This window comes from Mycobacteriales bacterium, from assembly GCA_030697205.1.
In the GTDB taxonomy this organism is placed as follows: Bacteria; Actinomycetota; Actinomycetes; order Mycobacteriales; family SCTD01; genus JAUYQP01.
Genome location: JAUYQP010000028.1, coordinates 57672 through 113571, shown reverse-complemented (window position 1 = coordinate 113571; position 55900 = coordinate 57672). Strand labels below are relative to the sequence as shown.

The following is a 55900-nucleotide window of genomic DNA, read 5'->3' as shown; positions in this document are numbered from 1 at the left end:
GGCGCTCGGTCGCTTCCTCGACCCGCAGGTCGCGTTGGACCGCGACGTCTACGTCGGGCTCGGGCGAGGGGAGGCCCGCGTCGGGCGGTCGCTCGAGGCACTGCTGTCGGCGTACCGCGTCGGGGCTCGGCTCGCCTGGGCGCGGCTAGCCAATGTCGGCCTGCGCTCGGGGCTGTCGCCGGAGGAGCTCGTGGCGCTGGCCGCGGCGGTCTTCGCCTACATCGACGAGCTGTCCGCGGCGTCGGCCGAGGGCTACGCCGCGGAGCAGTCGCAGCTGACCGGTGACCGCGACCGGCGCCGCGCGGTCCTCGCCCGGCTGCTGCTGGCCGAGTCCTCGCCGCGTGACCTCGCCGAGGCCGCGGAGGCCGCGGGGTGGCTGCCGCCGACGACGCTGACCGCCGTCGTCGTGCCGCTGGGCGCCGGTCACGAGCTCGCGACCCGCTGGGACGACCGGGCGCTGGTCGTCACCGAGGACGACGGCCCGCGGGGCAGCGCGCTGCTGCTGCTCCCCGACGTCGACGGACCGGGCGGGTCGGCGCGGCTGGCGCGACTGCTCGCCGGCCGCACCGCCGTCGTCGGACTGCCCGTGGCGTGGACCGCCGCGCGCACCTCGGTGGCGCTGGCCCGTCGGGCAGCCCGGCTGCGCGACGGGGGCGTCGTACACGTCGCTGATCTGCTCGCCGAGCTCGTCGTCAGCGCCGACCCGGTCGCGCTCGAAGCGCTGGCCGTGCGGAGGCTGCGGCCGCTCGCCGGGCTGACCGCGACCCAGCGCGAGCGGATGGAGTCGACGTTGCGGGCCTGGCTCGCGCACCAGGGCGACCGGCAGCGGATCGCCGCCGCGCTCGGGGTGCACCCGCAGACCGTGCGCTACCGCGTCGGGCTGCTGCGCGACCTGCTCGGAGCGGACCTCGACGACCCGTTGCGCCGCCTCGAGCTGGAGCTGGTCCTGCTCAGGCGAGCGCTTGGGTGAGCGACAGTGCCGACAGGGCGAGCAGCGCGACGGCGGCGACCTGCTGGATGCGTCGCAGCGGCAGGACCCGCAGCAGCGAGCGGCCGAAGACCACAGCCAGCGCCGACACGGTCCACAGCGCGAGCAGCGCGCCGACGCCGACCTGCAGCGGCTGGTCGTAGCGGGCCGCGAGGGTGGCGGTGAGGACCTGCGTGAGGTCGCCGAACTCGGCCACGAGCACCACCCCGAAGGCGGCCGCCGTGACCTGCCAGTCGCTGCGGGCCGTCACGCCCTCCGCGGCGGCCTCGCCCTCCTCGACGGCCTCGCCCGGGTCGGAGCGCAGCAGCAGGACGGCCCCGGCGAGGAACAGCAGCCCGGTGACGACCTCGACCGGGGTGCGGGGCAGCGATGCCACGAGACCGCCGAGCAGCACCGCGACGGTGACGTGCACCGCGAAGGCCGCAGCCAGCCCGAGCCAGACCGGCAGGGCGCGGTAGCGGGCACCGATGACGAGGGCGACGACGGCGCTCTTGTCGGGAAGCTCCGCCACTGCGACGAGGCCGTAGGCCACGAGCAGTGCTTCCACCGGGTCGAGACTAGACTTGGCACTCCTGCGAGACGAGTGCCAGAGAGGGGCAGAGCGTGCTGGACGACCGCAAGCTCGAGGTGCTCCGGGCTATCGTCGAGGACTTCGTCTCCACCAACGAGCCGGTCGGATCCAAGGCCCTCGCCGAGAGGCACAGCCTGGGCGTCAGCCCGGCGACCGTCCGCAACGACATGGCGGCGCTCGAGGACGAGGGCTTCATCACCCACCCTCACACCAGCGCCGGCCGGATCCCCACCGACAAGGGCTACCGGCTGTTCGTCGACCGGCTCTCGCAGGTCAAGCCGCTGTCAGGCGCGGAGAAGCGCGCGATCCAGAGCTTCCTCGAGGGCGCGGTCGACCTCGACGACGTCGTGCACCGCTCGGTGCGGCTGCTCTCGCAGCTCACCCAGCAGGTCGCCGTCGTGCAGTACCCCTCGCTGTCGCGCTCCGAGGTGCGCCACCTCGAGATCGTGCACCTCGCCCCCAACCGGCTGCTGCTCGTGCTCATCACCGACACCGGTCGGGTCGAGCAGCGCGTCCTCGAGCTGCCGGCGGTGGTGTCCGACGACGACGTCGTCCAGCTCCGCGCGGTCTTCGGCCCGCGGCTGCACGGCGCCAAGCTCATCGACGCGCCGCGGGCGCTGGAGGACCTGCCCGACGCCGCGCCCGCCTCGCTGCGGCCGGTCCTCACCAGCGTCCTGTCCGTCGTGCTCTCGACCCTGGTCGAGCGGCCCGAGGAGCGGGTGATGATCGGCGGCACCGCCAACCTGACCCGCCACGCGCTCGACTTCCCGCAGACCCTGCGGCCGGTGCTCGAGGCGCTCGAGGAGCAGGTCGTCCTGCTCAAGCTCATCGGCGAGGTCAACGACCCGACGACCGTGCACGTCAAGATCGGTGAGGAGAACAGCGTGGAGGGACTGCGGTCCACCTCGGTGGTGACCGTGGGCTACGGGCCCGACGCACGGGCCTACGCCGGCCTCGGCGTCGTCGGCCCGACGCGGATGGACTACGCGAGCTCGATCAGCTCGGTGCGGGCCGTCGCCCGCTACGTCGGCGACCTGCTGGCAGGTGCCTGACGTGGCCGCCGCGACCGACTACTACGGCCTTCTCGGCGTCGCCCGTGACGCCAGCGACGACCAGATCAAGAAGGCCTACCGCAAGCTCGCCCGCGAGCTGCACCCCGACGTCAACCCCGACCCGGCGGCGCAGGAGCGCTTCAAGCAGGTGACCAGCGCCTACGAGGTGCTGTCCGACCCGCAGAAGCGCCAGGTCGTCGACCTCGGCGGCGACCCGCTGCAGTCCGGCCCGGGCAGTGCGGGCAACCCGTTCTCGCAGGGCTTCGGCGGCCTCGGCGACATCATGGACGCGTTCTTCGGCGGCGGCGCCGCACGCGGCCCCCGCTCGCGCGTCCGGCAGGGCGCCGATGCGCTCATCCGCATCGAGTGCGACCTGTCGGAGACCGCCTTCGGTGCGACCCGCGAGCTCACGCTCGACACCGCCGTCGTCTGCACCACCTGCACCGGTGAGGGCTCCGCGCCGGGCACCCACCCACAGACCTGCGAGACCTGCCAGGGCCGCGGCGAGGTGCAGCAGGTCCAGCGCTCCTTCCTCGGCCAGGTCATGACGACCCGCACCTGCCCGCGCTGCGCCGGCACCGGCTCGACGATCCCGCACCCCTGCGGGTCCTGCGGTGGTGACGGCCGGGTCCGGGCCCGCCGGACGCTGTCGGTCAAGGTGCCCGCGGGCGTCGAGGACGGCATGCGCATCCGGCTGTCCGGCGAGGGCGAGGTCGGCCCTGGCGGCGGACCGGCCGGTGACCTCTACGTCGAGGTCGCGGAGAAGCGGCACCCCGTCTACACCCGCGACGGCGACGACCTGCACTGCCGGGTCTCGCTGCCGATGACCGCGGCGGCCCTCGGCACGAGCATCCCGCTCGAGACCCTCGACGGCGACGAGCAGCTCGACATCCACCCGGGCACCCAGCCCGACGACGTCCTCACGCTGCGCGCCCGCGGCGTCCCGCACCTGCGCGGCACCGGGCGCGGTGACCTCTACGTCCACCTCGACGTCGTCGTGCCGACCAAGCTCGACGCCAAGCAGGAGGAGCTGCTGCGCGACCTCGCGCGGCTGCGCGGCGAGGAGCGGCCGGGCGTCTCCGGCAAGGGCAAGGGCCTGTTCGGCAAGCTGCGCGACGCGCTGTAGTGAGCGCACCGGTCTTCCTCGCCGACGACCTCTCACCCGACACCGTCGTCCTCACCGGACCGGAGGGCAGGCACGCCGCGACCGTGCGCCGGTTGCGGGTCGGCGAGGCCGTCGACCTCTGCGACGGCCGCGGGGGCAGGGCTTCCAGCGTGGTGGCCCGCGTCGGCCGCGACGAGGTCGCACTCGACGTCGTCCGTCGTACGACGGAAGCTGTGCCCGCACCGCGCCTCGTGCTCGTGCAGGCGCTCGCCAAGGGCGACCGCGGCGAGCTCGCCGTCGAGCTCGCGACCGAGGTGGGTGTCGACGAGGTCGTGCCCTGGGCGGCCGCGCGCTGCATCACGCGGTGGGAGGGCGAGCGCGGCGAGAAGGCCAGGCAGCGCTGGGCGTCGACGGCGCGCGAGGCCGGGAAGCAGTCGCGCCGCGCGTGGCTGCCGGTCGTGTCGCCGCTCGCCTCGACCGCTGCCGTCGCGGCCCGGCTGGCGGCGTCGACCGGGCTCGTCCTGCACGAGGACGCCGAGGTGCCGCTGACGTCGCTGGACCTGCGCGGTGCGTCGGAGGTCGTCCTCGTCGTCGGGCCGGAGGGAGGGATCGCGCCGGAGGAGCTGGCGATGCTGGGCGGGACGGCGGTCCGACTGGGGGCGTCGGTGCTGCGGACCTCGACCGCCGGTGCGGCCGCGATCGCCGTCGTCAGCGCGCTGACGGGCCGCTGGTGAAGGCCCTGTCCGGCGTCGTCGGCCCGCTGGCGGAGTGCTCGTGAAAGCGCTGTCCGGCGTCGTCGTCGGGGTGCTGCTGACGATGTGCGCGGCGCTGCTCGAGCTGCGCCGGCTGGCGGACGGCGGCGACCCGCACCCGGTGTCGGTGGCCGTCGGTGTCGCCGGGCTGGTGCTGTCGCTCGGGTGCGCGTCACGGCTCGTCGCGCCGGAGCAGCGCCGGGCGGTGCTGCTCGCCGGCGGCCTGCCGTTCCTGCTGGTCGGCCTGCTCACCGCCGCCGTCCTCGCCCTGCGCTGACCCGCGCTCCCGGGTGCGTCTCGGTCGATCGGGGTCACCAGAGCGACCACTCTGACCCGAGACAGTGCGAAGGGGGCGCTGCCGGCTGCGTCTCGGTGGATCCTCCGCGTCAGAGCGCGGAGCCTGACCCGAGACAGCGGTCGCGCGTGGTCCGGCGGCGGTCTCGGTCGATCGGGGTCACTAGGGCGACCACTCTGACCCGAGACGGCGCGGTGCTCGGGCTGCCGGGCGGTCTCGGTCGATCGGGGTCACCAGGGCGACCACTCTGACCCGAGACGCGGGCCGGTGGGGTGGGTGGGGCGGTCGGTGAGGTGGGTGGGGCGGTGGGGTGGGCGACGGGGGGTCACCAGGCGGGGTCGGTGAGGCAGCCGGGGGCACCGGTCGCGCAGGCCTGGTTGGCGTAGAGCTCCACGACCCGGCCGTCGACGACGCGCACGACCGGCCCGGGGGAGTCGGGACCGCCGAGCTGGGCGAGCACCTGCGGCCCGGTCGCGGTCTGCGCGACGGCGGTGGTGAGCACCGCGGCCACCGGATCGCTCGGGCTCTGCAGGCCGTTGCCGAAGCCCGGCCCCTCGAGCAGCAGGCCGACCCGGCGCCCGGCGCAACCTCGCCACAGGTAGAGGTCCGTGCCCGACCACGCGACCGCGGTGTCGGCGCAAGGCCCGACCCCACCGCCGAGCGAGACCGCCGTGTCGACGGAGGTCGCGCCGGGGGCCAGCACCGCGACGCCGCCGTCGGCCTTCTCGACGACCAGCGCCCCGTCGTCGCGCAGCCCGAGGTCCTGCAGGCCGCTGAGGTCGACGCGCTCGCTGACGAGCGGCACCCGGCGCTCGCGGGCGTCCGGGCCGCGCACGATGATCTCGCCACCGGCCGCGTCGCAGGGGCGCTCGACCCACGCGAGGGTGCGGCCGTCCGGTGACAGCGCCGGGTGCTCACGGCGCATACCTGTGTCCGTCACGGTGACGCCGGCCGCGCCGTTGCCGAGGCTGACCCGGACGAGCACGTCGGCGCACCGGCCGGGCACGCGGCGCAGGAAGACCGCGGAGTCGCCACCCCTGCTGGGGCTGCTGTCCACGGCCGTCCCCGGGTAGGACAGCTGTCGCAGCCGCGCGCCGGTGCGGGCGTCGTGCAGCACGACCGCGCCCTGGTCGACGGCCACGAAGGTGCTCGCGGACGGTGGCAGCCCGGGCCCGGGGGAGCCGGCCCGCCGGACCGTCTCGAGGGCCAGGCCGCTGGGGGTCGTCGCCACGACGGCGCCGGTCGACCAACGCAGGTCCGACCAGTTCAGCGACGCCTCCCAGCCGTCGGCCGCTGTGGTCGCGGTGCTGCGCGCGAGCTCGGTGCCGGCGTCGTCGAGCAGCCGCACGAGCACCGGTCCGGCACCGGAGCCCCGCGTCTCGAGCGGGCTGCCGACCCGCTGGCCGTCGCGGGGTGAGCCGAGCGCCAACGCGTCGCCGCGCACCGACGTGACGCTCCAGGGCGGGCCGGCACCGACCCCGACCTGCACGAGTCGCACCGTGCCGATCAGCGCGGTGCCGCGCCGCAGCGGCACCTCGGTCTCCGCCACCGGCCCCGCGGTCACGCCCCGCAGCCCGAGCAGCTCGTCGGCGAGGCGCTGGGCGACCTGCTGCGGGTCCGATGCCCACGTCCGCGCGCCCGGGTCGCGAACCCAGGCGGCCGCTTCGCGGTCGTCGGCGAACGGCCAGAACGGTGTCGCGTCGCCGCTGGTCGTCACGCCGCTCGTCCTCGGCACCTCGGGCAGCGGCCCCTCCTCGGCGCACAGCACGTCGCCCTGCACGGCGCACGCGCTCGGCTCGGCGGTCGGCTCCGGCCGGGGCCGCTCCACCGCGCGGTCGACGCTGCTGCGGTCGGTCGCGCTCGTCGCGACGGTGCCCGCGACGACGACGGCAAGCCCGGCAGTCGCGGCGAGGACCGGCTGCAGCCGGCGCCGCCACGACCGCCGCTGGCGGACCCGCTCGCGGAGCAGGGGCAGGGCGTCGTACGCCGGAAGGACCTGCTCGGCCTCCTCCTGCAGGAGCTCGCGCAGCCGCTCCTCCGGGGTCATGCGACCAGCGTGCCTGCTTGCGGGCTACCAGTCGATCCCGGTGACGCAGCCCTTCGCCTCGAGGGTCTCCGCGCACGCGGGCTGCTGGAGGAACGGCTCGAAGCGCGTCCCGACGAGGCGACCCACCGTGCCCTTGGGGTCCTGGGTCTGCACGAGGACCTGGTCGTCGGCGGTCGTGAGCCGCTCGACGAAGCGCAGCGTCGTGGCCTGTGCCGACAGCCGATCGCCGGTCAGAGTCAGTTCGACGCGCCGCAGCGGCTTCGGGTCCGCGGAGAACGGGTCGCACAGCTCGAGCCCGACGACCCGGTCGCCGATGAAGCCGCCGTTGAAGAGCAGGCAGTCAGGCGCGGCGTCGAGCGGGACGGGGCGGGTTGCGCCGGGCTGGTAGAGCCCGAGGAAGCCGCCGTCCTCGCCGGCGATGCCGACGAGCAGGGCGCCGTCGTCGCGCAGGTCGAGGTCGGCCACGCCACCGTTCTCGTCCTGCTCGATCGTGCGGACGCCTGACGGGCCCTGCAGCGAGATCGTCGTCGGGCCGGTCTCGCAGCCGGGCCGGACGGCCCAGGCCTGCCAGCGCCCGTCGGGGCTCACCGCGAGCGCGCCAGGGACCAGCGGCTGGTCGGCGACCAGGGTCGTCGTGACGTCGGTGGCGAGGTCGCGCTGCAGCAGCTTGCGGTCGTTGCACTCGCGGCCGAGCCGCAGCCACGCGACGATCGTTCCGGTCCGGCGCGGGCTGGTGTCGGTGTAGCCGGCCGGCGGATAGCTCACCTGCACGACCCGCCTGCCGTCGGTGACGGAGTAGAGGCCGACGACGCCGTCCTTCTCGGCCGCGAACGCCTCGGTCGGCCCGGGCACGAAGGCGCGCGGCGTCGGGTCGCGGCGGACGGGGACCGCGACGACGCGGTTGACCGAGCCGTCCCTCGGTGAGCCCGTCACGGCGGTGACGACCCCCGTGGTCCAGTCGTCGGCGGTGAAGCGCAGCGTCGCCGACCACGGCTGCTCGCTGCCGGCGGGAGCGCCCTGCGCGCCGAGCAGCGTCCCGGTGGCGGTGCGCAGCGAGACCTGGACGTTCTCGTCGACGCCCTTCACGGTGCCGGTGACCGTCAGCGGGCTGCTCACCTCGGATCCGCCGGCGGGCGCAGTGACGACGAGAGGTGCGGGCGCCCCGCGCTCAGCTCGTACTCCGAGGACGACCCAGGGCCGTGGGTCGGTCGTTCCCAGCTGCGCGACATCGGCGACGGCGACGGTGACGCCACCCACCTGCAGCGGAACGCCGGTCGAGTCCGTGTAAGACGTGGCCCGGACCCCGTCCAGGTCGAGAAGGTCGTCGACGAGGTGCTGGGCGACCTGCACCGGGTCGTCGGCCCAGGCCCGGTCGGCGGGTGCGGCTGCCCAGTCCGCGGCCTGGGCGTCGGAGGTGAAGGGGAAGAACGGCGTGCCCGGCTGCGACGTCGTCGACCCGTCGGGGTCGGCCGCGATCGGCGAGGCGGTGGGGCTCGGCGTGGCCGTCGGTGCGCTGGTCGGTGGCTGCGTCGCGATCGGCTCGAGCGACGTCGCGCCGCCCCCACCCGTCAGGGCGACCCCGGCTCCGATCACCGCGGCCAGCCCCAGCGCCGAGGTCGACAGAGCCACCCGGCGACGGGTACGTCGGCGGGCGATGCCGCCGCGGATGCGGTCGAGGCTCTCGGAGGCCGGCCCGAGCGGACCGAGCTCGTCGGCCTCGCCGCGCAGCAGGGCCGCGAGCTCGCGCTCCTCGGGGGTGGTCACAGCTCCTCCAGCAGGGTGGTCCGCAGCGCGGCCATGCCGCGTGACGTGTGGCTCTTCACGGCGCCGGCGCTGATGCCCATCGCGTGGGCGGTCTGGGCCTCGGACAGGTCGGCGTAGTAGCGCAGGACGATCGCCTCACGCTGCCGCTGCGGGAGCAGGGACAGCGCGTGCACGACGGTGGACCGCTCCAGCGACTCCATCGCTCCCGACTCCGCGGACATCGCGTCCGGGAGCGGCGACGGAGCGTGCTTGACCTCGACCGTGCGGTGGCGCAGCCGCGAGCGGGACAGGTTGACGACGGTCTGGCGCAGGTAGGCCTCGCCCTTGTCGAGGTCGCGCACCCCGCGCCACCGGCCGTGCACCTTGACGTAGGCGTCCTGCACGACCTCCTCGGCGCTGTCGCGGTCGTGCAGCAGGAACGCCGCCAGCCGCACCAGCCCGCGGTAGTGCGCGGTGTAGAGCGCGGTGAGGACCTCGTCGGGGGACAGCGGCCGGTCGGACACGCCACCTCCCGTCCGCACGCCCGCGGGCGCACTCGCCGTCATCGCTGCCGTCTCCACCCCCGTACGACGCGCGGGTGATGCCACCGGTTTACACCCGCGCGCGCCCGGTGGCCCGCCTACGATCACCGGGTGCCCCCGTCCGTGTCGCGCGTGTCGTCGCTCCGCCTGCTGGCCGCTGGCCCGCTCGTCGGCATCGTGCTCGCCCTGCCGCTGGCCCTGGTGACCGCGCCGGCACTGCTCGCGAGCCCCGCCGCGGCCCCGGTCGCGGTGGCGGCGAGCCAGTCACCGACCCCGGCGCCGGAGCCGTCGTCGACGGCCCCCATCCCCTTGCCCACCCGCAGCACGGCGGCCCCCACGGCCACGGCCACGGCGACCGAGGAGCCGACCGAGACGGCCGAGCCCACCGCCACGGCGACCCGCACGAGGACGCGCACCTCCAGCCCACGCCCCCGTCGTACGACGGAAGCTCCCGTCGTGCGTGAAACGCCCGACGAGAACCTGCCGGTCGTGACCGGCGGGGACTTCGGCGTCGGGACCGCCTCGCCCGGGCTGCTCGACGGCACTCCCGAGGCGACCGCGGAGCCGACGACAGCGCCCGTCGCGGCCACCATCGACAAGCCCGCCGACACGGTCACCCGGCTCATCCAGCTCGTCGTCTCCGCCGGGGTGCTGCTCGGCATCGGAGGCGGCGTCGGCCTCTACCTCACCAGGACCTGAGCGTGAGCGACTGCCTGTTCTGCCGGATCGTCGCGGGCGAGATCCCCGCCGAGGTCGTCCACGAGGGGCCGCGCACGATGGCCTTCCGCGACGTGTCGCCGCAGGCGCCGACCCACGTCCTCGTCGTACCCCGTGACCACCATGACGACGCCGCGTCGCTCGCGGCCGCCGACCCGGCGTACCTCGGTGAGGTCCTGGCCGCGGCGACCGAGGTTGCCGCGCTCGAGGGGCTGGCCGAGGGCTACCGCCTCGTCACCAACACCGGGCCGGCCGCGGGGCAGTCCGTGCAGCACCTGCACGTCCACGTCCTCGGCGGGCGCAGCCTCAGCTGGCCGCCCGGCTAAGCGGTTGCGCCGCGGGTAGTCTCGTCCTGCCATGTCCGAGACGCCCGCGCAGGTCACCACCAAGATCGTCGTGCCCGGCGCGCACTCCATGGTCAGCCTGCTCGGCAGTCGCGACGAGCTGCTCGCGGTCATCGAGGAGGCCCTCGACAGCGACGTCCACGTCCGCGGCAACGAGATCACCCTGACCGGTGCCCCGGCCGACAACGCGATCGCGACCCGGCTGTTCGAGGAGCTCATCTCGCTGCTCGACAAGGGCCAGTCGCTGTCGGGCGACGCGGTCGAGCGCTCGCTCGCGATGCTGCGCACCGGCGGGTCCGACCGTCCCGCCGACGTGCTCACCCTCAACATCGTCTCCAACCGGGGCCGCACGATCCGGCCGAAGACGGTCAACCAGAAGCGCTACGTCGAGGCGATCGACCGCCACACCGTGGTCTTCGGGATCGGCCCCGCCGGCACCGGCAAGACCTACCTCGCGATGGCCAAGGCCGTGCAGGCGCTGCAGGCCAAGCAGGTCAACCGGATCATCCTCACCCGGCCGGCGGTCGAGGCGGGGGAGAAGCTCGGCTTCCTGCCCGGCACGCTCACCGAGAAGATCGACCCCTACCTGCGACCGCTCTACGACGCCCTGCACGACATGGTCGACGTCGAGTCCATCCCGCGGCTGATGGCGAGCGGGACCATCGAGGTCGCGGCGCTCGGCTACCTGCGCGGGCGGTCCCTCAACGACGCCTTCATCATCCTCGACGAGGCGCAGAACACCACGGCCGAGCAGATGAAGATGTTCCTCACCCGGCTCGGCTTCGGCAGCAAGATGGTCGTCACCGGCGACATCACGCAGATCGACCTCCCGGGAGGTGCGGTCTCAGGGCTCAAGGTCGTTCGCGAGATCCTCGAGGGCATCGACGACGTGAGCTTCACCTACCTGTCGTCGGACGACGTCGTCCGCCACAAGCTGGTGGCGCGCATCGTGGACGCCTATGAGCAGTACGACGCGGAGCTCGCCACGAGCCGCGGCCCGAACGGCCCGCAGCGAGCACCCGGCCGCCGCGACGACACCCGGAGGTCCGGACGATGAGCATCGAGGTCGCCAACGAGTCAGGGGTCGTCGTCGACGAGGTGATGCTCGTGCGCGTCGCCCGCCACGTGCTCGACACCCTCGGCGTCTCGCCGCTGGCTGAGCTGTCCCTGCTGATCGTCGACGTCGACGCGATGGAGAAGCTCCACGTCCGGTGGATGGGCGAGCCCGGTCCCACCGACGTGCTGGCCTTCCCGATGGACGAGCTCGACCTGCGCGGCTCGCGCGGAGTAGGCCACGGCGCGCACGGTCACGACGACGGTGACGACGTCGGGCCCGCTGTGCTCGGCGACGTCGTGCTCTGCCCGGTCGTGGCGGAGCGGCAGGCCGCGGCGGCCGGCCACTCCACCGAGGACGAGCTGCAGCTGCTGTGCACCCACGGGGTGCTGCACCTGCTCGGCTACGACCACGGCGACGCCGAGGAGCACGCCGAGATGTTCGGTCTGCAGGGGACGCTTCTCGCGTCGTGGCAGGAGGCCCGCTCCCGGTGAGCCTGCTCACGGACGGCGGCCCCATCGTCGCCGCGGTCCTGTTCGTCGTCCTGGCGGGGCTGTTCGGCTGTCTCGAGGCGGCCCTGTCGCGGATGTCGCGCGCGCGCGTCACCGAGCTCGTGCGCGACGGCAGAGCGGGTGCGCAGCGGCTGTCCGAGGTGCTCGAGGAGCCCGGGCGCGTCGTCAACCTCCTGCTCCTGCTGCGGCTGGCCTGCGAGCTCTCCGCTGCCGGCCTCGTCACGTCGTACTGCGTCGACCGGATCCCCGGCTCGCTCGCCGTCGTCGTGGCGGTCGCGGTGATGGTGGTCGTCGACTACGTCTTCGTCGGCGTGGCGCTGCGCACCGTCGGCCGCCAGCAGGCCGAGCGGGTCTCGCTCGGCGGGGCCGGGATCGCGTGGCTGCTCGTGCGCGTCTTCGGGCCGCTGCCGACGCTGCTCATCCTGGTCGGCAACGCCGTGACCCCGGGCAAGGGCTTTCGCGATGGGCCGTTCTCCACGGAGGCCGAGCTGCGAGACCTCGTCGAGATCGCGCAGAAGCGCGGCGTCGTCGAGGAGTCCGAGCGCAACATGATCGAGTCGGTCTTCGAGCTCGGCGACACCATCGTGCGCGAGGTGATGGTCCCGCGCACCGACGTCGTGACGATCGAGCGCGGCAAGACCGTCAAGCAGGCCCTCAACCTGCTGCTGCGCAGCGGTTTCTCCCGCGTCCCCGTCATCGGCGACAACGCCGACGAGGTCCTCGGCGTGGTCTACCTCAAGGACCTGGTGCGCAAGGAGCGGGCCGAGGGCGGAGGCGCCCTCAAGGTCGAGGAGGTCATGCGGCCGCCCGCCTTCGTGCCCGAGAGCAAGCCGGTCGACGAGCTGCTGCGCGAGATGCAGGCCAAGCTCGGCCACGTCGCGATCGTCGTCGACGAGTACGGCGGCACCGCTGGCCTCGTGACGATCGAGGACATCGTCGAGGAGATCGTGGGGGAGATCACCGACGAGTACGACCGCGAGGCGCCGGCGGTCGAGGAGCTGCCTGACGGCACCCGCCGGGTCACCGCGCGGCTGTCCGTCGAGGACCTCGAGGAGCTCTACGGCGTGACGCTCCCGCACGAGGACGTCGAGACCGTCGGTGGCCTGCTCGCGACCGCCCTCGGCCGGGTGCCGATCCCGGGCGCCACCGTGACCATCGACGGGCTGCAGCTCGTCGCCGAGAGCGCCAAGGGGCGCCGCAACCGGATCGGGACGGTGCTCGTGAGCCGCGTCCCGGCGAACGAAGGGTGAGCTCCCCGGTGGACAGCGAGGACGCCAAGATCGTGACCCTGGCGCGCAGCGCGCGGACCAGGGCGCACGCGCCGCACACGACGCTGGCCGAGGGGGCTGCGGTCCGCGACACCGACGGGCGGACCTACGCCGCGTCGACCGTCGAGAACCGCGACCCGGCGCTGACGACGTCTGCGCTGCGGGGGGCGGTCGCGGCGGCGGCGTCCTCGGGCGCCCGCGCCTTCGAGGCCGCGGTGGTCGTCACCGACGGGCTGGTGTCGTCGGCGGACCTGGCGGTGCTGCGCGAGTTCGGCGTCGGCACCCCCGTGCTGGTCGCCGGCCCGGACGGCACGCTGCGCGAGACCCTGTCGACGTGACCCGCGAGATGATCACCATCGTTGCGTGATGGTGATCGTCTGGCGCGGCGGACCGGCGTGTCGTCGCAAGATGATCAGGGACCCCCGCGCCGTACGTCGAAGCGTCCCGGCACGTCGGGAGGTCCGCACGGGGACGACTCGGCCGACGGCGGCAGCGTCGTACGCCTGGGGGGTGGGTGATCGTCTCGCGACGACACGCCGCGACGGGACGCGACTGGATCACCATCGCGCAGGCGGATTCACGGGGTCGTCGCAACAGCAATGGTTTCTAGCGGTGTCCGGACAGTAGCTCGGTCCAGTACTCGGCGGGCGTGCGCCAGTCGAGTGTCTTGCGTGGGCGGCCGTTGAGGCCGGCCTCGATCTCGAGGAGGTCCTGCACGCTGTACACGGACAGGTCGGTGCCTTTGGGCAGGTACTGGCGCAGCAGCCCGTTGGTGTTCTCGTTCGTTCCGCGCTGCCAGGGGCTGTGCGGGTCGCAGAAGTAGACCGCGAGGTCGGTCGCGAGGGCGAGCTTGGTGTGCTCGGCCATCTCGATGCCCTGGTCCCAGGTCAGCGACTGGCGAAGCCACTCTGGGAGTTCAGCCATCTTCGCGGTGATCGCGTCACGGACGGTCAGCGCGCAGTGGTCGTTGGGGAGGTGCAGCAGCAGTGTGACGCGGCTGGTGCGCTCCACGAGCGTCCCGACGGCTGAACGCCCGTTGGCGCCGATGATGAGGTCGCCCTCCCAGTGCCCGGGCACGGCCCGGTCCTCGATCTCCGCCGGCCGCTCCGAGATCATGATCATGTCTTTGATGGGGGTCTGCTTGTCCGTCACGCGAGCGCGTGGCTTGCGCACGGCGCGTCCGGTCCTCAGATGCTTGGTGAGCTCAGCGCGCAGCGCTCCGCGTCCCTGCACGAACAGCGACTGGTAGATCGTCTCGTGGCTGATGCGCATCTGCTCATCGTCGGGGAAGTCCCGCGGGAGCCGGTTCGCGATCTGCTCCGGGCTCCAGTGCTCCTTACCCCCCAGCGCGCCCTCGACGTAGTCCCGCAACGGCTTGTGCCCCACGAGCTTGGGCACCTTCGGCCGCTTGCGGTTGGTCTCAGCCGCCCGCTGCGCCTGCACAGCCCGGTACCGCCCTGGCTTGCCCGGTGGAGCGTGCCGGCGCAGCTCACGGCTCACCGTCGACGGCGCCCGACCCATGCCGCGGGCGATCGCGTTCACCCCGAGACCCTGCGCGACGCCGATCGCGATCTCCTCGCGCTCATCCACCGACAAGTACCGATCCAAGGGTTCAGCAAGATCCATAGGCGCTATCCCACCAGCGTGGCGGAACCAGCGGATCGCCGCGGCCTGCGACACCCCGGCGACCTCAGCAGCCTCCACCGTGCTCAGACCCGCCCGGATCTGCCTCCAGAACTCACGCCTGACCGCACTCGACAACCTCAACCCAGGACGACCCACAACCCAACCCCTCACGTCAGGCTGTTGCGACGACCCCCTGAGCCCGAGGCAACCTTGGTGATCATCTCGTCATCCCCGACACTGGTGGGGTGAGCACCCCGCACCGGTCCGGCTTCGCCTGCTTCGTCGGCCGCCCCAACGCCGGCAAGTCGACCCTGACCAACGCGATCCTCGGCCAGAAGGTCGCCATCACGAGCAGCCGGCCGCAGACGACCCGCCACGCCATCCGCGGCATCGTCCACCGCGAGGACGCCCAGCTCGTGCTGGTCGACACCCCCGGTCTGCACAAGCCGCGGACCCTGCTCGGCGAGCGGCTCAACGACCTCGTCCGCGAGACCTACGCCAGCGTCGACGTCGTCTGCTTCTGCGTGACCGCCGACGACAAGGTCGGTCCGGGCGACCGCTTCATCGCCCAGGAGCTGGCCCAGCTGAAGACCCCGGTCATCGGCGTCGTGACGAAGACCGACGCCGCGCAGAACAAGGACATGATCGGGCAGCAGCTGCTCGCGCTGTCGCAGCTCGGCGACTGGGCCGACATCATCCCGGTCAGCGCCGTCGACGGCTTCCAGGTGAAGCTGCTCGAGGACCTGCTCGTCGCGCGCCTGCCCGAGGGCCCGGCGCTCTACCCGGACGGCGAGCTCACCGACGAGCCCGAGCAGGTCCTCATCGCGGAGTTCATCCGCGAGGCCGCGCTCGAGGGCGTCCGCGACGAGCTGCCGCACTCCATCGCCGTGACCATCGAGGAGATGGCTCCCCGCGCGGATCGGCCGGCCGAGCGCCCGCTGGTCGACGTCTACGCCACCATCCACGTCGAGCGCGACAGCCAGAAGGCGATCGTGCTCGGCAAGGGTGCAGCCCGGCTGCGCGGCGTCGGGACGATGGCGCGCACGCAGATCGAGGCCCTGCTCGGGACGCCGGTCTACCTCGACCTGCGCGTCACGGTCGCGAAGGACTGGCAGCGCGACCCCAAGCAGCTGCGCAAGCTCGGCTTCTAGCAGGTACGACGAGAAGCCCCCGTCACACGAGCGAGGGGTGGTGGGCCGCGACGTCCTTCGGGACGGCGCACATCCAGCCCAGCGTCGCGTCCGGCAGGTTGAGCGGTGCGGGCACCTCTCGGGCGGGCGCCGTCACCGAGGTGTTGGACAGCGCGCCGATCTTCAGCACGTCGATGCCGCGGGTGTTGTCGGCGACGTAGACGTAGCCGCCCGGTCGCCAGTAGGCCGCCCAGGTGGAGGCGTCGTCGGGCCGGAAGAAGCCGACCTGCTTGATGTCCTTGGGGTTGCGGACGTCGAGGAAGCGGGTGCCCTGCCCGTAGAAGGCGATCGCGACGAGACCGTCGCCGCGGTCGGTGAAGTAGTGCGCCGAGTCGCAGCCGGTCGCGCCCTCCTGCTCCTCGGGTGTCCAGGTGTCGAGCTCGCGCAGCCGGTGGGTCTTGATGGTCGAGGCCTTGAAGCCGGCGCCGGTGTAGGAGTTGCGCAGGTCGTAGGTCGCAAAGCGGCCGGACTGCTCGCACGACGAGGCGAGGTTCTCCTCGGTGACGGCCAGCACGTCGCCGCGGCGGCCGTCCACCTTGAGGGAGGGGTTGCGCCAGGAGTTGTGCATGAGGCCGCTGGTCTTGCCCAGCGCGGTACCGCCGCCGGCGTAGGGGACGGGCGCGCAGCCGGTCGCCTCCTTGACCTTGCCGTCGACGGGGTCGCGGTGCTTGCCGCTCGTCCAGTAGCCCCGGACGCCACCGCGGCCGGACACCCAGGCGATGCCCTGCGGGTCGACCTGCACGTCGTGGGCGTAGTCGGTGACGCCGTCGTTGCGGCCCAGGTCGATCGGGGTCGGGCAGGCCACCGGCATCGCCGGGTCGCGCATGTCGGTGCCGTAGATCGGCCGGCCCTTCCAGTCGGCCGGTCCGTTGACGGCATTGGACGGGCCACCGGTCCAGGTCCAGTCGCAGCCCGACACGCAGGTCGTGGTGTGGCCGGCGGGGACCGGGGTCAGCGACAGCTGCGTCATGGCGTGGGGCAGCGACACGTCGATGACGTGGATCGCGCCGTAGGGGAAGACCCCGGGGGTGGCCTGGGTCGTGAAGCCGCGCGGGTCGCGGGAGATGAACAGCAGCCCCCGGTCGACGTCGACGTCGACGTCCTCGTTCTCCCAGATGTACATCGGCAGCGCACCGAGCAGCGTCGGCGCGGAGGGGTCCTTGACGGAGTAGGCGTAGATGCCGGTCATCGCCGAGACGAACATCGTGTCGCCGATGAAGTTGACCGAGATCGCGGTCGTCATCTCCGGCACGTTGGCGACGAAGGTGACGCCCTTGCTGATCGCGCCTGGCGGCGGCGTGGCCGCGACTGCCGACGGCAGCGACGAGGGCAGCACCGACAGCGGCAGCAGCACGGAAGCGAGGGCGAGCAGGGGGCGCAGGCGCATGGGCACCACCTTCGCCGTGGCGGGCCCGGCTCCTGCTACTCCTGGATGACGGGCAGGCCGAGGTGCCAGCCCTGCCCGACCGGGACCCCGATCGCCAAGAGGGCCTGCAGCTGCCCCTCCGTCTCCACGCCCTCCGCGAGCACGTCGCTGCCGACCTCGCTCGCGAAGGACACCAGCGCCTCGACGAGCGCCTGCTGGCGGGCGTCAGTGTCGACGTCGCGGGTGATGCTGGTGTCGAGCTTGATGACTTCGGGCTGCAGCAGCAGGACGTGGCGCAGCGAGGCGAAGCCAGCTCCGGTGTCGTCGACCGCGATGCGGGCACCGAAGCGCCGCAGCCGGTCGAGGGTCGCGCGGGCCTGGGGGTAGTCGGCGACGGCCTCGTGCTCGGTGATCTCGACGACCACCCGCGCCAGGTCGCTGTCGTGCAGCAGTGCGAGGACCTCGGGGTCGGTCAGCGCGGCGGGGGAGACGTTGACGGCGAGGAACCCCGAAGCGGGCAGCTGCGGCAGCAGCGCCAGCGCGGCCCGCAGCGTCAGCCGCTCGAGCTCCGCGCCGAGACCGTGGCGGCCGGCCGCGCGGAACCACCGGTCGGTGGGCACCCGGCCGCCGAAGCGCGAGAGCGCCTCGTGACCGACGACGGCACCGGTCGCGAGCTCCACGACGGGCTGCAGGGCGATCTTCACCCGTGCCGCGGCGATGAGGTCGCGGACCTCCCGCGCCTCGGGCAGCCCCGCGTCGTCGTCGGGGGTGACGGAGCGGCCCGGCAGCAGGGCGGTCGCGGTCCGCAGCGCGCGCACCTCGGCCTCGAGCTGGTGCCACCGCCGCGCCTGGCGGAAGTAGCCGCTGGTGCCCTGCACGACCAGCCCCACCGCGGGCACGACCAGGGCGGCCACCCCGACGCCGAGCCCTGACCACCAGAGCCCGTCGTACCTCTCCATCGACCCCGCGCGCAGCGCGGCGGCCAGCGGCGCGAGCGCCAGCCCGCCGAGCACCAGCCCCCACGGCCCACGCAGACCGAGAGGCACCTCCTGCCACCAGCGCACAGTGGCGGCCAGCGCCACGACGGCGATGGCGGCCTCGGCTCCGCGCAGCGCGGTCGTCGCACCGACGCCGTCCGCGACGAGCGCGGGCAGCGGGTCGGTCCACAGCGCGGCGGTGGCGACCAGGCCCACCAGCAGCAGCGCCAGCAGGGCGAACCACCGCAGCGACCGGACTGCGAGCCCGGCGGTCAGGACGCACAGCGGCAGGGTGAGACCCCACGCGAGGCCGAGGGCGGCGCCCCGGTCCGGGGCGTCGCCGCCTGCGTCCGCGCCTGCACCGAGGACTGTCGTCGCATGCAGCAGCACGCCCACGAGCAGCAGGCCGTAGCCATCGGCGACCCAGCGCAAACGGACATCTCCGGTGACCGAGGCCGCGACGAGCAGGAGGTACGACGTGAGCAGCGTGGCCACGCCGGCGAGCGCGTGCGTGCCGGCCAGGGGGACGCTCGCGGTGACGTCGTCGCGCAGCAGGCCCGCGCCTGGGACGACGACGCAGGCCAGCAGCCCGACGAGCAGGATCGCGGTCCAGCCGCCGCCGACCCACGTCTCGGGGGGCGCGGGAGGCAGGGCCCAGCCACCTCGGCGGACGTAGGGACGGGCAGGGGGGCGTCGGTCGGCCGTCGCTGGTCCGCCCGTCACCGTCCACCTCCTGCCCGCGTCCGTTCGGACTCCAACCCTGCCACGACGGGGCGTCACGCAGACCGCACCGCGCCGAGCGGGCTAGCCTCGGGGACGTGACGCTCTACCGGGACGAGGGCGTCGTCCTGCGCGTCCAGAAGCTCGGCGAGGCGGACCGCATCATCACCGTGCTGACCCGGCGCACCGGCCGGGTCAGGGCGGTGGCCAAGGGCGTGCGGCGTACCCGGTCGAAGTTCGGCGCCTCGGTCGAGCCCGGCAGCCACGTCGACCTGCAGCTCTACGCCGGCCGCTCCCTCGACGTGGTCAACCAGGCCGAGACCATCACGCCCTACGGCGCGCTGCTCGTCGGCGACTACCCCCGCTGGACGACCGCGATCGCTGTGCTCGAGACCGCCGAGCGGTTGACCGCGGAGGAGCGCGAGCCGTCGATGCGGCTGTTCCTGCTGGTGATCGGGGCGCTGCGCGCGCTGGCCGGCCCCGGCACCGGGGGCGGTGAGGGTCCCCAGCGCGACCCGTCGCTCGTGCTCGACGCCTTCCTGCTGCGGGCGATGACGGTGGCCGGCTACGCACCCGCGCTGTGGGACTGCGCGCGCTGCGGCGAGCCGGGCCCGCACCGGGCCTTCTCCGTCCCGGCCGGCGGCGTGGTCTGCGCGGCCTGCCGCCCGGCAGGTTCGGCCTCGCCTCCACCGGCCGCGCTCGCGCTGATGACCGACCTGCTCGAGGGCGACTGGGCGGGCGCGGAGGGCTCCGACCCGCGCTCGCGCCGGGAGGCCAGCGGCCTGGTCGCCGCGCACCTGCAGTGGCACCTCGAGCGCGGGCTGCGATCGCTGCCGCTGGTGGAGCGGACATGACGCGACCACCGACCCGGCCGCCGACGCCGCACCCCAGCGGTGCCCGCCCGCCGGCGATCCCGAAGGACCTCGTACCCCGCCACGTCGCGATCGTCATGGACGGCAACGGCCGCTGGGCCAAGGACCGCGGGCTGCCGCGCACGAAGGGCCACGAGGCGGGCGAGGCGTCGCTGTTCGACGTCGTCGAGGGGGCGATCGAGCTCGGCATCGGTCACGTCAGCGCCTACGCCTTCTCGACGGAGAACTGGAAGCGCAGCCCCGACGAGGTGCGCTTCCTCATGGGCTTCAACCGCGACGTCATCCGCCGCCGCCGCGACGAGATGCACGAGCTCGGGGTGCGGGTCCGCTGGGCCGGCCGCCGCCCACGGCTGTGGCGCTCGGTCATCAACGAGCTCGAAGCGGCGGAGGAGCTGACCCGCCGCAACCGGGTCTGCACCCTGACGATGTGCGTCAACTACGGCGGTCGTGCCGAGATCGCCGACGCCGCGAAGGCTCTCGCCCTCGACGTCGCGGCCGGCCGGCTCGACCCGGCGAAGGTCGACGAGCGGGTCCTCGCGCGCTACCTCGACGAGCCCGACATGCCCGACGTCGACCTCTTCCTGCGCACCAGCGGCGAGCAGCGGACGTCGAACTTCCTGCTCTGGCAGAGCGCCTACGCCGAGCTGGTCTTCGTGCCGGAGCTGTGGCCCGACGTCGACCGGCGGGTGCTGTGGCGGGCCTGCGAGACCTACGCCTCGCGCGACCGTCGCTACGGCGGCGCGGTCCCCAACGAGGTGGCCGAGTGACCAGCCGTTCGCTCGGCTGCGGCGGGTCGTAGTGCACGACCACGGGACGCCCGCGCCCCCGGCTGACCGGCGGGGCAGGCTGCTGCTCACCGCGCTGCTCCTGCCGTGCCTGCTCGTCACGCTCGTCTCGCTCGTCGTGCTGTGGCCCGCCGAGCGGACCCGCGCCGCCGACGCCGACCAGTTCGTGCCCGACGCCGTCGTCGCCGCCCGCGTCGTCGAGGTGCGGGAGGTCGACTGCGGCTCGGTGGAGGCGGAGGGGCGCTGCCAGCAGGTGGCCTTCGAGCTCAACGGTGGTGAGCGTCAGGAGGTCGAGGTCGACCCCGGTGCGGGCCAGCCGCGGCTGGTGGTCGGCGACGCGGTGAAGCTCGCGAAGTACGTCGACGTGGCCGGTCTCGAGACCTACGCGCTGGTCGACTTCCAGCGCGACCGGCCGCTGCTCCTGCTCGGCCTGCTCACCGCGGTGGTCGTCGTCGCGGTCGCGCGGTGGCGCGGTCTCGCGGCGATCCTGGGCGTCGGTGTCACCGCCGTCGGGGTCGTGGTCTTCGTGCTGCCGGCCATCCTCGAGGGGAGCAGCCCGATCGCCGTCGCGCTGACCGCGTCGAGCGCGCTGCTGTTCGTCGTCCTCTACCTCGCCCACGGCCTCAGCGCCCGCACCAGCGCCGCGCTCGTCGGCACCCTGCTGAGCCTCGGCATCTGCGCGGCCCTGTCGAGCCTGTCGGTCGACCTCACCCGCATCACGGGGCTGTCGTCGGAGGAGACCGTCGCGCTGCAGGGCTTCGCCGCCGGGGTCGACGTGCGCGAGCTGCTGCTGTGCGGCTTCGTGATCGGCGCGCTCGGCGTGCTCAACGACGTCACCATCACCCAGTCGAGCGCGGTCTTCGAGCTGCGCGCGAGCGACCCGCTGGCGAGCCGGCTCGCCGTCTACCGCAGGGCGATGCGCATCGGTCGCGACCACATCGCCAGCAGCGTCTACACGCTGGTGTTCGCCTACGCCGGCGCGGCCCTGCCGCTGCTGCTCGTCTTCACGCTGCTCGACCGGCCGGTCGGCCAGGTCCTCACCGGTGATCTCATCGCCGTGGAGCTGGTCCGCACGGCCGTGGGCACGATCGGTCTGGTGCTGTCGGTGCCCATCACCACGGCCGTCGCGTCGCTCGTGGCGGGGCAGGCCGGTGCTCAGGCCAGGACGGCGAAGGCCACCACGTTGTCGCGGTAGTGCCCGGTGCGCCGGTCGAAGGCGCCGCCGCACGTGACCAGGCGCAGCGACGGCCGCTCGGTCGGCGCGTAGACCTCGTCGGTCGGGAACGCGGTCTTCGCGTGCTGCTGGACGCGGTCGACGAGGAACGTCGCGTCACGGCCATCAGGACGTCGTACGACGATCCTCGTCCCGGGTCGCAGGTCGCCGAGCCGGGCGAAGACACCGGGCACCCCGTCGAGGTCGACGTGGCCGACGAGCACGGCGGCTCCCGGGTCACCCGGGACCGGCCCGGCCGACCACAGCCCGACGTCGGAGGCGGTGCGCGGGACGTCGAGGACGCCGTCGCGGGTCGCGAGGCCGATGACCGGGGCGTCGACCTCGAGGGCGGGGACCCGGACGCGGGGGGTGGTGACGGTCGGGGGCGCACCGGCACGCAGCGCGCCCAGTGCGGCCGTCAGCGGCACGCCAGGGCCGGGGTCGGCCACGGCGGCCGGGACAGCGGTGCGCAGCAGGACGAGCCCGCCGGCGACCGCGAGGTCCAGCGCCAGCAGGCCCGCGACCACGGGCACGGCGAGCCGCCGGGCACCGGGGGAGACCCGGTGCCCAGCAGCTCGCGCCGGGTCAGTGCTCAGCGGCGGGCCGCCTGGCGGACCGCGACGCTGGTCGCGCCGAGGGCGCCGAGCAGGGCGAGCGTCGCGACCGCGACGGCACCGCTGGGCAGGCCGCTCGTGTCGCTGCGCCCGCCGGCCGAGACGCCGCCGGTCGGGGCGCCCCAGGTGATGCGCACGACCGAGGTCGCCTCGGCGTTGGCGCAGCCGTCGCCCTCGGGGTCGGCGCAGAAGGTCACGGTCTGCACGCCGGCGGTCGCCGAGGTGACGCGCACGTGGTACTCGCTGTTGGCGGCCTCGAAGCCGTCCTGGATGCAGGACGTGTCGGTCTTGGTGGCGGTCTTCGGGCCGGTCATGTCGGCGTCGGGGCAGCCGGTGACCTTGCCGACGCCGCCGACCTCGAAGGCGGCCTTGACGTCGACCTTGCTGCTGCCGGAGAACAGGCACGCGTCGACGTGGACGTTGCCCATTCCGGTCGCCTCGTCACCGAGCGGCTGGGTGTCGCGCTGGTCGGGCGAGCCGCAGTCGGAGGAGGCCATGGCGTTGGGGTTGAAGGTGGCCTTGCCGGTGTCGGGGTTGACGTAGGCGACGGGGCGCTCGCCGGCGGCGGTCGCCGATCCGGTGAGCAGGCCGACGGACGCGCCGAGCGCGGCCGTGGCGAGGACGCCGGTGAGGAGCAGGGTGCGGGTGCGGAGCACGGGACCTCCTGGTGCGTGGCCTGCGCGGCGCGCGGGCTCGTCAGGGAGGTCTACGGACGGCGAGCCCGTCCGGTTCATGCCGGTCTGTCGTCAGGCGACCCGCTGCACGACCGCCAGCACCAGCAGCGCGAGCACCCCGAGCCGCAGGCCGCGCCCGAGGCCCTGCACGGCGGGCCAGGACAGGTAGGACAGCCAGCCGACGAGCAGCAGCACCAGAACGAGCAGCGGCACCCCCACGGAGGCGGGGGCGAGCAGGCCGGCCACGAGCAGCAGGCCGGTCACAAGTGGCAGGGTCCACGACGGGCGCTGCGAGAGGTAGACGAGCGCGACGCTGCTGCGGCGCTCGACGGCGCCGCGCAGCCCCGTCCGGGGCGCGGGGGGCGGGGCGGTCCTGCGGCGGGGCGGTGGCATGCCCACTAGCCTTCCACCCGTGCTCGTCGTCTCCCGCTTCGTGGTCCCTCAGGACGACGCCGGTCCCTTCCTCGAGCGGGCCCGCGCGGCCCTCGCGGCCTTCTCCGCGCGGCCGGGTTACGTCCGCGGTCGGGTCGGTCGCGCCGCCGACGACCCCACAGCGTGGGTGCTCTCGACCGAGTGGGAGGGCGTCGGGGCCTACCGCCGCAGCCTCGGGGCCTACGACGTGAAGGTCGACGCCGCGCCGCTGCTGGCGCAGGCCGTCGACGAGCCGAGCGCCTTCGAGGTGCTCGTCGCCGACGACAGTGCCTCCGTCGAGACGGTCCAGCCGAGCCGGCGCGCGGTGGACGCCACCCAGGTCTCGCTCGGCGAGGCCTCCGGGCCCGCGGTCAGCGACCTGTGAGGGCGCTGCTGTTCGGGGGGCTGGTCGCTGGTGCGCTGCTGCTCGCCGGCTGCGGCGGGGGCGCCACGACGCCGCAGGCCGACCCCGGCGTGCCGTGCACCTCGCTGCCGCCGGCTGACCCCGCCGCGGTCCTGCCCACGGGATTTCCGGCGCTCGCCGACCAGGTCCTCTACGCCCCGGCGTCGCAGGGCGCGACCCGCATCGTCTTCGGGCGGGTGCCCGGCACCGACTTCCTGGCGTTGCGTGACGACCTCGTGGCGCGGCTGACCGCGGCCGGCTTCCGCATCGAGTCCACCGACCAGGAGGCGGTCGAGGCCGAGGCCTTCTTCACCGGCCCGGTCGAGGGCACGGTCAAGGTGCAGCGGCTGTGCGCGGAGCAGCTCGAGGTGCGTTACAAGCTCGACGGCTAGCCGGTCGGGCTCGGTGCGGCTGTCGGGCCCGCGGTCGGCTCTCCGGTCGGGCCGGTGGTCGGCTGCGTGGTCGGTCCGGGGCTGGAGGAGCCGGTGCCCGGGTCGCTCGCCGTCGGCTGGGCCGAGCTCGTCGCAGCCGGGTCGGCCGAGGCAGCGGGGCTCGCGGTGCCCGAGGAGGTCGCGACGGCCGTCGTCGTCGGTGAGGCGCTGCTCGTCGCCGTCGTGGTGGTGACGGCCTCGGCGTCGACGAGGCCGCCGGCCACGAGGATGTCGAGGATGTCGGCCTGGACGGCCTGCACCTCGGCGTAGAGCTCGTCGACACCCAGGCCCCGGTCCTCCACCCCGTCGAGCCGCGCCCAGGCCTCGGCCAGCTGCGCCTCCACCTCGGCGGTCGGCACCGACCGCAGCGTGACGACGAGCTGCGTCGCGAGCGCCGTGGTGAGGCACTCGACGCACTGGGAGTTGGCGGCCACCGCGGTGTTGACGGGCACGACGGTGTCGCTACCGCCGACGACGAGCACGACCTGGAAGGCGACGGCGACGGTAGTGCAGGCGCGGCAGCTGGCGAGCGCGAACGCTTCGTTGGTCTGGGTCACGTCGGCGCCGTCGGTGACGCGCACCATCGCGAGCGCCACGTCGTAGACCACACCGCCGTCCTCGGTGCCGAGGGCGACGGCCTGGTTGTCGCCCTCCAGCGCCTCCTCCGGGATGCGGAAGGGGAAGACCCGGGCCGGGCCGCCGTCGGCGGACGTGACCAGGGCCTGCAGCGGGCCGCCGCCGTCGGGGCGGACGAGCAGCAGGGTCGGCTGGTCGGCGTCACGGGGCACCAGCGCGATGGCGGAGCGGGCCGAGGTGAGGGTGACGGGGCGCTCGGCGGCGGGGGCGCTCGAGACCAGCGACGGCAGGGTGCCGCGCTCGTCGGTGCGCACCGGCTCGTACTGCCCGGCGGGCCACCAGGCCCAGGCGAGGAGGGCGAGCAGCAGGGTGGCCGCGGTCAGGGTCGCGCCCCGCAGCACGGGACGGCCGCGGGTCGCGGTGCGGGCCTTCGCAGCTGTCCGACGCACGATGCGCGAGAGCAGGTAGACGGCGGCGGCAGCCGGCAGGACCAGCCCGAGCAGGGACAGCAGCCGGGCGAGGCCGCCGACGACGTCGCCATCGGCGAAGTCCGACGCGAGCGAGCCGCCCTGGCTGTCGAGGCTGTCCCAGGCGGTGGCGAGCAGGCGGGGGAGAAGCAGCACGGTGAGGACGAGCAGGCCGAGCAGCAGCGGCGCGACGACGAGCACCCAGGCCGTCACGACGACCCGTGCCCACGGCTTGAGGGGGTTGGCCGGGCCGCGTCCCCACCGCCAGGGGAGCAGCGCCTTGAGGGTCGGCCCGAGGTGGGAGAACAGGTCGGGGACGCCGGTGAGGTCGGCGAGGATGTGGTAGCCGTCGGCCCGGATGATCGGTGCGAGCTGGCGCACCATCTGCACGAGCTGGGTCGCGACGCCGAGCAGCAGCGCGTCCTCGCGCACGAACCACCACAGCCCCGCGATCCCGACGGCGAAGACGCAGTTGAAGTAGAGGCCGGCGAGGTCGACGCGCAGCCGGCCCCAGCGGCTGAGCCGGTAGGAGTCGTCGACGTCGGTGTAGAAGGCCGGCCAGACGAGGTAGAGCCCGGCCCCCATCGCGCCCGGCTGGGCGCCGCCGTAGCGGCAGGCCGCCGCGTGTCCGAGCTCGTGGAAGCCCGCCGACAGCACGGTGAGGCCGAAGACCGCGAGCAGCAGGTGCGGCTCGTAGAGCGCTTCGCGGGTGGCCGCACCGAGCCCGCGCTCGAACAGCACCCACCAGGTCGTGAGGGCGAAGGCGACGAGCACGGGGACGACGACCCACGGTCGCAGCAGCTGCGCGAAGGGAGCGGTGATGCGGTTGGTGGCCTTCGGGTCGCTGACGACGACCTTGAGCCGCAGGGCCAGCAGCGGGTTGGACTTCTGCACTGCCGGCGCCTCGCCGTCGGCATCACCGAGCACCCCCAGGGGCACCAGCTTGTGCTCGAGCAGATGCGTCACGTCCGCTGCCGCCACGGGGCGGTCGAGCTCGGCGGACAGGGCGTCGGCGATCTGCTCCGCGCCGCGTCGGCCGTCGACGAGCGACAGCAGGGCGTAGAGCAGCGGGGTGAGCTGCAGGGTCTGGCCGTCGCCGCGGCGCACGAGGGCGGGCGCGTCGCGGTAGCCGGAGCCGGCGAGCTCGCCGAGCAGCTCGACCCCGGGCGCGAGGGCCGGGGTCGAGCTGGTCGGGCGGGTGGGGGTGGTCACGTGCTACTGGACGATCGTCGAGTCCTGGTCGGCGGTGGCCTCCGCCGTGACGTCGTCGAGGTCCTGCGTGATGACCGCGGTCTGCTGAGACACAGCGGTGGCCTCCGACGCGATCGAGCCGACGTTGGCGCTGACCGCGGCGTCGATCGGCGCCGCGACGTTGGCGTTGGCGGCGACCGCCCCGGCGATCGGGGCGGCCACGTCGGCGTCGAGCGCGAGGTCGACGTTGATGTCGAGCAGGTCGCCGGACAGGGCGTCGCCGACGACGGTCGGCGACTCGGCGACCGGGGCGGGCGCCTCGACGGTGTCGTTGCTCTGGTCGAGCGTGGAGGTCTGCGGGGCGTTGGCGATCGCCTCACCGGAGATCCCCTGGTCGATGAGGACCTGCTGGTCGGTGAGCGACTGCGCGGTCGAGCCGACCGAGAGCAGGTTGGCCGACGCGGCGGCGTCGATGGGCGCGGCGATGTTGGCGTTGGCCGCGACGGCGAGGTCGATCGGCGCGGCCACGTCGAGGCCGAGGTCGAGGTCGGCGTTGAGGTCGAGTAGCGACATGACCTCCTTGGTGGGCAGGGCCGTCGCGCCCTCGGCGGCGAGCTCGGCGTCCGTCAGGCCCATCGGGGTGTCCGTCATCGGGGTCCTCCTCGTCCGGCCGCCCTGTGGTGGGCGGTGTCTGGACGAGGCGGTACCCGGGCCGGCGCCCCGGGCAAACCGGGCGCCCAGGTCACACCAGCCTGTCCGTCAGACGGGCTGCAGGTCCGCCAGCACGGAGGTGAGCGTCGCGGTGCTCTGGTGAGTGAGCCCGAGCGTCGAGACGTGGCTCCAGCGCAGCAGGCCCTCGCTGTCGACCACGAACACCGACCGCTTGGTGACCAGGCCGCGGTCCACGGCGTACGCCTTGTGGGCCTCGCGGTCGACGTCGGCGAGCAGCGGCATCTTCAGACCGCGCTTACCCGCGAAGCGCTTCTTGCTCTCGACGTCCTGCACCGAGATGCCCCACAGGACCGCGCCGGTGGAGGTCAGCAGGTCCCAGTCGTCGGAGTAGGAGCACAGCTGCTTGGTGCACCCCGGCGTCGAGTCGCCCGGGTAGAAGGCGAGGACCACCGGGTGGCCGCGCTGCTCCGACAGGACGAAGCGGCGGACCTCGCCGTCGTACCAGCCGTCGAGGGCGATGTCAGGGGCGGGGGAGCCAAGGGCAGGGGCCATGATCTCGAGTCTGCCTCACGCGTTAGCCTGACCGCTCACCCGACAGCCAGCCGGACCGGAGACCCCACCTCGTGAACAAGCCCGCCAAGACCGCAGACCGCATGGACACGATCGTCAGCCTCTGCAAGCGACGCGGCCTGGTCTTCCCGAGCAGCGACATCTACGGCGGGCTGCGGGCGTCCTGGGACTACGGCCCGCTCGGCGTCGAGCTGAAGAACAACGTGAAGCGGCAGTGGTGGAAGGCCGTCGTGCAGGGGCGCGACGACGTCGTCGGCCTGGACTCCTGCGTCATCCTCGCCCGCGAGGTCTGGGAGACCAGCGGTCACGTCACCGCCTTCGTCGACCCGCTCGTCGAGTGCACCTCGTGCCACAAGCGCTACCGGCAGGACCACCTCGAGGAGGGCGCCGGCAAGCCCCTCGCTGAGCTCGCCTGCCCGCACTGCGGCAACCGCGGCACGTGGACCGAGCCGAAGATGTTCAACGGCCTGCTGAAGACCTCGCTCGGACCGGTGGAGGACGAGAGCGGCCTGGCCTACCTGCGCCCCGAGACCGCGCAGGGCATCTTCATCAACTACCTCAACGTGCAGCAGAGCGCGCGCAAGAAGCCGCCGTTCGGCATCGGCCAGATCGGCAAGAGCTTCCGCAACGAGATCACCCCCGGCAACTTCATCTTCCGGACCCGCGAGTTCGAGCAGATGGAGATGGAGTTCTTCGTCCCGCCGGGCGAGGACGAGACCTGGCACGAGTACTGGCTCGAGCAGCGGATGAGCTGGTACACCGACCTCGGCATCTCGCCGGAGCGGCTGCGCTTCTTCGAGCACCCCGCGGAGAAGCTGTCGCACTACTCCAAGCGCACCGTCGACATCGAGTACAAGTTCGACTTCACGGGCACCGAGTGGGGCGAGCTCGAGGGCATCGCCAACCGCACCGACTACGACCTCACCGTGCACTCCAAGGCCAGTGGTGCCGACTTGTCCTACTTCGACCAGGAGACCGGCGAGCGCTACACGCCCTTCGTCATCGAGCCGGCCGCGGGTGTCGACCGCTGCACCCTGACCTTCCTGCTGGACGCCTACGCCGAGGACGAGGCCCCCAACGCCAAGGGCGGCGTCGACAAGCGCGTCGTGCTGCGGCTGGACCGCCGGCTCGCGCCGGTCAAGGCCGCGGTGCTCCCGCTCTCGCGCAACGCCGACCTGTCGCCGGTGGCCCGCGACCTCGCCGCGACCCTGCGGCGGTCGTGGAACGTCGACTTCGACGACGCCGGCGCGATCGGCCGCCGCTACCGCCGGCAGGACGAGATCGGGACGCCGTTCTGCATCACGGTCGACTTCGACACCCTCGAGGACCAGGCCGTCACCGTGCGCGAGCGCGACTCGATGGCTCAGGAACGGGTATCACTGGACCAGCTGCCGCGCTACCTGCACGACCAGTTCGGCCCGCTGTAGGCGCTTTTCGCCCGAGAAGGCACCTGCTCGTCATCTGACACCCGTCCGGGTGTCTGCAGCCGGACGCCTGGGCTGCCGAAGGTGATGACATGCCACCGGTCGAGCCGCTCGGACTCCTGCAGTCGCTCCTCGGGTGCACCGCCCTGGTGACCTGCTCCGCGCTGGCGCTGTCGGCCTCGCGGGTGCGCTCGATGGCGCCGCGGGTCGCGGTCGCCGGCGCTCTCGCCTCGGCCGCCGCCAACGTCGTCACGCCCGCCGGCCTCGGGGGTTCGGTGCTGGCTGCCCGCCTCCACGCCCGGACCGGCCTGTCCGGTGAGGAGGCGCTCGCCGCCGTCGGGCTGCGGGCGCTCGCGAGCGGGGTCGCCGCCACCCTCGTCGGCGCTGTCGCCGCGCTCTCGCTCGGCGACAGCCCGGCGCTGCCCGGCTCGCAGGTCACCCTGCTCGTCGGGCTCGTGCTCGCGGTCCTCGCGACGCTGGCGCTGCGCTGCCCGCACCGCCGCGGTCGGATGGAGACGGCCGTACGCCGGACCGGTGCGGCCGCCCTCGCCGTCCTGCGCGCCCCTCGCCGCGCCGCCCTCCTGCTCGCCGCCGCCGTCGGCGTGACCGGCGCCCAGCTGGTCGTGCTCGACGGCGCGGTCGACGCGGTAGGTGGGGCGCTCTCGACGGGTTCGCTGCTGATCGCCCTCGTCGGCTCGGCCGCGGCCCGCGCTGCCGTGCCGTCGCCGGGCGGCATCGGCCCGGTCGAGGCCGCCCTGGTCGCCGGCCTCACCGCGCTCGGCCTGCCCGCGGGAGCCGCGCTCCTCGCGGTCGGCCTGCACCGCGTCATCGCCCTCGGCCTGCCGGTGCTGGCCGGCGTCCTGTCCCTAGCGCACCTGCGCCGCCGCCACCTGCTGTGACGCGCAGTGGCATAAGCCTTCCCTGGTGATCGTCTCGCGGCCCCGAGGGATAGCCTCCGGGGGCCATGCAGCGGGGGTCCAGGGAGGCGCACGTGCCCAAGTACGTCTACGACTTCGCCGAGGGCGGCCGGGACATGAAGGACCTCCTCGGCGGCAAGGGCGCGAACCTGTGCGAGATGACCACCCTCGGGCTGCCCGTTCCGCCCGGGTTCGTCATCACCACCGAGGCCTGCACCGCCTACCTCGAGACCGGTGACGTGCCCGCGGAGCTCGCCGCGGAGGTGAGCGAGCACCTCGCGACCCTCGAGGCCGAGCGCGGCAAGCGGCTCGGTGACCCCGAGGACCCGCTGCTCGTCAGCGTCCGCTCCGGCGCGAAGTTCTCGATGCCCGGGATGATGGACACCGTCCTCAACATCGGCCTCAACGACGCGAGCGTCGTCGGGCTCGCCGCCCAAGGCGACGCGCGCTTCGCCTGGGACAGCTACCGCCGGCTCGTCCAGATGTTCGGCAAGACGGTGCTCGGCGTTGACGGGGAGCTCTTCGAGCACGCCCTCGAGCAGGCCAAGCGCGCGAAGGGCACGACCCAGGACCTCGACCTCGACGCAACCGACCTGCAGGAGCTCGTCGCGACCTTCAAGACGATCGTGCGCGACGCCACCGGCGCGGACTTCCCGCAGGACCCGCGGGTGCAGATGGACCTCGCCACCCGGGCGGTCTTCGACAGCTGGAACGGCGAGCGCGCCCGGCTCTACCGCCGCCAGGAGCGCATCCCCGCCGACCTCGGCACCGCCGTCAACGTCTGCACGATGGTCTTCGGCAACCTCGGCATGGACTCCGGCACGGGTGTCGCCTTCACGCGCGACCCCGGCAGCGGCGCGCAGGGCGTCTACGGCGACTACCTGCAGAACGCCCAGGGCGAGGACGTCGTCGCCGGCATCCGCAACACCGTCCCGCTGCAGGACCTCGAGGCCCTCGACAAGGCCTCCTACGACCGGCTCATGGGCATCATGGCCACCCTCGAGAAGCACTACCGCGACCTGTGCGACATCGAGTTCACCGTCGAGCGCGGGCAGCTGTGGATGCTGCAGACCCGGGTCGGCAAGCGCACCGCCGCGGCGGCCTTCCGGATCGCGACGCAGCTCGTCGACGAGGGCGTGATCAGCGAGGACGAGGCGCTCGACCGGGTCACCGGCGCGCAGCTGGCGATGCTGATGTTCCCGGCCTTCGGCGACCACGACGCGCGACCGGTCGCGAAGGGCATGGGCGCGAGCCCGGGGGCGGCCGTCGGCAAGGTCGTCTTCTCCAGCACCGACGCCGTGGCGTGGGCCGCGCGTGGCGAGGACGTCGTGCTCGTGCGACGCGAGACCAACCCCGACGACCTCGCCGGGATGATCGCCGCCCAGGGCATCCTCACCAGCCGGGGCGGCAAGACCAGCCACGCCGCCGTCGTCGCCCGCGGCATGGGCAAGACCTGCGTCTGCGGCGCGGAGGAGCTCGAGGTCGACACCGTCCACCGCACGATCACGCTGAAGGACGGCAGCGTGGTCAAGGAGGGCGACGTCCTCTCGATCGACGGTACGACGGGAGCGGTCTTCCTCGGTGAGGTCCCCGTCAGCCAGAGCCCGGTGGTTCGCTACTTCGAGACCGGCGAGACCGGTGACGACGAGCTCGTCGTGGCCGTCGACCGGCTGGCCCGTCACGCCGACGCGACCCGCCGGCTGCGGGTCCGCGCCAACGCCGACACCCCCGAGGACGCCGAGCGGGCCCGGCGCTTCGGTGCGCAGGGGATCGGGCTGTGCCGCACCGAGCACATGTTCCTCGGCGAGCGCCGCCAGCTCGTCGAGGACCTCGTCCTCGCCGACACCGACGACGAGCGCACCGCCGCGCTGGCCGCCCTGCTGCCTCTCCAGCGCAGCGACTTCGAGGGCATCCTGCGCGCCATGGACGGCCTGCCCGTCACGGTGCGCCTGCTCGACCCGCCGCTGCACGAGTTCCTGCCAGACCTCACCACGCTGTCGGTCGAGGCCGCCGTCGCGGAGGCCACCGGGCAGCCCGCTGACCCCAAGCGCCAGAAGCTGCTCGAGGAGGTCCGTCGGCTGCACGAGATGAACCCGATGCTGGGCCTGCGGGGGGTCCGGCTCGGCCTGGTCATCCCGGGGCTGTTCGGGATGCAGGTGCGCGCGCTCGCGGAGGCGGCGAAGACGCTGCGGGCCGAGGGCCTCGACCCGCGGCCGGAGGTGATGGTGCCGCTCGTCGGCGCCGTCCAGGAGCTCGAGCACGTCCGTGAGGAGGCCGAGCGGATCCTGCGCGAGGTGGGTGTCGAGGCACCGATCGGCACGATGATCGAGGTGCCGCGCGCGGCGCTCACCGCTGGTCAGGTGGCCGAGGCGGCGGAGTTCTTCTCCTTCGGCACCAACGACCTCACCCAGATGGGGTGGGGCTTCTCGCGCGACGACGTGGAAGCCGCGTTCTTCAGCCGCTACCTCGACCTCGGCGTCTTCGGCGTGAGCCCGTTCGAGTCGCTCGACAGGGAGGGCGTCGGTCGGCTGGTCCGCATCGCCGTCGAGGAGGGCCGCGCGGCCCGGCCCGACCTGCACCTCGGCGTCTGCGGCGAGCACGGCGGCGACCCCGACAGCATCCACTTCTTCCACGAGGTCGGACTCGACTACGTCAGCTGCTCGCCCTTCCGGGTCCCCGTGGCCCGGCTGGAGGCCGGGCGCGCGGCGCTCGCCACGCAGAGCAGCGACACCCGCTAGTGCTGCTGCTGTTCAGCAAGACCTTCCGCCGGCTCGTCGGCCTCGTCCTGCTCACCGTCGTCGTGGTGCTCGGAGGGACCGCCGCCCGGGTGTGGTGGGTCGCGCGGCAGGACTCCCGCCCGGTGAGCGACGCGATCGTCGTGCTCGGCGCGTCGCAGTTCGACGGCCGCCCGAGCGCGGTCTTCCAGGCGCGGCTCGACCACGCCAAGGACCTCTACGACGCAGGCGTCGCGCCCGTCGTCGTGACCGTCGGGGGCGGGGCGCCCGGCGACCGCTTCACCGAGGGGGCGGCGGGAGCGTCGTACCTCTCGGGCAAGGGCGTCACGACGGTCGCGGTGGGCGAGGGGCGCGACACGCTGCAGAGCCTGCAGGCCCTCGACCGCCTCTACGCCGACCGCGGGTGGCGCACCGCCGTGCTCGTCACCGACCCGTGGCACTCGCTGCGCGCCCGCCGGATGGCGACCGACCTCGACATCGACGCCGTGACGTCACCGACCCGCAGCGGCCCGGCCGTGCGGACCCGCGGCACCGAGCTGCGCTACATCGTCCGCGAGACCGCGGCCTACCTCTACTACCGGGTGTTCCACCGCAGCAGCGACGCCGGCCCCGACGCGGTCTGACCCCCGCCCGGCTGATCGACGCGGCAAATGCGGTGGACAGCGGCCCTAGCGTGGGCAGCAGCCGAGTGAGAGGGGGTGTGCACGAGATGACTGCATCTGCCGTGTCCTCGTCCACCCTCTCCCCGGGCGCCGCCTGACCGATCGGGCCGCGCCTCCTCCGGAAGGCCACCGCCGTGCTCAGCGACACGAGCGACACCAGCACCAGCACGAGTACGACGACCCGGGCCCGCGTCGCGCGGGTCGACCGCAGCGCCTACGACGTCCTCGTCCCGGGAGACCCCGCGATCCGGCGTGTCCCGGCGCTGGCCAGCACCGGCGTCACCGTCGGGGACTGGCTCGTCCTCGACGCCGACGACCACCCCATCGGCCTCGAGCCGCGCACCAGCCTGATCAGCCGCGGCACCGCCAGCGGCACCAGCCACAGCCAGCTGCTCGCCGCCAACGTCGACGTCGTGCTGCTGTGCGCCGGGCTCACCTCACCGCCACCGCTGCGCCGGCTCGAGCGGCTGCTCGCGCTGGCCTGGGAGAGCGGCGCGACCCCGGTCGTCGTGCTCACCAAGGCCGACGCCTGCGCCGACCCCGACGCCGCGGTCCGGGCCGTCGAGCCCTACGCCCCCGGGCTCGGGGTGCTCGCCGTCAGCGCCGCCACCGGCGACCTCGGTGCGCTGCGGCGCCTCGACACCGCCGGGACCACGATGGTCCTGCTCGGTGCCTCGGGCGCCGGCAAGTCCACCCTCGTCAACGCCCTCGCCGGCGCGGAGGTCATGGCCACCCAGGAGATCCGCGAGGTCGACGGCAAGGGCCGGCACACCACCACGCACCGCGAGCTCGTCGTGCTCCCCAGCGGGGCCGTCGTCATCGACACGCCGGGACTGCGCGGGGTCGCCCTGCACGGCGACGCCGAGCAGGGTCTGGCGCGCGCCTTCTCCGACGTCGAGGACCTCGCGAGCGGCTGCCGCTTCGCCGACTGCAGCCACGTGAGCGAGCCGGGCTGCGCGGTCACGGCGAGCATCGACACCGGCGACCTGCCCGCCGACCGGCTCGAGTCCTGGCGCCGGCTGCAGCGCGAGCTGGCCTACCAGGCGCGCCGCACCGACACCCGACTGCAGGCCGCGGAGAAGGCGAAGTGGCGGGCCATCTGCCGGGAGCAGCGCCAGCGCGGCGGTCGCCCCTAGGGTTGGCCGGGTGTACGACGACAGCGCGCTCGCCCGCTGGGTCGACGAGCCCGACTCGCGCCCCGGCCGCACCGCGTTCCAGCGCGACCGCGCACGCGTCCTGCACAGCGGGGCGCTGCGCCGCCTCGCCGGCAAGACCCAGGTCGTCGAGCCGGCGGGCGCGCAGGCGATGGTGCCGCGCACCAGGCTCACCCACTCGCTGGAGTGCGCGCAGGTCGGTCGCGAGCTCGGCGCGGCCCTCGGCTGCGACCCCGACCTCGTCGACGCGGCCTGCCTCGCCCACGACCTCGGCCACCCGCCCTTCGGCCACAACGGCGAGACCGCGCTCGACGAGGCCGCCCGGCCCGCCGGCGGCTTCGAGGGCAACGCCCAGTCGCTGCGGCTGCTGACCCGCCTCGAGGTCAAGGTCGAGGGCGCCGGCCTCAACCTCACCCGCGCGACGCTCGACGCGGCGACGAAGTACCCCTGGCCCAGGCAGGAGGGCCGACGCAAGTTCGGGGTGTACGACGACGACCGCGCGGTCTTCGACTGGGTGCGCGCCGGCCGCACCGACACCCGCCGCCCGATCGAGTCGCACGTCATGGACTGGGCCGACGACGTCGCCTACTCCGTGCACGACCTCGAGGACGGCGTCGTCGCCGGTCACGTCGACCTCGCGCAGCTGTGCGCGGGGGAGTGGCGCGAGGTCGCGGTCCTCGCCGCCGAGGTCTTCTCCGACGAGAGCGCCGCCGACCTCGAGGAGGTCTTCGGGCGGCTCGTCGCCGAGCCCTGGTGGCCGCGCTCCCACGACGGGACCGCCCGCGACCAGGCCGTGATGAAGAACGCCACCAGCACGCTGATCGGCCGCTTCTGCAGCGCGGCCGAGATGGCGACCCGCGAGGTCCACGGCGACGGCCCGCTGTCGCGCTACGCCGCCGAGCTCGTCGTGCCGCGCGAGGAGCGGATGCAGTGCGCGCTGCTCAAGGCGGTGGCGGCGCGCTACGTCATGGGCCGCCCGGGTGCGGTCGCCCTGCAGGCCCGTGAGCGCGAGGTCGTCTCCGAGCTGGTCGCCCGGGTCGTCGAGACGGCGCCCGACGGCCTTGCCCCGGCGTACGCCGAGGAGTGGGCTGAGGCGGCCGACGACGCCGCCCGGCTGCGGGTGGTCGTCGACCAGGTCGCGGGCCTCACCGACGCCGCCGCGCTGCTCCTGCACAGCCAGCTCGGGACCCCCGCGGGGACCGGCTCAGCGCACTAGAGTGGGACGAGCCGGGTCCTTCCCCCCAGCACGCCCGACAGGTCTCCCCGCTCGCGGGGAGTGAGGAGGAGCTGTGGCCGGCCGCATCCGCGACGTCGACGTCGTCGCCGTGCGCGAGCGGGCCCGGCTCGAGGACGTCGTCGCCGAGAGCGGCGTCGCGCTGCGCCCCGCGGGCGGTGGCCGGCTCAAGGGCCTGTGCCCCTTTCACGACGAGAAGTCGCCGTCGTTCAACGTCAACCCCGCGCTCGGCTTCTACATGTGCTTCGGCTGCTCGGAGTCGGGCGACACGATCAAGTACGTCCAGAAGACCGAGCAGCTGTCCTTCCCCGAGGCCGTCGAGTGGCTGGCCCGCAAGTTCGGTGTCGAGCTGCACTACGAGGAGGGCTCGTCGGCGGCCGGCCGGCAGACCGGCCAGCGCACCCGGCTGGTCGCGGCGCACCGCGCGGCCGCGGAGTTCTTCGCCGAGCAGCTCGGCTCCGCCGAGGCCGTCATCGGGCGGCAGTTCCTCGCCGAGCGCGGCTTCGACCAGGCCGCGGCCGAGGCCTACGGCGTCGGCTACGCCCCGACCGGCTGGGACGTCCTGGTCGGTCACCTGCGTGGGCGCGGCTTCACCACCGAGGAGCTCGTCCTCGGTGGGCTCGCGTCGCAGGGGCAGCGCGGGCCGATCGACAAGTTCCGCGGCCGGCTGCTGTGGCCGATCCGCGACATCACCGGTGACGTCATCGGCTTCGGCGCGCGCAAGCTGCGCGAGGACGACAACGGCCCGAAGTACCTCAACACCTCCGAGACCCCGCTCTACAAGAAGTCCTCGGTGCTCTACGGCGTCGACCTCGCCAAGAAGGAGATCGCCAAGCGCCGGCAGGCCGTCGTCGTCGAGGGCTACACCGACGTCATGGCCGCCCACCTCGCGGGCGTGCCCACCGCGGTCGCGACCTGCGGCACCGCCTTCGGGGCCGACCACATCGGGGTCTTGCGTCGGCTGCTCATGGACTCCGGCGAGCTGCAGGGCGAGGTCATCTTCCTCTTCGACGGCGACGCGGCCGGGCAGAAGGCGGCGCTGAAGGCCTTCGGTGACGACCAGAAGTTCGTCACCCAGACCTTCATCGCGGTGAGCCCTGGTGGCATGGACCCGTGCGAGCTGCGGCTGGCCCGCGGTGACGAGGCCGTCCGCGACCTGGTGTCCTCGCGGGTGCCGCTCGTGGAGTTCGCCGTCAAGGCCGCGTTGGCCCGCTACGACCTCGAGTCCGCGGAGGGCCGGGTGCAGGCGCTCGGCGTCGCGGCGCCGCTGGTCGCGAAGGTCAAGGACCGCGCGCTGCGCCCGGAGTACGCCCGCCGCCTCGCCGGCTGGCTCGGCATGGAGGTCGAGCTCGTCGCCGGTCGGGTGTCGGAGCTCGCGGGTGACCCGCGGACCCCCGCGCAGCGGCGGCCGGCGGCGCAGACCGTCGACCAGACCACCGCGCGGCTGGAGCGCGAAGCCGCCAAGCTCGTCGTGCAGGCCCCGGTGCTGGTGTCCCCGGAGTTCGACGGCCTCGCCGACGAGGCCTTCACCGACGGTGGGCTGAGGGAGGTGCAGGCCGCGGTCGCGAAGGCCGGCGGAGCGGCGTCCGGCGTACCCGGTGAGGCGTGGGTCTCCCGGGTCCTCGAGGCCTGCTCCGACGACGCCGTCCGCCAGCTCGTGACCTCGCTCGCGGTCGAGGCGCTGATCTGCGACGGGGACCCCGACGAGCGCTACGCCACCGCGGTGCTGGGCCGGCTGCAGGAGCTGGCGGTCGTGCGGCGGATCACCGAGCTCAAGCCGGCGCTGCAGCGGATGAACCCCGTCGAGGAGCCGGAGCGCTACCACCGCGTGTGGGCCGAGCTCATCCAGCTGGAGTCGACCGCGCGGGCGCTGCGCGAGCGGGGGCTCGGCGCGCTGTGACCGTCCCCGGCACGGAGCCCGCCCTGCAGGAGCAGGACGACGCCGTGCCGGACGCCGTGCCGGATGCCGGGCCGCCCGTCCACGACGGACCCGCCACCGAGCACCCCGTGGTGGTCGAGCTGCTCGCCCGCGGTCGCGAGAGCGGGTCGCTGCTCGCCGATGAGGTCGCCGAGGCGCTGGCCGTCACCGAGCTGAGCCCGGAGGCGCTGGAGCCGGTGCTCGCCGCGATCTCCGACGCCGGCATCGAGGTCCTCGACCCCGGTGCCGTCGACGACGAGGAGGTCCGCGAGGAGCGGCTGCGCAAGGACGAGGAGGAGGCGCTGCGCACCTCCTCGACGAGCGACCCGGTCCGGATGTACCTCAAGGAGATCGGCAAGGTCGCGCTGCTCACCGCCGACATGGAGGTCGACCTCGCCAAGCGCATCGAGGCCGGGCTGTTCGCGTCGGAGAAGCTCGTCCTCGACACCGACCTGCCCGCCGCGCTGGTGCGTGACCTGCAGGCCGTCGAGCTCGACGGGGTCGCGGCCAAGCGGCAGCTCGTCGAGGCCAACCTGCGGCTGGTCGTGTCGATCGCCAAGCGCTACGTCGGTCGCGGCATGCTCTTCCTCGACCTGATCCAGGAGGGCAACCTCGGCCTGATCCGCGCTGTTGAGAAGTTCGACTACACCAAGGGCTTCAAGTTCTCGACCTACGCGACCTGGTGGATCCGCCAGGCGATCACCCGCGCGATCGCCGACCAGGCCCGCACGATCCGCATCCCGGTCCACATGGTCGAGACCATCAACAAGCTGCTCCGCACCCAGCGCAGCATGCTGCAGCAGCTCGGGCGCGACCCGACTCCCGAGGAGCTGGCCGCCGAGCTCGACCTCACGCCCGACAAGGTCGTCGAGATCCAGAAGCTCGCGCAGGAGCCGGTGTCGCTCGACACGCCCATCGGCATGGAGGACGACAGCCACCTCGGTGACTTCATCGAGGACAGCGACGCCGTCATCCCCGTCGACGCGGCGTCGTTCCTGCTGCTGCAGGAGCAGCTCGCGACGGTGCTGCACACCCTCACCGAGCGGGAGCAGAAGGTCATCGGGCTGCGGTTCGGCCTCGACGACGGCACGCCGCGCACCCTCGAGGAGGTGGGGCGCGAGTTCGGCGTCACCCGCGAGCGGATCCGCCAGATCGAGTCCAAGACGCTGTCGAAGCTCCGCCACCCCTCACGGTCGCAGAAGCTCCGCGACTACCTCGAGTAGCCCGCGAGCCGCCCAGGGCGGGGCTAGAGACCCGGGACGAGCTGGCTGACGGGGATGCCGCAGGTCTCGGCGGCCGCGCGGGCGGAGTCGCGGGCGTCCTCGACGGCCCGCTGGACCGCCGCGGCGTCCTTGCTCGCGGCCGCGGCCCGCAGCGCCTCGAGCTTGCTCGACAAGTCGGAGGCGGCGTCCTTGACCTCCTGGGAGTCCAGCGACTCGACGCGGTCCTGCAGCTTCTTGGCGGTGGCCTCCGCCTCGGCCTGGGTCGGCACCCGGTTGAGCCCCGAGGAGGCGAGGTCGGTGGCGAGCGTTGCGCAGTCCTTGACCTTGGTGGCCGTGTCGATGGCGTCGGAGCAGCCGGTGAGCACGAGGCCGGCGGTGAGGGCGAGGACGATCGGCAGCGGGCGCATGCGCTCAGCGTAGAGAGCCCAGCGGCGCGACTGGCGACACGCGGCACGCCTAGGCTCGGCAGCGTGCTCAGACGTCGACGTGCCCCCGACAGCGTCCGCGCCGCCGTGCCCCCGGGCGACCGGCTCGCCAGCTGGGCGCTCACCCCGGAGGGCTTCCCGGTCGTGGCCACCACACAGGGCCTCGTGCTCCCGGGACGGGACCGCATCTCCTGGCACGCGGTCGAGAAGGCCTCGTGGGACCGGCCCCGGCTGACGGTCCTCGTCCTCGCCGACGGCCCGGCTGTGCAGAGCGGCGCCGGTCCGTCGTACGCCGTGGTTCTGGACGATCCCCGCGACCTGCCCGAGGTGGTGCGCACCCGCGTCACGGGCAGCGTGGCGTGGTCGAGCCACGCCACGCTCCAGCCGTCGGGAGGAGTGCGGGTGGTCGGCCGGCGCAACCCCGACCGCGAGGTGTTCGACTGGCAGCTCGTCTTCGATGTGGGCACCGACCCGACCGACCCGGGCATCCGGGCGCAGGCCCAGGACGTCCTCGAGGCTGCCCGCCGCACCATCGGGTAGTGCTCGCGTTCGTGCCCGAAGGCGTGTGTGTGCCGTTGCGGCGAAGGTCCGGCTGGAGTACGCCTCGGTCGCCGTGGACCACGACGTCGGATCCACGGACGAGAACCGCTTGGAGGTGTGGGTCGACGATGCTGCGGGTCTTCCGCCGCCGCGGCCTCGTCACGCGCTACAGCTGACGGCGCCGCACCCCGACGACCGCGACCGACCCGGCAGTGCCGAGCGCCATCCCGCCGGCGAGCAGCGCGAGCCCGAGCGGGACCTCCTGCGGGCCCACGACGAGCGGGGCGACAGCGACCGGCGCGGGTGTCGTGGTGGCAGGCGACGACGGGGGTACGACGGGAGCCGCCGTGGTGGGCCGGCTCGTCATCGGCGGCGCGACCGCGGGGGTTGTGGCAGGCGCTGGAGCCGCGGGGGCCTTCGTGACCGGCGGGCGGGCCGGGCGGCCGTTGCCGCGCACCACCGGGGCGGGGGACTGCGACGACGCGGACGGCTTCGGGGAGGGGGAGGCGCTGGTCTGCTTGGCGCCGAGAGCGGCGGTCGCATCGACGAGGCCGGAGCCGGCGTCGGCGAGGGCCCGCGCGGTCGAGGTCATCCGCGCGACGACCTGCTGGCGGGTGCGCGAGGGCTGCTGGGCGAACAGCAGTGCCGCGATGCCGGCGACGTGCGGCGCGGCCATCGAGGTGCCGGCCGCGACGGAGTAGCGGTTGCCGGGGTAGAGCGAGGTGACGCACTCGGCCTGGGTGCAGGCGTCCTGGTCGGCCGGGTCGCCGCCGGGTGCGGCGAGGTCGACCCCCGCGCCGCGCTGGGAGTAGGACGCGAGCCCGCCGGAGCGGCCGGTGGCTGCGACGATGAGGGCCGTGTCGCCGTAGGAGTCGGTCACCGGCGCCCCGCTGTTGCCGGCACTGAAGACGACGACTGCTCCGCTGTCCGCGGCCTCGCCGACCGCGGTCGGGATCGCCGAGGAGCTCGACAGGCCAGGCACGTCCGGGCCGAGCGAGAGGTTGAGGACCTGCGCGCCCTGCGACACGGCGTAGCGGATGCCGGCGGCCACGTCGGCGGGTCGACCGACGCAGTCACCGGAGGCCTCGTCGTAGGAGAGGACCCGCACGGGAAGGACTCGCGCGTCGGGGGCGACGCCGTAGGACGACGACGCGACCGTGCCCGCGACGTGGGTGCCGTGGTCGCACGCGTCGCTGCCCTGCCCGGCGCGACAGCTGCCCCCCGTGCAGTCGGCGCCCTGCAGGACCCGGCCCTCGAAGTCGGGGTGGCTGCCATCGACCCAGCTGTCGAGCACCGCGACGGTGACGCCGGCGCCGGAGCGGCCCGCGGACTGGGCGGGGGGGACGGTGGCCTGGTCGGCGTGCCAGGTGCGCTGTTGCGGGGTCCCGGCCGCGGCCGTGGGCAGCACGGCACACGCCACCAGGACGGTGGCGACGGCGAGGGGGGCGCGGTGCACCCCACGACCGTACGTCGAAAGGCCGGCTCAGGCGATGGCGGACAGCGCGGGCGCGTCGGCAGGGTCACGCAGCAGGGCGAGCACGGCGGCCTCGACCTCGCCCTGCACGGCCAGCTCCCCGTGGCCGGTGCCGTCCCCGAGCCGGTCGAGGTCGGAGGCGATCGTGCGCCCGGCCTCGAAGTGGTCGAACAGCCGCGGGTCGATGTAGGACGCGCGACAGACCGCGGGGGTGTTGCCGAGGTAGTCGGCGACCTCGCGCACCACGCGGGCGGCGGCCTTCTTGCGCGCGGTGGGGGAGTGGGCGCTCTCCGCCGACACCGCTAGTCCCACGGCCGCGAGCACGGTCGCCGACCAGGTGCGGAAGTCCTTCGCGGTCCCGTCGCCTCCCGTGACGTCGCGCAGGTAGGCGTTGACGTCGCCGCTCTTCACATCGACCCAGCAGCCGCCGGGGCCCTTCCAAGCGAGCAGCTCGGGCCCACCGCCACGGCGCCGCTTCAGGGCGGTGACGACCGCGACGACGTCGGGCTCGGCGATCGTGGTCTGCCAGTCCTTGCCGCTCTTGCCCGTGAAGCAGAAGGTCGCCTCTCCGCGGGCGACCGTGACGTGGTCTTTGCGCAGGGTGGCGAGGCCGTAGGAGTCGTTCTCCTCGGCGTACCTCTCCCCGCCCACGCGGAAGAAGCCGAGGTCGATGAGGCGCACCGCACAGGCCAGGACGCGCTCGCGGGGGATGCCCTCGAGTGCGAGGTCGGCGCCGATGCGGCGGCGGGCCTCGGGTAGGCAGGCGGCGAAGGACAGGATGCGGTCGTGCTTGGCGAGGTCGCGCTGGACCCGCCAGGCGTCGTGGTAGCGGTACTGCCGCCGACCCCGCGCGTCGACGCCGGTGGCCTGGACGTGTCCGGTGCTGACCGGGCAGATCCAGACGTCGGCCCACGCGGGCGGAAGGACGAGCGCGGCGATGCGGGCGAGGGTGGCGTCGTCGCTGACCCGCTCACCCGCGGTGTCGAGGTAGACGAAGCCCTTTCCGCGCCGACGGCGCGTCAGCCCAGGGCCCGAGCAGCTGACCCGGCGCAGGCGGACCACTCAGGCCTCGCGGGCGGGTGGCATGAGGGCGTCCTCTCGACAGGGGATGGGCCGGGCCGCCCTGCTCGTGCGTCAGGGCGGCCCGGGTCGTGCCGTGATCAGCTCTAGACGGTGGGGGTGCCGGCCTCGATGGTCGCCTTGAACGACTCGAGCGCCCGCTCGACCTTGTCCTGAGGGTCGGCGAAGACCTTCGCGACCGCGTCGCCGACGAGCCCGGCCGGCGGGTCGTAGGCCAGAGAGACCTCGATGCCGGTGGTCGCGCCCTTGTCGTCGAAGCGGACGGCGCCGGAGTTCTTCACCTCCATACCGGAGCTGTCGACCGACGCCCAGGCGATCTTCTGGCCGGGGACGTCCTCGACGATCGTGGCGTCCCACTCGACGGTCGTGCCGAGCGGTCCGCTGACCTTCCAGTGCGTCATCTCGGTGCTGCCGGACTGCGGCGTCACCGACTCGACGTCCGGCATGATCGACGGGAGGTTGGTGAGGCCACGCCACCAGGCGTAGCACTGGTCGGCGGTGGCGTTGACTTCGAGGTAGTGCGCGACGGTGCCCACAGGGCATCTCCTTCAGGTTGTTCCGGGATCAGGCGGGACAGGTGGGGGGCTAGCGGGAGCCGGTGCGGCCGGTCGTGCCGGTGCTGCCGGTCGTGCCAGTGCTGCCGGTCGTGCCGGTCTTCACGGCGCTGCCGGCCTGCGGCGTCGGGCCGGGGGCGCCGACCGTGCCGTTGGTGTCGGGGGTGCTGCTGGTGAGGTCGACGAGGCTGTCGACGCCGGCCCTGGCCTTGTCGGCGGCGTTGCCGGCCACGGTCGCGGCGGCGCTCGACAGCGTCGAGGTGGCCTCCTGCACGGCGGGCATGCCGGCGAGCTCGCGGGCCTTGTCCATGATCTGGGTGTAGCGCTGCTCACCGGCCTTCGCGCCGAGGACGTAGCCGGTGCCGAGGCCGACGAAGAAGCTGAGCTTGCGGATCACGGGGGCCTCCAGGGCGTGTGCGGGTCGTGCTCTTCGGTGAAGGGCTCCTACCCCGCTGGCCTCGTTCCTCACCTTCGGGCATGCTGCGCGTCACCCGGGCCGCCAGCGCCCGGGTGGGGCGGGGGCTCGAGGCACGTGGTGACGCTGCGACGCACGGCGCTGGCCGGTGCCCTCGTGGTCGTCGCGGCTGCGGCTCCGCTCGGGGCGTCCGACCCGCGCGTCGAGGTCGTCCTCGCCGGGTCGCCCCTCGCCGGCACCCTCGCGCTGCCGTCCGGGTCGGGCCTGCGGCCCCCCGCACCCGACGTCGCGCCGGTGCCGTCCCAGCCCGCAGACCTGCCACGGCGTACGACGCCAGGCACGCGGGCCACCCGGTCGGGCACCGCGCGCCCCAGCGAGGCGGTCCGTCGAGGACAGGCGGCGCTCGCTTCCCTGGACTGGCCGTGGCAGGAGCTCTACTTCGACGTGGAGTTCGCGCCCTACCGCGGGCGCTTCCTGGGGCTGACCGACGCGGGGACGCGCACCATCACCGTCTTCGTGCGGCGGGAGCAGCCCGAGGGCGACCTGCGCACGACCATCGCGCACGAGCTCGGCCACGCGCTTGACGCCGTGACGGGGACGCCGGAGATGCGGGCGGCCTACCTGCGGCTGCGGGGGATCGACCCGGCGACGCCGTGGTACCCCTGCGACCGGTGCGACGACCTGCGCTCACCGGCGGGCGACTTCGCGGAGACCTTCGCCCGCTGGCTCGTCGGGCCGGCGTACGCCCGTCGCACCCTGGCCCCGCCACCCGACACCGAGCAGCTCGAGGCGCTGGACTACTTCTTCAGGCCGTTGTCGGAGCGCCAGGCGTAGTCCTTCAGGGCGGTGAGCTGCGCCGCTCCCGCGTGCTCGATCGTCCAGAGCCCCGCGCCGATCGCGCCGCCGCGCCGGCTGGCGTCGAGGAAGCGCAGGGTCTCCGCGCGGCTCGGCGTGCCGCGGCGCCCGCCCTCGGTGCCCATGTCGTAGGCCTGCCCGACGGGGTGGACCGGCAGCATCTTCCCGAGGAAGGCCAGGGACTCGCCGACCAGCTTCCCGGGCTCGTTGCACGACCAGTAGACCATCGGCGCGAAGACGTCGGCGTAGGCAGGGAAGGAGGTGTAGGGGAAGGACGCGATGCGCTTGGGCGTCGGCCGGGGGATCGTCGCGACGACCGGTCGGGTGCCGGCGTGCCTGCGGACGAGGCTGAGGTAGAGCTGCACCCGGCGCGGTGTCGCGAAGGTGCCCTCGGCGCTGGTCTCGACGTCGGGGGAGAAGGCGTCGATGCCTGCGGCGAGCGCCCTGCGGGCCCGCTCGGCGTCGGCGACGGGGTCGGACAGGAAGGGGAAGTCCCAGGCGACGACGGTCATCCCGAGGGCGTGCGCCTGCGGGACGAGCCGTGGCAGGAACTGGTCGCCGTAGTAGCCCTGCCGGCTGCCGCCGGTGCGGACCCAGACGCTCTGCGCACCCGAGCGCTTGGCCTTGGCGAGGGTCGCCTCGACGTCGAGCGGGGTCTTGCCGAAGGTCGTCACCCAGACGCCCTTGCCGCTGACAGCACGCAGGTCGGTGGCCTTCGGGCCGGGCGGCAGCGCCGCCGGCAGGTCGGCGTCGAGGACCTTCGGAACGGGCTTGGGCTTGGGCTTGGGCTTGCCGGGGGTGGTCGGACGGCGTACGGCGGGACAGCCGCTCAGTGGGGGCGCCGGCGGCAGCGGTCGCGGCTGCGCGGCCTGCGGCACGGCCTTCCTGCTCGGCGCCGGCGCGGCCGCCTTCTTCGTCGCGGCGGGTGTCGGAGTGGCCGTCGGGACGATGCTCGCGACCCCGGCGGGGACGGCGTCGACCCGCTGCGGCCCGTCGTGGACGGCCACGGCGACGCCGCCCGCGAGCGCGATCGCAGAGGCGGCCGCGACAAGAGCGCGGGTCAGGTCCAGCACGGGTCCAGTGTGCGTGATCCACGGCGAACCCGTGGGCTCCTGTGCGCTAGGCTTTCGTCTCGCTGCCGGGAGACCGGCGCGGTCCCCCATAGCTCAATTGGCAGAGCATGCGACTGTTAATCGCAGGGTTTCTGGTTCAAGTCCAGATGGGGGAGCTTCAGCTCCGGTGATGACGGCCGAGCGGCAGGACCGTCAGTCGACGGAGGCCGTGCAGACCGTCGACAGGTCGTCGTAGGTCACGCAGACCGAGCCATCGCCGCGGACGAAGACGTCGACCTTCTCGAGCGGGTCGGGCGGCGCTGCCGCAGCGCTCGTAGCGAGCAACGGCGCGACGGCGGTCGCACCGACGACGAGGGCAAGGCTGAGGCGACGCATCCGGGCTCCTTGGGGTGTGGCGGGCGGGACTCGACCCCGCGTGGTCGCGACAGAACTATCACAACTCCGCCGCCCAGCGTTGGCGGCGACGCTGCCTTCCAGGGGTGTTCTCGCGCCGCCCCGGCCACCCCTGTTGTGCGTCTTGACTTATCTAAGCCCGGATCCACCGTCTGGCTGGGTGATCGGGTGATTGGCGGCGCAGGCTCGGGTGTGAGGGCTTGGCTCGGGTGTGGGCGTGCGGGAGCTGCCGGTCTGCCGGCTTCTCCGAGGTCCTGATCGTTGGTGCGGGGTGGTTGTTCAGCAGCGCAGCGGGATCGCGTGGATCTTGTCGATCGCTGCCTCGATGGGTGGGGCCCAGGGCCAGGACTCGGGTAGTCGCAGGGTCAGGCGTCGGGCGCTGCGGACGAGACGGCCAGGGACGGTGAAGACTTTGCGCTTGAGGGTCGCGATGGTCGCGGTCTCCAGTTCGGCGCCAGCCAGGCGACCGACCGCGCGGCCGAGGTTGTGGGCCATCACGCTCAGCGCGAGCCAGACCGCGTTGGCGTTGAACTTCCCCGACGGCAGGTGCGCGAGGCCGGCGCTCTTGAGCTCAGCCATGCGCTGCTCGACCACGGCGTGCCGGCGGTGGTCGGCCTCCAGGTCCAGGAACTCACCGTCGCGGTTGGTCACGAACGCGTGGTAGTCCCAGGAGGTGAACAGCGCGAGCTGACTGCCAGGAGTGGGCCGGACCCTGCGCACGATCAACCGGACCGTCATGGCGTCTTTCCCGCTGAACGCGGTGTAGCTGGTCTCCGCGACATCAGCGCCGGACACTTCCGGTGTCGACAGCCAGTACGGGATCGGCTGCCACGCGGCTTCGTCGATCGCATCGATGGCAGCGCGGATCTTGCTGTCCTGACGGGCTGTCACGGAGAACCGAACCTTGAACTTCACCGCGGTCTGCAGCACGGCCTTGCTGAAGAACGCACTGTCGGCCCGGACCGTGAGCTGCCCCGTCGCTCCGGCCCCGCGGACCCGGCTGACGGTCTCGGTCAGGAAGCTCTTCGCGCCCCGGGCCGAGCCGGCAGCGCCACCCCGCAGCCGACTGAACAGCACCATCTGAGTCTGCGCGCAGGTCGCGAACAGCGGGTGGTAGCCGCGGACCTTGGTGTAGCCGAACTCCGCGCCCTGCTTCCCACGACCGAAGACCCCCACGATCGAGGAGTCCAGGTCCAACGTCAGCGGCGCACTGAGATCAGCCGGGCCAGCACCAGCCGCCCACAACCTCGCAAGGAGCTCACGGCTGATCGCGTCGTGCTGCCGCACGTTGGACCACTTGTGGGCCCGCAACCACGACCCGACCGTCGAGGGCGCCCGAGTGTCATCGAACAACGACCCCGCCGCACCCGCCCGCAGCACAGCGGTGTCGTCGATGCTGTCCCCGCCCGCGAGCATCGACCCGATCACCGTGAGCGACTTGCTCCCGCTGCTCGCCCCGTGCTCAGCCAACCGCAGCCGATCCTCAACCAGCCCCGCAAGATCAACACGCTGCGCGAGCATCGCTGCCGGGAGCAACCCCGCGTTCGGGACCACATTGGTGTCGGTGAAGTTCACCGACACCCGATTCAAGTCGTGAGATGCTCGCACCCGTCAGATGCCCTCTCTGCTCATGAAGATCCGGTCCGTCGCAAGACCAATCCTCCTGGCACAGAGGGCATTTGCACGTCTACGGCACGCCGCTACCGCCCGTCAGACGGTGGATCCGGGCTAAGTGCTCACGGATGTAAAGGTCGCGTGCGCGCGTTCGAGGTCCTGGGGGAGCCCGTCCGACGACGGCTGCTCGAGCTGCTCGTCGACGGTGAGAGGTCGGCCGGTGACCTCGGGGCGGTCGTCCAGGAGGAGTTCGGCATCAGTCAGCCGGCGGTGTCGCAGCATCTCAAGGTGCTGCGGGACAACGGGTTCGCGACCGTCCGGCCCGACGGCACCCGGCGGCTCTACTCCGTGCAGCCCGACTCGTTGCGCGAGGTGGACCGCTGGCTCGAGCCCTACCGCCGATTCTGGGAGCAGCGGCTCGATGCGCTGGCCACCGAGCTCGCCCGCGGCAAGAAGCCAACTACGAGGAGAGACCGATGACGGACGACACGCAGCTGGCCGAGCCGGCGCCCGAGCTCGTCCGGCGCCCTGTCGCCTCCGGGGCCGAGGCTCGCGTCGCGGTGATGCGACGCCACTACGACGCGCCGGTCGAGGACCTTTGGGACGCCTGCACCGACCCGGATCGGCTGGCCCGGTGGTACGTCCCGGTCACCGGCGACCTGCGGGTCGGCGGCAGCTTCGAGCAGGTCAACATGGGCAGCGGCGTCATCGTGCGGTGCGAGCCGCCGTCATTCCTGCTGGTCTCCCTCGGCGGGGGTGTCGACGAGATCGAGCTGCACCTCGCCGCGTCCGCGACCGGTGGGACGGACCTGCGGATCGAGCACGCGACGACGCTCGACTCCCACGAGATCATGGGCAAGACCTACGACGCGGTCTTCTGCATGGGTGGCGGCTACTACCCGCGGCTGCTCGCGCTCGACTGGCACCTGCGCGGGACGCTGCCTCCGTCGTACGACTCGTCGGCGTTCCACCTCGACGCGACGATGCGGCCGGCGATCGAGCGGGGCAGCGCGGCCATGGCAGCGCTGCTCGAGAGCACCGGCTGATCAGCCGGTCAGCTCGCCACTGCGCTCGAGCTCGGCCAGCAGCGCCTCGCGGTGCTCCGCGAGACGCTCGGAACGCGCGACCGCCTTGGACTGCAGCTCGGCGAGCCGGCGGGCGTAGGTGGCGCGCTGGGCGTCGTCTGAGGCGGTCGCCACCAGCTCGTCCAGCCGGGAGATGTCGGCCTCGGTGCGGCGGATCCGGTGCAGTGCGGTGCGGCACTGCTCGGTGCAGAAGCGACGCCGCGGGGGGGCGGGCTGGCCGCAGGACGGGCAAGGGGAGGGGGGCCGAGACGGGTGGGCACCCGGAGGTGCCCAGCGGTCAGGGTCAGCGGGGTCAGGCGCGGACATGCGTGCCACTCTGCGGGTCGGAGGGCCAGCGGTCCATAGCCCTCTGGCGTCATCTCGGTGATGGCCCGCTCCGGCCCTGCAAGGCAGTGCCCCCTCAACCACCACCCAGCCGACCAACCCCAGCCGCAGTTGGGCTGCGTCAACCAGTGGGGGCTGCGGCTTCTGGCCGCCCTGGCCACCGCCAACGACTGCGACGTGCACTTTCCTGCGCGGACGGGCTCCTGCGCAGTGAGTCGAGAAGCAGGGTCAGCTGAGCAGCCAGGTGGTCCAGTTGGGTGTCTGTGGGAACCAGGCGCCGACCGTTCGATGGCCACAGCAGATCGATGAGAGCGACGGATGGATCGCCATCAAGTGCGCCGGCGCCGCCCTGTCCGAACACTTCGCGCAGCAGCCCGTCCACCGGCTCCCCGAACACCGGAAGGCCCCAGGTGATGAGGTCGGTGTGCCAGTGATCGCCGGGGTTCTCTGACTCCACTGCGATGCCCAGGCGCTCAGGTGCTTCCCGCGGAGGACACGAGCGTTGCCCATGGCGGTGGGGTTCAGGAGCGCGAACCAGGTCCTCGGCCTGCGGGTCCTGGAGTGCCGCTCTCGACGTCAGGGGGACCCCATCGGCTGGTGGCACCGCGCCACGCACGACGTAGGTCCTGTCGTGTTGTGCAGTCGGAGAACCAGCCTTGATGGAGAGGATGCGGCAGCCTGCAGCCTCCCCGTCGTTGCAGATGAGGTGCGGGCTGGCGCGGTCGCCGATCAGCACGATGGTCCGGCGCGCCCACATGTTGTTGTCGCTCATGGTTGCCCAGCCGGTTCATGTTGACTGCCGGCGAGAAACAGCCTCAAGGTCAACGCCACAGCGAACGCGGCCTGCCGCAGCACGTACGCGCCGACTGTCATCGTGAGGTCCGCCCGATACCGGCCCACAAGAGGCCCAGTAGTCCAGCGAGCGCGTCGTGCTGGCGCAGCTCGGGCTTGCGCAGGAAGAAGGCCGAGCAGTGGGGTTCGTGAATCGCGTCCAGGACGTGATGCTGCACGCGTGACACCACCCCGCGGTCGATGAACACCGAGGCGTCGTGCTCTATCAGGACCGACTCGTGGGGCGCGGGGCCAGCGGCAAGGCTCAAGTGAAGGCTGTTCCAGTGGCGGTTGCGGCCGATGCGCAGCCCACCGTGTCTGGGCAGGTCAGCCGCGGTGACCAGCCCGACGATCAACGTGGCGGCCGGCTGAGTCACCGTCAGCACGAGAGCCTCCCCATTGACAGTGCGAGGCGCTTCGGACCGCGGCACCTTGGTCGAGCGGTCGGCACCGGTGCCCGCTCCGTCCGCCGCTGTACCCCCGTGCACCTGCGCTGGTGGCAGCCCCGGCCTGGTCTCGCGAGCGGGCTCGAGGCGAGGCTTCGACGATGGAGCGCTCGCCGCACCGCCTCCCGTCCACCAGCCGGGACGCGCTTGACGGCTACCTTCGCCGGCCTCGCTGGTTGGCGCAGCGCACAGTCGATCAAGAGGACGGCCCTTCCTTGGCAGGCGGCGACATCGCCTCACGGGGCCAGTTGGGCGCGCTGCCGGGTCGGCGCGTCGTCAGGTCGAGCACGACGTTGCCGGCAGCTCTACCTTTTTCCTGGTACATCGCGGTATCAGCGTCCAGAACGAGCTGGTTCGTCACGGCCTCCGTGGGGCCGGCGTAGGCCGCGCCGACGCTCGCGCTCAGTGGCAGTTCGAGGTCGCGCAGCCGGATCGGCTCTGTGAAGGCGTGCTTGATACGGGTGGTGAACAGCTCGACGTCGTGCGTGTAGGTCAGGTCCTCACAGAGGAACACGAACTCGTCGCCCGAGATCCGGGCCAGGGTGTCGCCTGGCCGAACCAGGGCAGCCAGCCTCGCAGCGACGGCTTGCAGCACCTCGTCGCCAACGGCATGCCCGTAGGTGTCGTTGATGCGTTTGAACTCGTCGAGGTCTGCGAAGACCACGGCCGTCGTGGTGCCCGTGCGCGAGGCGCGTGCGGCTGCGTGGTCAAGCCGCTCTTGGAGCAGCACGCGGTTGGCAAGGCCAGTCAAGGGGTCATGCAGGGCGCTGTCCCGGAACCGCTCCACGGCTTGGAGCGTCTGTTCACGGTTCTGGGCGTTCAGCAGGTAGGACGTCGTGACGTCCGCGAGCGTCTGCGCCACCGCCAGGTCCTCGGGGCCGAGAGTGCCCACGCTGCTGCAGTACAGGTCCAGAGCGCCCAAGCAGCCGCCGGCATGCTTGAGCGGGAAGGCGAAGACCGCAGTCATGCCCGCCTCGACGGCGGCCGGGCCGAACGTCGGAAACCCGTCGGCGTTGGCGAGGTCGGGCAACGTCACAACCTCGCCCGACTCGTAGGCGGAGAGGCACGGTCCTTGTCCCAGATCGTTCTGCAGCTGCTCGAAGCGCAGAGCAGCCGGGTTCGAGGCCGCCACGAGGTGCGGAATCCGGTCCGAGGAGATAAGCGTCACGCCTGCCGCGGAAATGGGCAGCAGCTCGACTACCCGTTCCACGAGGTGATCGAGGATGTCTTGCAGCGAGAAGTCCGTAAGCACCGTGCGCGCGAAGTCGCTGAGCACAGACACCAGGCTCGTAGCTCGATCGGTGTCCTTCCCGGCACCCACGGCCGCGGCTGCGGTGCGCTGCGTTCCGAGGGAACGGTTGTGCTCCACGGCAATGCCCCCAGTGATCGATTCACCGATGCATTTGCCCATTCTCTGGAGCAAAAAAGGGGTTTTGCGCCGATCAACTGGCGCTTCCCTTGTCGCAAGATTAGCCGCATTGACCGGAGGTCGCAAGAGAACCCGATTCTTCCTCTCGTGCCAGGCCGCACGGTGGGAAGCGCACGGACTGTGGCCGCGGGAGATCACGTTTTCCAGCGGCCCGAAGGGGTAGCGACCTGGCAGGCCCCGCCTCGGCTAGGACCTGCATGACGTCCGACGTCGCGTGCAGTACCCACCAGTCGACCCCTGAGGACATGCCATGCAGCCAGACCATCCGGCAGACGCTGCCAGGCCCCAGCGGGGCAGCCCGTCACGCCAGGACGCCGGCTCCTATAGCGGCCGGGACGCGCTTGCCCAGCAGTTCAGCGACCTTGCCCGCGCCCTCGAACAACAAACCGACCCGCAGATGCTGCTCGCCGACGTCGTGCGCGCCGCCGTTCAGCTCATCCCGGGCTGTGACGAAGGATCGATCAGCGTGGTGCTGGGACGCCGCAGCGTCACGTCAGAAGCAGCGTCCGGGGACCTACCGCGCATCGTCGATGCCTTGCAGGCCGAGACCGGTCAGGGCCCCTGCCTGGACGCGGCCTACAAGCACGTCACTGTCCGCGTCGAAGACATGGCGACCGAGACGCGCTGGCCGCTGTTCGCCACACGAGCCGTCGAGGCCGGTGCGGCCGGGATGCTCTCCATCCAGCTGTACGTCGAAGGCGACGACATCGGCGCCCTGAACCTCTACTCCCGCACGGCGGGAGCCTTCACCGACGAGTCCGAGCATGTCGGGCTCCTGTTCGCTGCGCACGCCGCCACCGCCTACATGGGTGCGCGGGACCGATCGGGGCTGATGAACGCTGTCACGACCCGCAACCTGATAGGCCAGGCCCAAGGCATCTTGATGGAACGCCATGGGCTGTCGGCCGACCAGGCATTCGCCCTGCTGTCAAAGGTGAGCCAGGACAACAACCTGAAGTTGCGGGACGTCGCCAACCAGCTGGTCAACTCGGGAACGCTCTACAGCCCTGCCTAGCCTTCCCGCGGACGCTTGCCGCCGGTAGGAGCCCGGCCGCTCGCCAGACCAGAGCGGGGCTGGCAGCCAGAGGTCGGGCACCGCGGCAACCCAGATGGCCGACCGACGTCGGCTGGCGTGCCAAGGGCAACCAGGCCAATGCTCGCGCAGGCCCCGCCGGGAGCGAGACGTCGAAGGTCGCGAGATCGGCCTGGGTCAGCTTCGACTCGCCGCGATCACTCTCCTCCGGGTGGGGGAGTGGCTTGCCGAGCTTCGTCGCACTGCACTGTCGCCAAGCCGTATCCGCAAGCGTGCATCACCACCCGGCACTACGCCCAACGGGCCGCTTGTGCCCTTTCCGAGCCGTCACTCGGGGCACATTCAGGGCGCGACGACACACGTCACACGATGTCGCGATGATCCGCAACTTGGAGCTGCCGTCTGACCTGCGACAATGCACCCCTAGGGGCGGTAGCTCAGCTGGTCAGAGCAGGGGACTCATAATCCCTCGGTCGTGGGTTCGAGCCCCACCCGCCCCACACACGCTCAGATACAGCAGAGTCTTGCGACACGCGTTCCGCACAGCGCTCCAACAGGAGGGGACTGTGCCACCATGTCGAGCATGACGCAAGCGACGAAGCCCAGCGTGTCGGCGGCGATGGACGACCTGGCGGTCCTGCTGCCCGACTGGCAGGTCCACCTCCGGGCGCGCAACGTCGCGCCCTCGACGATCGCGAGCTACCAGCGAGTCGGGGTGAACCTGCTCGACTACCTGAGGGCGCACGGCATGCCCACAGCGGCCTCAGCGATCAAGCGCGAGCACCTCGAGGCATTTCTTGCCGACCTCGTCGACCGGGTCGCGCCCGCCACCGTCGCCAAGCACTACCGCTCGATGCAGCAGTTGTTCCGGTGGCTCACCGACGACGGCGAGATCACCGAGACCCCGATGGCGAGGATGCGCCCGCCGCAGGTCCCCGAGCAGCCCGTCGACGTGTTCACCGACGACGACCTTCGGGCGCTGCTCAAGGCCGCCGCGGGCAACACCTTCGAGAACCGCCGCGACACCGCCCTGCTGCGCTTCCTCATCGACACCGGTGTCCGCGCCTCGGAGCTCATCGGCTTGGCCGTCGAGGACGTCGACGCCGCCAAGAGCGAGGCGCTCGTCCTCGGCAAGGGCCGGCGCGGCCGGGTCGTCCCGTTCGGGGCGCGCACCGCCGACGCTCTGCGCCGCTACCAGCGAGCCCGCACCGCGCACCCGATGACAACCCTGCCCTGCCTGTGGCTCGGCAAGAAGGGTCCACTGACCACGTCCGGCCTCGCGCAGATCCTCGAGCGAAGAGCGAAGGAGGCCGGAGTCGACGACGTGCACCCGCACCGCTTCCGCCACACCTTCGCCCACACCTGGCTCGCCGCGGGCAACCAGGAGCACGACCTCATGCGGCTCGCCGGGTGGCGCTCCCCGCAGATGGTCGGGCGCTACGCCGCGAGCGCCGGGGCCGAGCGTGCCCGCGACAACTTCCGCAAGGCCGCACTCGGGGACAGGCTGTGAGGTCGCACGATCCGGAGATGGTCCCAGCCGCCGGGATGCAGGTCGACCCGGTCGTCGCGGAGGCTTTGGCAGTGGTGCTGCGCTCGAGTAGGCCTTCGCGCTTCAGGGTCTTAACCGTGGCCTGCCCAAACGACCACGTCCTGGCGCGGGTCTACCGCACGGCGCTAGGCCTGGTGGTCGTGCATGAGACCGACGGTGTGAAGAAGGCGCGCAGCCACGACCTTCCAGGCTACGGCCCCGTTCAGCTCCCGCCGATCCGGGGGCCGAGGGCCGAGACGAACGCCTACCTCGTCGACGACCCGCTGGACGACGTCTGGCCAATGACCTGCCGGTGCAGCAGTCATACCCCGCGCGCGTGGGAGCTGCTGGACGCGGTCGCGTCAGGACGGAAAAGGTTCCGCGTGGCGGAGTGACGGAACCCGCACAGCGCTCTACGCTGTGCGGCAACTACCTGCGCTCTCTGAGCGTGCTGTCGGGGTGAGGCACCGGCCGTGTCCGTGGAGGACCGGTCAATCATGCCCGCCGAACGCACACCCCAACAGCGGTCGCTAGCCGCCCGCCTCGCTGCCCACAGCAAGTGGGCCCGCACCGACGCCCGCGAGGGCACCGCCGCCGCCCGCAAGGCCTTCGCTGACCGTTTCGAGCGTGAGGTCGACCCCGACGGTCTCCTCGCACCCGAGGAGCGTGCCCGTCGTGCCGAGCACGCCCGCAAGGCCTACTTCACCCGCCTCGCGCTGAAGAGCGCACAGGCCCGTCGAGGGACGGCCGCGTGACAGCCAGCAACAGCAGAGGCGGCCCGCTGACCACGGACCGCCCCACTGCTGAGAACCCCGGCGAGAAGTTCACCGCCAACGGTACGCCCCGGAGGCGACAGACGCAGTCCGCCACGCACGTCCTCGGCACTGCTACCGGCGTCGTCGGCGGCACCGGCAGGCACCGCTACGTCGTCGTCTACGCGTGCCCGGTCACGACCTGCCGTCGGGTGCACCTCGCGCACGTCCGAGGCGACCTGCCAGCCGTGATCGAGCGGCCCACCGCCTGCAAGGCCGGCCGGGTCGCGCTGCACCCGGTCGTCGCGCGCGTCCTCGGCGGTGCGGCATGAACGCCGCGGAGAAGCTGCTCGGCGCCTGGGTACTGGACGACCCGACCGCGCGGTGGGCCGAGGGCCTCGTGGCTGGTGTACGCCGCGAGTACGGCGACCTCCCGCGCTACGGCGACGAGCAGTGGCAGCAGGCCCCGCCGTCGGTGCGGCTCGCGGCTGCCGTCGCGGCTGCCGAGGCTGGTCGTCGAGCGTTGCTCGATTACCCCCAGCGCGCACTCGACGAGGCCCGGTGGGCGCAGGCCCTCAAGGACGCCGCCGACCACACCGAGTCGGTGCGGGTCGTGCGCGCGGTCGTGGCGATGCCGACGCACGACGAGCTGCTCGAGCGGCGCGCGTTCGTCACTCGCCTAGGTGAGGTCGCATGAGCGCGCACCCCGCCGACTTCCCCGGCGACCCGGAGGCCGCGCACCGGCTGAGGCTCGCGCGTGAGGTGGAAGTGGGCGTCGACCGCTTGCAACGCTGCCGGGAGGTGTTCGTCAGGTGGCTCGGGGAGAGCTACGACCTGCTGGCCCTCGACGCGGTCCTCGCTGCCGCCGCCGTTGAGCAGCTCGACGGCGACCCGGTGTGGCTGCTGCTCGTCAGTGGCTCGGGCAACGCCAAGACCGAGACCGTCTCGGCTCTGCTCGGGGCAGGGGCGCACGTCACCAGCACGATCACCAGTGAGGGTGCGCTGCTGTCTGCGACGAGCAACAAGGAGAAGGC

61 protein-coding genes and 2 tRNA genes (2 of these 63 only partly in view) are annotated in these 55900 nt (G+C 73.0%); 38 read left to right on the top strand and 25 right to left on the bottom strand.

Annotation, left to right across the window (positions count from 1 at the left end):
- A protein-coding gene (locus Q8R60_09125; GenBank protein ID MDP3712631.1) for a helix-turn-helix domain-containing protein crosses the window boundary here: on the top strand, positions 1-970 show its 3' portion. The gene continues 164 nt to the left of window position 1, outside the view; only the last 970 of its 1134 coding nucleotides appear in the window; its start codon lies off the left edge, out of view; it ends in the stop codon at positions 968-970.
- Here the strand turns inward: Q8R60_09125 and Q8R60_09120 are convergent.
- Entirely contained in the window at positions 951-1535 is a 585-nt protein-coding gene (locus tag Q8R60_09120; protein ID MDP3712630.1) for a TMEM165/GDT1 family protein, read from the bottom strand. The genes Q8R60_09125 and Q8R60_09120 overlap by 20 nt on opposite strands.
- A gap of 56 nt (positions 1536-1591) precedes the next feature.
- Between Q8R60_09120 and hrcA the strand changes: the two genes are divergently transcribed.
- The 4 genes from hrcA to Q8R60_09100 are packed head-to-tail and all read left to right on the top strand — an operon-like array spanning position 1592 to position 4745.
- Complete coding sequence (gene hrcA / locus Q8R60_09115; GenBank protein ID MDP3712629.1) at positions 1592-2611, top strand: heat-inducible transcriptional repressor HrcA; 1020 nt, start codon at positions 1592-1594, stop codon at positions 2609-2611.
- 1 nt (position 2612) lies between these two features.
- Positions 2613-3737, top strand: coding sequence for a molecular chaperone DnaJ (dnaJ, locus tag Q8R60_09110; protein ID MDP3712628.1), 1125 nt, complete (start codon positions 2613-2615; stop codon positions 3735-3737).
- The gene (locus Q8R60_09105) at positions 3737-4450 is read left to right on the top strand and encodes a 16S rRNA (uracil(1498)-N(3))-methyltransferase (GenBank protein MDP3712627.1); all 714 of its coding nucleotides are present in this window, start codon (positions 3737-3739) and stop codon (positions 4448-4450) included. The genes dnaJ and Q8R60_09105 overlap by 1 nt, the downstream gene beginning before the upstream one ends.
- A gap of 40 nt (positions 4451-4490) precedes the next feature.
- Entirely contained in the window at positions 4491-4745 is a 255-nt protein-coding gene (locus Q8R60_09100; protein ID MDP3712626.1) for a hypothetical protein, read from the top strand.
- A 343-nt stretch (positions 4746-5088) separates the two neighbouring features.
- On the opposite strand, the gene Q8R60_09095 is transcribed toward Q8R60_09100, so the two are convergent.
- Genes Q8R60_09095 through Q8R60_09085 form a run of 3 tightly spaced genes read right to left on the bottom strand, consistent with a single transcriptional unit; the run spans position 5089 to position 9077 of the window.
- The gene (locus tag Q8R60_09095; protein MDP3712625.1) at positions 5089-6810 is read right to left on the bottom strand and encodes a hypothetical protein; all 1722 of its coding nucleotides are present in this window, start codon (positions 6808-6810) and stop codon (positions 5089-5091) included.
- A 24-nt stretch (positions 6811-6834) separates the two neighbouring features.
- Positions 6835-8574, bottom strand: a complete 1740-nt coding sequence (locus Q8R60_09090; GenBank protein MDP3712624.1) for a Gmad2 immunoglobulin-like domain-containing protein — start codon at positions 8572-8574, stop codon at positions 6835-6837.
- Positions 8571-9077: a SigE family RNA polymerase sigma factor gene (locus Q8R60_09085; GenBank protein MDP3712623.1), complete on the bottom strand. Its 507-nt coding sequence runs from the start codon at positions 9075-9077 to the stop codon at positions 8571-8573. Before Q8R60_09085 ends, Q8R60_09090 begins: the two co-directional genes overlap by 4 nt.
- Positions 9078-9206: 129 nt before the next feature.
- On the opposite strand from Q8R60_09085, the gene Q8R60_09080 reads away from it, so the two are divergent.
- From Q8R60_09080 to Q8R60_09055, 6 genes are all read left to right on the top strand, one after another.
- The gene (locus Q8R60_09080) at positions 9207-9794 is read left to right on the top strand and encodes a hypothetical protein (GenBank protein ID MDP3712622.1); all 588 of its coding nucleotides are present in this window, start codon (positions 9207-9209) and stop codon (positions 9792-9794) included.
- A gap of 2 nt (positions 9795-9796) precedes the next feature.
- Complete coding sequence (locus Q8R60_09075; GenBank protein MDP3712621.1) at positions 9797-10138, top strand: histidine triad nucleotide-binding protein; 342 nt, start codon at positions 9797-9799, stop codon at positions 10136-10138.
- 88 nt (positions 10139-10226) lie between these two features.
- Positions 10227-11213, top strand: coding sequence for a PhoH family protein (locus Q8R60_09070; GenBank protein MDP3712620.1), 987 nt, complete (start codon positions 10227-10229; stop codon positions 11211-11213).
- Complete coding sequence (gene ybeY / locus Q8R60_09065) at positions 11210-11704, top strand: rRNA maturation RNase YbeY (protein ID MDP3712619.1); 495 nt, start codon at positions 11210-11212, stop codon at positions 11702-11704. Before Q8R60_09070 ends, ybeY begins: the two co-directional genes overlap by 4 nt.
- Positions 11701-12972: a hemolysin family protein gene (locus Q8R60_09060; protein ID MDP3712618.1), complete on the top strand. Its 1272-nt coding sequence runs from the start codon at positions 11701-11703 to the stop codon at positions 12970-12972. The genes ybeY and Q8R60_09060 overlap by 4 nt, the downstream gene beginning before the upstream one ends.
- Complete coding sequence (locus Q8R60_09055) at positions 12969-13328, top strand: cytidine deaminase (GenBank protein ID MDP3712617.1); 360 nt, start codon at positions 12969-12971, stop codon at positions 13326-13328. The genes Q8R60_09060 and Q8R60_09055 overlap by 4 nt, the downstream gene beginning before the upstream one ends.
- 268 nt (positions 13329-13596) lie before the next feature.
- Here Q8R60_09055 and Q8R60_09050 read toward each other — a convergent pair whose 3' ends face one another.
- Positions 13597-14625: an IS30 family transposase gene (locus Q8R60_09050; protein MDP3712616.1), complete on the bottom strand. Its 1029-nt coding sequence runs from the start codon at positions 14623-14625 to the stop codon at positions 13597-13599.
- Between the two features lie 236 nt (positions 14626-14861).
- Here Q8R60_09050 and era point away from each other — a divergent pair, with 236 nt between their 5' ends.
- Positions 14862-15767, top strand: a complete 906-nt coding sequence (era, locus tag Q8R60_09045) for a GTPase Era (protein MDP3712615.1) — start codon at positions 14862-14864, stop codon at positions 15765-15767.
- Positions 15768-15789: 22 nt separating this feature from the next.
- Here the strand turns inward: era and Q8R60_09040 are convergent, their stop codons facing one another.
- Positions 15790-17193 carry a hypothetical protein gene (locus Q8R60_09040; GenBank protein ID MDP3712614.1) on the bottom strand — a complete coding sequence of 468 codons (1404 nt, stop codon included), beginning with the start codon at positions 17191-17193 and terminating at the stop codon, positions 15790-15792.
- 35 nt (positions 17194-17228) lie between these two features.
- Positions 17229-18872 carry an EAL domain-containing protein gene (locus Q8R60_09035; GenBank protein ID MDP3712613.1) on the bottom strand — a complete coding sequence of 548 codons (1644 nt, stop codon included), beginning with the start codon at positions 18870-18872 and terminating at the stop codon, positions 17229-17231.
- Between the two features lie 95 nt (positions 18873-18967).
- Between Q8R60_09035 and recO the strand changes: the two genes are divergently transcribed.
- The 3 genes from recO to Q8R60_09020 are packed head-to-tail and all read left to right on the top strand — an operon-like array spanning position 18968 to position 21721.
- Positions 18968-19723 (top strand): DNA repair protein RecO, encoded by a 756-nt coding sequence (gene recO, locus Q8R60_09030; GenBank protein ID MDP3712612.1) that lies wholly within the window; start codon positions 18968-18970, stop codon positions 19721-19723.
- Entirely contained in the window at positions 19720-20508 is a 789-nt protein-coding gene (locus Q8R60_09025; protein MDP3712611.1) for an isoprenyl transferase, read from the top strand. Before recO ends, Q8R60_09025 begins: the two co-directional genes overlap by 4 nt.
- Before the next feature lie 31 nt (positions 20509-20539).
- Positions 20540-21721: a YibE/F family protein gene (locus tag Q8R60_09020; GenBank protein MDP3712610.1), complete on the top strand. Its 1182-nt coding sequence runs from the start codon at positions 20540-20542 to the stop codon at positions 21719-21721.
- Here the strand turns inward: Q8R60_09020 and Q8R60_09015 are convergent.
- The 3 genes from Q8R60_09015 to Q8R60_09005 form a co-directional block, all read right to left on the bottom strand.
- On the bottom strand, positions 21682-22272 hold the full coding sequence (locus tag Q8R60_09015; GenBank protein ID MDP3712609.1) for a sortase: 591 nt from the start codon (positions 22270-22272) through the stop codon (positions 21682-21684). The two genes, Q8R60_09020 and Q8R60_09015, sit on opposite strands and share 40 nt — an antisense overlap.
- A gap of 59 nt (positions 22273-22331) precedes the next feature.
- On the bottom strand, positions 22332-23009 hold the full coding sequence (locus Q8R60_09010; GenBank protein MDP3712608.1) for a hypothetical protein: 678 nt from the start codon (positions 23007-23009) through the stop codon (positions 22332-22334).
- Positions 23010-23099: 90 nt separating this feature from the next.
- A complete protein-coding gene (locus tag Q8R60_09005; GenBank protein ID MDP3712607.1) occupies positions 23100-23420 on the bottom strand; it encodes a hypothetical protein in 321 nt (106 codons plus the stop codon).
- Between the two features lie 19 nt (positions 23421-23439).
- On the opposite strand from Q8R60_09005, the gene Q8R60_09000 reads away from it, so the two are divergent.
- Both Q8R60_09000 and Q8R60_08995 read left to right on the top strand, forming a co-directional pair.
- Positions 23440-23823 carry an antibiotic biosynthesis monooxygenase gene (locus tag Q8R60_09000; protein MDP3712606.1) on the top strand — a complete coding sequence of 128 codons (384 nt, stop codon included), beginning with the start codon at positions 23440-23442 and terminating at the stop codon, positions 23821-23823.
- Positions 23820-24233, top strand: a complete 414-nt coding sequence (locus tag Q8R60_08995; GenBank protein MDP3712605.1) for a hypothetical protein — start codon at positions 23820-23822, stop codon at positions 24231-24233. The genes Q8R60_09000 and Q8R60_08995 overlap by 4 nt, the downstream gene beginning before the upstream one ends.
- On the opposite strand, the gene Q8R60_08990 is transcribed toward Q8R60_08995, so the two are convergent.
- From Q8R60_08990 to Q8R60_08980, 3 genes are all read right to left on the bottom strand, one after another.
- Positions 24230-26527, bottom strand: coding sequence for a hypothetical protein (locus Q8R60_08990; protein MDP3712604.1), 2298 nt, complete (start codon positions 26525-26527; stop codon positions 24230-24232). The genes Q8R60_08995 and Q8R60_08990 overlap by 4 nt on opposite strands.
- A 3-nt stretch (positions 26528-26530) precedes the next feature.
- Positions 26531-27157, bottom strand: a complete 627-nt coding sequence (locus tag Q8R60_08985; protein ID MDP3712603.1) for a peptidoglycan-binding protein — start codon at positions 27155-27157, stop codon at positions 26531-26533.
- A 108-nt stretch (positions 27158-27265) separates the two neighbouring features.
- Positions 27266-27730, bottom strand: a complete 465-nt coding sequence (locus Q8R60_08980) for a peroxiredoxin (GenBank protein ID MDP3712602.1) — start codon at positions 27728-27730, stop codon at positions 27266-27268.
- 101 nt (positions 27731-27831) lie between these two features.
- Here Q8R60_08980 and Q8R60_08975 point away from each other — a divergent pair, with 101 nt between their 5' ends.
- The 8 genes from Q8R60_08975 (at position 27832) to rpoD (ending at position 39015) form a co-directional block, all read left to right on the top strand.
- Positions 27832-29175 (top strand): glycine--tRNA ligase, encoded by a 1344-nt coding sequence (locus Q8R60_08975; GenBank protein ID MDP3712601.1) that lies wholly within the window; start codon positions 27832-27834, stop codon positions 29173-29175.
- 89 nt (positions 29176-29264) lie between these two features.
- Entirely contained in the window at positions 29265-30071 is an 807-nt protein-coding gene (locus tag Q8R60_08970) for a lysylphosphatidylglycerol synthase domain-containing protein (protein ID MDP3712600.1), read from the top strand.
- Positions 30072-30163: 92 nt separating this feature from the next.
- Positions 30164-32827 (top strand): pyruvate, phosphate dikinase, encoded by a 2664-nt coding sequence (ppdK, locus tag Q8R60_08965; GenBank protein ID MDP3712599.1) that lies wholly within the window; start codon positions 30164-30166, stop codon positions 32825-32827.
- Positions 32827-33447, top strand: a complete 621-nt coding sequence (locus Q8R60_08960; protein MDP3712598.1) for a YdcF family protein — start codon at positions 32827-32829, stop codon at positions 33445-33447. The genes ppdK and Q8R60_08960 overlap by 1 nt, the downstream gene beginning before the upstream one ends.
- A 173-nt stretch (positions 33448-33620) precedes the next feature.
- Positions 33621-34622 carry a ribosome small subunit-dependent GTPase A gene (gene rsgA, locus Q8R60_08955; GenBank protein ID MDP3712597.1) on the top strand — a complete coding sequence of 334 codons (1002 nt, stop codon included), beginning with the start codon at positions 33621-33623 and terminating at the stop codon, positions 34620-34622.
- Between the two features lie 10 nt (positions 34623-34632).
- A complete protein-coding gene (locus Q8R60_08950) occupies positions 34633-35856 on the top strand; it encodes a deoxyguanosinetriphosphate triphosphohydrolase (protein MDP3712596.1) in 1224 nt (407 codons plus the stop codon).
- A 73-nt stretch (positions 35857-35929) separates the two neighbouring features.
- Positions 35930-37774, top strand: a complete 1845-nt coding sequence (dnaG, locus tag Q8R60_08945) for a DNA primase (GenBank protein ID MDP3712595.1) — start codon at positions 35930-35932, stop codon at positions 37772-37774.
- Positions 37771-39015, top strand: coding sequence for an RNA polymerase sigma factor RpoD (rpoD, locus tag Q8R60_08940; GenBank protein ID MDP3712594.1), 1245 nt, complete (start codon positions 37771-37773; stop codon positions 39013-39015). Before dnaG ends, rpoD begins: the two co-directional genes overlap by 4 nt.
- Positions 39016-39038: 23 nt before the next feature.
- Here rpoD and Q8R60_08935 read toward each other — a convergent pair whose 3' ends face one another.
- Complete coding sequence (locus Q8R60_08935) at positions 39039-39422, bottom strand: hypothetical protein (GenBank protein MDP3712593.1); 384 nt, start codon at positions 39420-39422, stop codon at positions 39039-39041.
- 63 nt (positions 39423-39485) lie between these two features.
- On the opposite strand from Q8R60_08935, the gene Q8R60_08930 reads away from it, so the two are divergent.
- Positions 39486-39980, top strand: coding sequence for a hypothetical protein (locus Q8R60_08930; protein ID MDP3712592.1), 495 nt, complete (start codon positions 39486-39488; stop codon positions 39978-39980).
- Positions 39981-40146: 166 nt separating this feature from the next.
- On the opposite strand, the gene Q8R60_08925 is transcribed toward Q8R60_08930, so the two are convergent.
- From Q8R60_08925 to Q8R60_08910, 4 genes are all read right to left on the bottom strand, one after another.
- Positions 40147-41436 carry a S8 family serine peptidase gene (locus tag Q8R60_08925; protein ID MDP3712591.1) on the bottom strand — a complete coding sequence of 430 codons (1290 nt, stop codon included), beginning with the start codon at positions 41434-41436 and terminating at the stop codon, positions 40147-40149.
- Positions 41437-41463: 27 nt separating this feature from the next.
- Entirely contained in the window at positions 41464-42516 is a 1053-nt protein-coding gene (locus tag Q8R60_08920; GenBank protein MDP3712590.1) for a DNA topoisomerase IB, read from the bottom strand.
- A 104-nt stretch (positions 42517-42620) separates the two neighbouring features.
- Complete coding sequence (locus tag Q8R60_08915) at positions 42621-43070, bottom strand: SRPBCC family protein (GenBank protein ID MDP3712589.1); 450 nt, start codon at positions 43068-43070, stop codon at positions 42621-42623.
- Positions 43071-43119: 49 nt separating this feature from the next.
- Positions 43120-43485 (bottom strand): hypothetical protein, encoded by a 366-nt coding sequence (locus tag Q8R60_08910; protein ID MDP3712588.1) that lies wholly within the window; start codon positions 43483-43485, stop codon positions 43120-43122.
- A gap of 138 nt (positions 43486-43623) precedes the next feature.
- Here Q8R60_08910 and Q8R60_08905 point away from each other — a divergent pair, with 138 nt between their 5' ends.
- Entirely contained in the window at positions 43624-44337 is a 714-nt protein-coding gene (locus Q8R60_08905; GenBank protein MDP3712587.1) for a hypothetical protein, read from the top strand.
- On the opposite strand, the gene Q8R60_08900 is transcribed toward Q8R60_08905, so the two are convergent.
- On the bottom strand, positions 44301-45431 hold the full coding sequence (locus Q8R60_08900; protein ID MDP3712586.1) for a hypothetical protein: 1131 nt from the start codon (positions 45429-45431) through the stop codon (positions 44301-44303). The two genes, Q8R60_08905 and Q8R60_08900, sit on opposite strands and share 37 nt — an antisense overlap.
- 82 nt (positions 45432-45513) lie before the next feature.
- Here Q8R60_08900 and Q8R60_08895 point away from each other — a divergent pair.
- Positions 45514-45586, top strand: a tRNA-Asn gene (locus Q8R60_08895).
- Positions 45587-45623: 37 nt separating this feature from the next.
- Here Q8R60_08895 and Q8R60_08890 read toward each other — a convergent pair.
- Together Q8R60_08890 and Q8R60_08885 are read right to left on the bottom strand one after the other, a co-directional pair.
- Entirely contained in the window at positions 45624-45806 is a 183-nt protein-coding gene (locus Q8R60_08890; protein ID MDP3712585.1) for a hypothetical protein, read from the bottom strand.
- 297 nt (positions 45807-46103) lie between these two features.
- Positions 46104-47399 carry an IS1380 family transposase gene (locus Q8R60_08885; protein ID MDP3712584.1) on the bottom strand — a complete coding sequence of 432 codons (1296 nt, stop codon included), beginning with the start codon at positions 47397-47399 and terminating at the stop codon, positions 46104-46106.
- Between the two features lie 180 nt (positions 47400-47579).
- On the opposite strand from Q8R60_08885, the gene Q8R60_08880 reads away from it, so the two are divergent.
- Complete coding sequence (locus Q8R60_08880) at positions 47580-47918, top strand: metalloregulator ArsR/SmtB family transcription factor (GenBank protein ID MDP3712583.1); 339 nt, start codon at positions 47580-47582, stop codon at positions 47916-47918.
- Positions 47915-48484, top strand: a complete 570-nt coding sequence (locus Q8R60_08875) for an SRPBCC domain-containing protein (GenBank protein MDP3712582.1) — start codon at positions 47915-47917, stop codon at positions 48482-48484. The genes Q8R60_08880 and Q8R60_08875 overlap by 4 nt, the downstream gene beginning before the upstream one ends.
- On the opposite strand, the gene Q8R60_08870 is transcribed toward Q8R60_08875, so the two are convergent.
- From Q8R60_08870 to Q8R60_08855, 4 genes are all read right to left on the bottom strand, one after another.
- The gene (locus tag Q8R60_08870; protein MDP3712581.1) at positions 48485-48637 is read right to left on the bottom strand and encodes a hypothetical protein; all 153 of its coding nucleotides are present in this window, start codon (positions 48635-48637) and stop codon (positions 48485-48487) included.
- A gap of 331 nt (positions 48638-48968) precedes the next feature.
- On the bottom strand, positions 48969-49619 hold the full coding sequence (locus Q8R60_08865) for a hypothetical protein (protein MDP3712580.1): 651 nt from the start codon (positions 49617-49619) through the stop codon (positions 48969-48971).
- 97 nt (positions 49620-49716) lie between these two features.
- Positions 49717-50064 (bottom strand): hypothetical protein, encoded by a 348-nt coding sequence (locus Q8R60_08860; GenBank protein ID MDP3712579.1) that lies wholly within the window; start codon positions 50062-50064, stop codon positions 49717-49719.
- Between the two features lie 256 nt (positions 50065-50320).
- Positions 50321-51400, bottom strand: coding sequence for a sensor domain-containing diguanylate cyclase (locus Q8R60_08855; protein ID MDP3712578.1), 1080 nt, complete (start codon positions 51398-51400; stop codon positions 50321-50323).
- Between the two features lie 403 nt (positions 51401-51803).
- Between Q8R60_08855 and Q8R60_08850 the strand changes: the two genes are divergently transcribed.
- The 8 genes from Q8R60_08850 to Q8R60_08815 form a co-directional block, all read left to right on the top strand.
- A complete protein-coding gene (locus tag Q8R60_08850; GenBank protein ID MDP3712577.1) occupies positions 51804-52568 on the top strand; it encodes a GAF and ANTAR domain-containing protein in 765 nt (254 codons plus the stop codon).
- Positions 52569-53012: 444 nt separating this feature from the next.
- Positions 53013-53086 (top strand) — tRNA-Ile (locus Q8R60_08845).
- 83 nt (positions 53087-53169) lie between these two features.
- The gene (locus Q8R60_08840) at positions 53170-54096 is read left to right on the top strand and encodes a tyrosine-type recombinase/integrase (protein MDP3712576.1); all 927 of its coding nucleotides are present in this window, start codon (positions 53170-53172) and stop codon (positions 54094-54096) included.
- Between the two features lie 17 nt (positions 54097-54113).
- Positions 54114-54509, top strand: a complete 396-nt coding sequence (locus Q8R60_08835; GenBank protein MDP3712575.1) for a hypothetical protein — start codon at positions 54114-54116, stop codon at positions 54507-54509.
- 102 nt (positions 54510-54611) lie between these two features.
- Entirely contained in the window at positions 54612-54869 is a 258-nt protein-coding gene (locus tag Q8R60_08830) for a hypothetical protein (protein MDP3712574.1), read from the top strand.
- On the top strand, positions 54866-55198 hold the full coding sequence (locus Q8R60_08825; GenBank protein MDP3712573.1) for a hypothetical protein: 333 nt from the start codon (positions 54866-54868) through the stop codon (positions 55196-55198). Before Q8R60_08830 ends, Q8R60_08825 begins: the two co-directional genes overlap by 4 nt.
- On the top strand, positions 55195-55563 hold the full coding sequence (locus Q8R60_08820; GenBank protein ID MDP3712572.1) for a hypothetical protein: 369 nt from the start codon (positions 55195-55197) through the stop codon (positions 55561-55563). The genes Q8R60_08825 and Q8R60_08820 overlap by 4 nt, the downstream gene beginning before the upstream one ends.
- A protein-coding gene (locus Q8R60_08815) for an ArsR family transcriptional regulator (GenBank protein MDP3712571.1) crosses the window boundary here: on the top strand, positions 55560-55900 show its 5' end (the start). The gene runs 964 nt beyond the window's last position; 341 of the gene's 1305 nt are visible here — the first part of the coding sequence; it begins with the start codon at positions 55560-55562; its stop codon lies beyond the right edge, outside the window. The genes Q8R60_08820 and Q8R60_08815 overlap by 4 nt, the downstream gene beginning before the upstream one ends.

Coding starts and splice junctions, on each gene's coding strand:
- Q8R60_08865 (MDP3712580.1), bottom strand. CDS start 49,619: ATGAGCGACAACAACATGTGGGCGCGCCGGACCATCGTGCTGATCGGC.
- Q8R60_08820 (MDP3712572.1), top strand. CDS start 55,195: ATGAACGCCGCGGAGAAGCTGCTCGGCGCCTGGGTACTGGACGACCCG.
- Q8R60_08850 (MDP3712577.1), top strand. CDS start 51,804: ATGCAGCCAGACCATCCGGCAGACGCTGCCAGGCCCCAGCGGGGCAGC.
- Q8R60_08890 (MDP3712585.1), bottom strand. CDS start 45,806: ATGCGTCGCCTCAGCCTTGCCCTCGTCGTCGGTGCGACCGCCGTCGCG.
- Q8R60_08835 (MDP3712575.1), top strand. CDS start 54,114: ATGGTCCCAGCCGCCGGGATGCAGGTCGACCCGGTCGTCGCGGAGGCT.
- Q8R60_09070 (MDP3712620.1), top strand. CDS start 10,227: ATGGTCAGCCTGCTCGGCAGTCGCGACGAGCTGCTCGCGGTCATCGAG.
- Q8R60_08840 (MDP3712576.1), top strand. CDS start 53,170: ATGACGCAAGCGACGAAGCCCAGCGTGTCGGCGGCGATGGACGACCTG.
- Q8R60_08830 (MDP3712574.1), top strand. CDS start 54,612: ATGCCCGCCGAACGCACACCCCAACAGCGGTCGCTAGCCGCCCGCCTC.
- Q8R60_08975 (MDP3712601.1), top strand. CDS start 27,832: ATGGACACGATCGTCAGCCTCTGCAAGCGACGCGGCCTGGTCTTCCCG.
- Q8R60_09095 (MDP3712625.1), bottom strand. CDS start 6,810: ATGACCCCGGAGGAGCGGCTGCGCGAGCTCCTGCAGGAGGAGGCCGAG.
- Q8R60_09025 (MDP3712611.1), top strand. CDS start 19,720: ATGACGCGACCACCGACCCGGCCGCCGACGCCGCACCCCAGCGGTGCC.
- Q8R60_08935 (MDP3712593.1), bottom strand. CDS start 39,422: ATGCGCCCGCTGCCGATCGTCCTCGCCCTCACCGCCGGCCTCGTGCTC.
- Q8R60_09040 (MDP3712614.1), bottom strand. CDS start 17,193: ATGCGCCTGCGCCCCCTGCTCGCCCTCGCTTCCGTGCTGCTGCCGCTG.
- Q8R60_08980 (MDP3712602.1), bottom strand. CDS start 27,730: ATGGCCCCTGCCCTTGGCTCCCCCGCCCCTGACATCGCCCTCGACGGC.
- Q8R60_08875 (MDP3712582.1), top strand. CDS start 47,915: ATGACGGACGACACGCAGCTGGCCGAGCCGGCGCCCGAGCTCGTCCGG.
- ybeY (MDP3712619.1), top strand. CDS start 11,210: ATGAGCATCGAGGTCGCCAACGAGTCAGGGGTCGTCGTCGACGAGGTG.
- Q8R60_09005 (MDP3712607.1), bottom strand. CDS start 23,420: ATGCCACCGCCCCGCCGCAGGACCGCCCCGCCCCCCGCGCCCCGGACG.
- Q8R60_08985 (MDP3712603.1), bottom strand. CDS start 27,157: ATGACGGACACCCCGATGGGCCTGACGGACGCCGAGCTCGCCGCCGAG.
- Q8R60_08970 (MDP3712600.1), top strand. CDS start 29,265: ATGCCACCGGTCGAGCCGCTCGGACTCCTGCAGTCGCTCCTCGGGTGC.